At 67.0% G+C, this 57,671-nt stretch carries 49 protein-coding genes (1 of these 49 running past the window's edge); 37 read left to right on the top strand and 12 right to left on the bottom strand.

Annotation, left to right across the window (positions count from 1 at the left end; all coding sequences use genetic code 11):
• The 12 genes from ABFP37_RS17825 to ABFP37_RS17770 all read left to right on the top strand — a co-directional run.
• Positions 1 to 165 carry the final stretch of an aspartate carbamoyltransferase catalytic subunit gene (locus ABFP37_RS17825; RefSeq protein ID WP_144275734.1) on the top strand. The gene continues 831 nt to the left of window position 1, outside the view, so 165 of the gene's 996 nt are visible here — the last part of the coding sequence; its start codon lies off the left edge, out of view; it ends in the stop codon at positions 163 to 165.
• The gene (locus tag ABFP37_RS17820) at positions 165 to 1,562 is read left to right on the top strand and encodes a dihydroorotase (protein ID WP_078027867.1); all 1,398 of its coding nucleotides are present in this window, start codon (positions 165 to 167) and stop codon (positions 1,560 to 1,562) included. The genes ABFP37_RS17825 and ABFP37_RS17820 overlap by 1 nt, the downstream gene beginning before the upstream one ends.
• Complete coding sequence (locus ABFP37_RS17815; protein WP_078027866.1) at positions 1,562 to 2,083, top strand: hypothetical protein; 522 nt, start codon at positions 1,562 to 1,564, stop codon at positions 2,081 to 2,083. The genes ABFP37_RS17820 and ABFP37_RS17815 overlap by 1 nt, the downstream gene beginning before the upstream one ends.
• A gap of 4 nt (positions 2,084 to 2,087) precedes the next feature.
• Positions 2,088 to 3,389 carry a glutamine-hydrolyzing carbamoyl-phosphate synthase small subunit gene (gene carA / locus ABFP37_RS17810; RefSeq protein ID WP_347034362.1) on the top strand — a complete coding sequence of 434 codons (1,302 nt, stop codon included), beginning with the start codon at positions 2,088 to 2,090 and terminating at the stop codon, positions 3,387 to 3,389.
• On the top strand, positions 3,389 to 6,718 hold the full coding sequence (carB, locus tag ABFP37_RS17805) for a carbamoyl-phosphate synthase large subunit (RefSeq protein ID WP_078027864.1): 3,330 nt from the start codon (positions 3,389 to 3,391) through the stop codon (positions 6,716 to 6,718). Before carA ends, carB begins: the two co-directional genes overlap by 1 nt.
• Complete coding sequence (pyrF, locus tag ABFP37_RS17800; RefSeq protein ID WP_347034361.1) at positions 6,711 to 7,577, top strand: orotidine-5'-phosphate decarboxylase; 867 nt, start codon at positions 6,711 to 6,713, stop codon at positions 7,575 to 7,577. The genes carB and pyrF overlap by 8 nt, the downstream gene beginning before the upstream one ends.
• A gap of 97 nt (positions 7,578 to 7,674) precedes the next feature.
• Positions 7,675 to 7,992 (top strand): integration host factor, actinobacterial type, encoded by a 318-nt coding sequence (gene mihF / locus ABFP37_RS17795; protein WP_185982254.1) that lies wholly within the window; start codon positions 7,675 to 7,677, stop codon positions 7,990 to 7,992.
• A 43-nt stretch (positions 7,993 to 8,035) separates the two neighbouring features.
• Complete coding sequence (gmk, locus tag ABFP37_RS17790; RefSeq protein WP_078027861.1) at positions 8,036 to 8,608, top strand: guanylate kinase; 573 nt, start codon at positions 8,036 to 8,038, stop codon at positions 8,606 to 8,608.
• A 39-nt stretch (positions 8,609 to 8,647) separates the two neighbouring features.
• Positions 8,648 to 8,908, top strand: coding sequence for a DNA-directed RNA polymerase subunit omega (gene rpoZ / locus ABFP37_RS17785; RefSeq protein WP_056635274.1), 261 nt, complete (start codon positions 8,648 to 8,650; stop codon positions 8,906 to 8,908).
• Positions 8,909 to 8,948: 40 nt separating this feature from the next.
• Positions 8,949 to 10,211: a bifunctional phosphopantothenoylcysteine decarboxylase/phosphopantothenate--cysteine ligase CoaBC gene (gene coaBC, locus ABFP37_RS17780; RefSeq protein ID WP_078027860.1), complete on the top strand. Its 1,263-nt coding sequence runs from the start codon at positions 8,949 to 8,951 to the stop codon at positions 10,209 to 10,211.
• A 76-nt stretch (positions 10,212 to 10,287) separates the two neighbouring features.
• Positions 10,288 to 11,523 (top strand): methionine adenosyltransferase, encoded by a 1,236-nt coding sequence (metK, locus tag ABFP37_RS17775; RefSeq protein ID WP_078027859.1) that lies wholly within the window; start codon positions 10,288 to 10,290, stop codon positions 11,521 to 11,523.
• A gap of 84 nt (positions 11,524 to 11,607) precedes the next feature.
• Entirely contained in the window at positions 11,608 to 13,749 is a 2,142-nt protein-coding gene (locus ABFP37_RS17770; RefSeq protein ID WP_260680711.1) for a primosomal protein N', read from the top strand.
• Here ABFP37_RS17770 and ABFP37_RS17765 read toward each other — a convergent pair.
• The 4 genes from ABFP37_RS17765 to ABFP37_RS17750 all read right to left on the bottom strand — a co-directional run bounded on the left by ABFP37_RS17765 (position 13,746) and on the right by ABFP37_RS17750 (position 17,661).
• On the bottom strand, positions 13,746 to 14,828 hold the full coding sequence (locus ABFP37_RS17765) for a glycosyltransferase family 1 protein (RefSeq protein WP_078027858.1): 1,083 nt from the start codon (positions 14,826 to 14,828) through the stop codon (positions 13,746 to 13,748). The genes ABFP37_RS17770 and ABFP37_RS17765 overlap by 4 nt on opposite strands.
• Positions 14,825 to 15,754, bottom strand: coding sequence for an alpha/beta hydrolase (locus tag ABFP37_RS17760; RefSeq protein WP_078027857.1), 930 nt, complete (start codon positions 15,752 to 15,754; stop codon positions 14,825 to 14,827). Before ABFP37_RS17760 ends, ABFP37_RS17765 begins: the two co-directional genes overlap by 4 nt.
• A 12-nt stretch (positions 15,755 to 15,766) precedes the next feature.
• Positions 15,767 to 16,636: an aldo/keto reductase gene (locus ABFP37_RS17755; RefSeq protein WP_347034360.1), complete on the bottom strand. Its 870-nt coding sequence runs from the start codon at positions 16,634 to 16,636 to the stop codon at positions 15,767 to 15,769.
• A gap of 128 nt (positions 16,637 to 16,764) precedes the next feature.
• Positions 16,765 to 17,661: a sugar-binding domain-containing protein gene (locus ABFP37_RS17750; RefSeq protein WP_347034359.1), complete on the bottom strand. Its 897-nt coding sequence runs from the start codon at positions 17,659 to 17,661 to the stop codon at positions 16,765 to 16,767.
• A gap of 203 nt (positions 17,662 to 17,864) precedes the next feature.
• Between ABFP37_RS17750 and ABFP37_RS17745 the strand changes: the two genes are divergently transcribed.
• The 9 genes from ABFP37_RS17745 to holA all read left to right on the top strand — a co-directional run bounded on the left by ABFP37_RS17745 (position 17,865) and on the right by holA (position 30,674).
• Positions 17,865 to 19,682: a glycerol-3-phosphate dehydrogenase/oxidase gene (locus ABFP37_RS17745; protein ID WP_347034358.1), complete on the top strand. Its 1,818-nt coding sequence runs from the start codon at positions 17,865 to 17,867 to the stop codon at positions 19,680 to 19,682.
• 174 nt (positions 19,683 to 19,856) lie between these two features.
• Positions 19,857 to 20,603, top strand: a complete 747-nt coding sequence (locus ABFP37_RS17740) for an MIP/aquaporin family protein (RefSeq protein ID WP_078027854.1) — start codon at positions 19,857 to 19,859, stop codon at positions 20,601 to 20,603.
• Between the two features lie 91 nt (positions 20,604 to 20,694).
• Positions 20,695 to 22,209, top strand: a complete 1,515-nt coding sequence (gene glpK / locus ABFP37_RS17735; RefSeq protein ID WP_078027853.1) for a glycerol kinase GlpK — start codon at positions 20,695 to 20,697, stop codon at positions 22,207 to 22,209.
• A 263-nt stretch (positions 22,210 to 22,472) separates the two neighbouring features.
• Positions 22,473 to 25,022 (top strand): leucine--tRNA ligase, encoded by a 2,550-nt coding sequence (gene leuS / locus ABFP37_RS17730; RefSeq protein ID WP_347034357.1) that lies wholly within the window; start codon positions 22,473 to 22,475, stop codon positions 25,020 to 25,022.
• A 56-nt stretch (positions 25,023 to 25,078) separates the two neighbouring features.
• The gene (locus ABFP37_RS17725; protein ID WP_078027851.1) at positions 25,079 to 26,131 is read left to right on the top strand and encodes a DegV family protein; all 1,053 of its coding nucleotides are present in this window, start codon (positions 25,079 to 25,081) and stop codon (positions 26,129 to 26,131) included.
• 78 nt (positions 26,132 to 26,209) lie between these two features.
• Positions 26,210 to 26,395, top strand: a complete 186-nt coding sequence (locus tag ABFP37_RS17720; protein WP_078027850.1) for a hypothetical protein — start codon at positions 26,210 to 26,212, stop codon at positions 26,393 to 26,395.
• 337 nt (positions 26,396 to 26,732) lie between these two features.
• Positions 26,733 to 27,710, top strand: a complete 978-nt coding sequence (locus tag ABFP37_RS17715; protein WP_347034356.1) for a ComEA family DNA-binding protein — start codon at positions 26,733 to 26,735, stop codon at positions 27,708 to 27,710.
• A 223-nt stretch (positions 27,711 to 27,933) separates the two neighbouring features.
• The gene (locus tag ABFP37_RS17710) at positions 27,934 to 29,724 is read left to right on the top strand and encodes a ComEC/Rec2 family competence protein (RefSeq protein ID WP_347034355.1); all 1,791 of its coding nucleotides are present in this window, start codon (positions 27,934 to 27,936) and stop codon (positions 29,722 to 29,724) included.
• Positions 29,721 to 30,674, top strand: a complete 954-nt coding sequence (gene holA / locus ABFP37_RS17705; RefSeq protein ID WP_347034354.1) for a DNA polymerase III subunit delta — start codon at positions 29,721 to 29,723, stop codon at positions 30,672 to 30,674. The genes ABFP37_RS17710 and holA overlap by 4 nt, the downstream gene beginning before the upstream one ends.
• Before the next feature lie 134 nt (positions 30,675 to 30,808).
• Here holA and rpsT read toward each other — a convergent pair whose 3' ends face one another.
• Positions 30,809 to 31,069, bottom strand: coding sequence for a 30S ribosomal protein S20 (rpsT, locus tag ABFP37_RS17700; protein ID WP_078027847.1), 261 nt, complete (start codon positions 31,067 to 31,069; stop codon positions 30,809 to 30,811).
• A 187-nt stretch (positions 31,070 to 31,256) separates the two neighbouring features.
• Positions 31,257 to 31,820, bottom strand: coding sequence for a type II toxin-antitoxin system PemK/MazF family toxin (locus ABFP37_RS17695; RefSeq protein ID WP_078027846.1), 564 nt, complete (start codon positions 31,818 to 31,820; stop codon positions 31,257 to 31,259).
• 205 nt (positions 31,821 to 32,025) lie between these two features.
• Between ABFP37_RS17695 and lepA the strand changes: the two genes are divergently transcribed.
• Together lepA and hemW are read left to right on the top strand one after the other, a co-directional pair.
• Positions 32,026 to 33,870 (top strand): translation elongation factor 4, encoded by a 1,845-nt coding sequence (gene lepA / locus ABFP37_RS17690; RefSeq protein WP_347034374.1) that lies wholly within the window; start codon positions 32,026 to 32,028, stop codon positions 33,868 to 33,870.
• A gap of 54 nt (positions 33,871 to 33,924) precedes the next feature.
• Complete coding sequence (gene hemW, locus ABFP37_RS17685; RefSeq protein ID WP_078027914.1) at positions 33,925 to 35,154, top strand: radical SAM family heme chaperone HemW; 1,230 nt, start codon at positions 33,925 to 33,927, stop codon at positions 35,152 to 35,154.
• 38 nt (positions 35,155 to 35,192) lie between these two features.
• Here the strand turns inward: hemW and ABFP37_RS17680 are convergent, their stop codons facing one another.
• Both ABFP37_RS17680 and ABFP37_RS17675 read right to left on the bottom strand, forming a co-directional pair.
• On the bottom strand, positions 35,193 to 35,612 hold the full coding sequence (locus tag ABFP37_RS17680) for a DUF4870 domain-containing protein (RefSeq protein ID WP_078027844.1): 420 nt from the start codon (positions 35,610 to 35,612) through the stop codon (positions 35,193 to 35,195).
• A gap of 213 nt (positions 35,613 to 35,825) precedes the next feature.
• Positions 35,826 to 36,680, bottom strand: coding sequence for a DUF3097 domain-containing protein (locus ABFP37_RS17675; RefSeq protein ID WP_078027843.1), 855 nt, complete (start codon positions 36,678 to 36,680; stop codon positions 35,826 to 35,828).
• A gap of 213 nt (positions 36,681 to 36,893) precedes the next feature.
• On the opposite strand from ABFP37_RS17675, the gene hrcA reads away from it, so the two are divergent.
• The 3 genes from hrcA to ABFP37_RS17660 are packed head-to-tail and all read left to right on the top strand — an operon-like array spanning position 36,894 to position 39,869.
• Positions 36,894 to 37,907 (top strand): heat-inducible transcriptional repressor HrcA, encoded by a 1,014-nt coding sequence (gene hrcA, locus ABFP37_RS17670; protein WP_078027841.1) that lies wholly within the window; start codon positions 36,894 to 36,896, stop codon positions 37,905 to 37,907.
• Positions 37,908 to 37,965: 58 nt separating this feature from the next.
• The gene (dnaJ, locus tag ABFP37_RS17665) at positions 37,966 to 39,093 is read left to right on the top strand and encodes a molecular chaperone DnaJ (RefSeq protein WP_347034353.1); all 1,128 of its coding nucleotides are present in this window, start codon (positions 37,966 to 37,968) and stop codon (positions 39,091 to 39,093) included.
• A gap of 2 nt (positions 39,094 to 39,095) precedes the next feature.
• Positions 39,096 to 39,869 (top strand): 16S rRNA (uracil(1498)-N(3))-methyltransferase, encoded by a 774-nt coding sequence (locus ABFP37_RS17660; RefSeq protein ID WP_347034352.1) that lies wholly within the window; start codon positions 39,096 to 39,098, stop codon positions 39,867 to 39,869.
• A 15-nt stretch (positions 39,870 to 39,884) separates the two neighbouring features.
• On the opposite strand, the gene ABFP37_RS17655 is transcribed toward ABFP37_RS17660, so the two are convergent.
• On the bottom strand, positions 39,885 to 40,799 hold the full coding sequence (locus tag ABFP37_RS17655) for a GerMN domain-containing protein (RefSeq protein ID WP_078027838.1): 915 nt from the start codon (positions 40,797 to 40,799) through the stop codon (positions 39,885 to 39,887).
• A 494-nt stretch (positions 40,800 to 41,293) separates the two neighbouring features.
• Here ABFP37_RS17655 and ABFP37_RS17650 point away from each other — a divergent pair, with 494 nt between their 5' ends.
• From ABFP37_RS17650 to ABFP37_RS17630, 5 genes are all read left to right on the top strand, one after another.
• The gene (locus tag ABFP37_RS17650) at positions 41,294 to 42,262 is read left to right on the top strand and encodes a PhoH family protein (RefSeq protein ID WP_347034373.1); all 969 of its coding nucleotides are present in this window, start codon (positions 41,294 to 41,296) and stop codon (positions 42,260 to 42,262) included.
• The gene (gene ybeY, locus ABFP37_RS17645; RefSeq protein WP_078027836.1) at positions 42,259 to 42,732 is read left to right on the top strand and encodes an rRNA maturation RNase YbeY; all 474 of its coding nucleotides are present in this window, start codon (positions 42,259 to 42,261) and stop codon (positions 42,730 to 42,732) included. The genes ABFP37_RS17650 and ybeY overlap by 4 nt, the downstream gene beginning before the upstream one ends.
• A complete protein-coding gene (locus ABFP37_RS17640) occupies positions 42,729 to 44,060 on the top strand; it encodes a hemolysin family protein (protein WP_078027835.1) in 1,332 nt (443 codons plus the stop codon). The genes ybeY and ABFP37_RS17640 overlap by 4 nt, the downstream gene beginning before the upstream one ends.
• Entirely contained in the window at positions 44,044 to 45,003 is a 960-nt protein-coding gene (era, locus tag ABFP37_RS17635; RefSeq protein WP_078027834.1) for a GTPase Era, read from the top strand. The genes ABFP37_RS17640 and era overlap by 17 nt, the downstream gene beginning before the upstream one ends.
• Before the next feature lie 150 nt (positions 45,004 to 45,153).
• Positions 45,154 to 46,728, top strand: coding sequence for an LCP family protein (locus ABFP37_RS17630; protein ID WP_347034351.1), 1,575 nt, complete (start codon positions 45,154 to 45,156; stop codon positions 46,726 to 46,728).
• A gap of 57 nt (positions 46,729 to 46,785) precedes the next feature.
• Here the strand turns inward: ABFP37_RS17630 and ABFP37_RS17625 are convergent, their stop codons facing one another.
• Entirely contained in the window at positions 46,786 to 48,738 is a 1,953-nt protein-coding gene (locus tag ABFP37_RS17625; RefSeq protein WP_347034350.1) for a M13-type metalloendopeptidase, read from the bottom strand.
• A 254-nt stretch (positions 48,739 to 48,992) separates the two neighbouring features.
• On the opposite strand from ABFP37_RS17625, the gene leuA reads away from it, so the two are divergent.
• The 3 genes from leuA to ABFP37_RS17610 all read left to right on the top strand — a co-directional run bounded on the left by leuA (position 48,993) and on the right by ABFP37_RS17610 (position 52,421).
• Complete coding sequence (leuA, locus tag ABFP37_RS17620; protein ID WP_078027833.1) at positions 48,993 to 50,732, top strand: 2-isopropylmalate synthase; 1,740 nt, start codon at positions 48,993 to 48,995, stop codon at positions 50,730 to 50,732.
• Between the two features lie 91 nt (positions 50,733 to 50,823).
• Positions 50,824 to 51,576, top strand: coding sequence for a DNA repair protein RecO (recO, locus tag ABFP37_RS17615; RefSeq protein ID WP_144275736.1), 753 nt, complete (start codon positions 50,824 to 50,826; stop codon positions 51,574 to 51,576).
• An 8-nt stretch (positions 51,577 to 51,584) separates the two neighbouring features.
• Complete coding sequence (locus tag ABFP37_RS17610; protein WP_347034349.1) at positions 51,585 to 52,421, top strand: isoprenyl transferase; 837 nt, start codon at positions 51,585 to 51,587, stop codon at positions 52,419 to 52,421.
• Between the two features lie 7 nt (positions 52,422 to 52,428).
• Here the strand turns inward: ABFP37_RS17610 and ABFP37_RS17605 are convergent, their stop codons facing one another.
• A complete protein-coding gene (locus ABFP37_RS17605) occupies positions 52,429 to 53,421 on the bottom strand; it encodes an alpha/beta hydrolase (RefSeq protein ID WP_347034348.1) in 993 nt (330 codons plus the stop codon).
• Positions 53,422 to 53,551: 130 nt separating this feature from the next.
• Here ABFP37_RS17605 and ABFP37_RS17600 point away from each other — a divergent pair, with 130 nt between their 5' ends.
• Positions 53,552 to 54,622, top strand: a complete 1,071-nt coding sequence (locus ABFP37_RS17600; protein ID WP_347034347.1) for a quinone-dependent dihydroorotate dehydrogenase — start codon at positions 53,552 to 53,554, stop codon at positions 54,620 to 54,622.
• A 137-nt stretch (positions 54,623 to 54,759) separates the two neighbouring features.
• On the opposite strand, the gene ABFP37_RS17595 is transcribed toward ABFP37_RS17600, so the two are convergent.
• The gene (locus ABFP37_RS17595) at positions 54,760 to 55,347 is read right to left on the bottom strand and encodes a DUF3043 domain-containing protein (RefSeq protein ID WP_078027911.1); all 588 of its coding nucleotides are present in this window, start codon (positions 55,345 to 55,347) and stop codon (positions 54,760 to 54,762) included.
• Between the two features lie 130 nt (positions 55,348 to 55,477).
• On the opposite strand from ABFP37_RS17595, the gene ABFP37_RS17590 reads away from it, so the two are divergent.
• Both ABFP37_RS17590 and ABFP37_RS17585 read left to right on the top strand, forming a co-directional pair.
• Positions 55,478 to 56,908: a dipeptidase gene (locus tag ABFP37_RS17590; RefSeq protein ID WP_078027829.1), complete on the top strand. Its 1,431-nt coding sequence runs from the start codon at positions 55,478 to 55,480 to the stop codon at positions 56,906 to 56,908.
• 216 nt (positions 56,909 to 57,124) lie between these two features.
• Positions 57,125 to 57,514 carry an iron-sulfur cluster assembly accessory protein gene (locus tag ABFP37_RS17585; protein ID WP_056623992.1) on the top strand — a complete coding sequence of 130 codons (390 nt, stop codon included), beginning with the start codon at positions 57,125 to 57,127 and terminating at the stop codon, positions 57,512 to 57,514.
• The last annotated feature ends 157 nt before the right edge of the window (positions 57,515 to 57,671 follow it).

Genomic DNA, 57,671 nt, shown 5'->3' with positions numbered 1-57,671 from the left:
CCCATGAACCGGGGCCTGGAAATTTCCGCGGCCGCCGCCGACTCGCCGCGTTCCACCGTGCTTGCACAGGTGCGCAACGGCGTGTCCGTCCGCATGGCCGCCCTGTACCTGCTGCTCTCCGGGGACACCCGTGAACCAGCCGCCACCCTGAAGGAGAGCAACTGATGGCTGAACAATCCGCCGATACCGGCACAACCACGAACGCCGCAACCGGAAGCCCCGGCACCTACCTCATCCGCGGGGCGGCGATCCTGGGAGCCGCAGCCGAGGACCTGCTCATCCGCGACGGCGTCATTGCCGCGCGCGGCGCAGCCGCCAGCAGCGCCGCCGGAGACGCCACCGTCATCGACGCCGACGGCCTCATCGCCCTGCCGGGCATGGTGGACGTCCACACCCACCTGCGGGAACCGGGCCGGGAAGACGCGGAAACCGTCGAGACCGGAACCCGCGCCGCCGCGCTGGGCGGCTTCACCGCCGTGCACGCCATGGCCAACAGCACGCCCGTGGCCGACACCGCAGGAGTGGTGGAGCAGGTCCACAGCCTGGGCCGCGCCGCCGGCTGGGTCGACGTCCGTCCCGTGGGCGCCGTGACGGTCGGGCTCGCGGGGGAGCAGCTGGCCGAGCTTGGCGCCATGGCCGACTCACGGGCCCAGGTCCGCATGTTCTCGGACGACGGCATTTGCGTCCATGACCCCGTCCTGATGCGCCGCGCCCTCGAATACGTCAAGGCGTTCGACGGCGTGGTGGCCCAGCACGCGCAGGAACCCCGCCTCACGGCCGGGGCGCAGATGAACGAAGGCGACGTCTCCGCCGTCCTCGGGCTCACCGGCTGGCCCGCTGTCGCCGAGGAAAGCATCATCGCCCGCGACGTCCTCCTCACCCAGCACGTCGGATCCCGCCTCCACGTCTGCCACGTGTCCACGGCCGGCTCCGTGGAAATCATCCGCTGGGCCAAGGCCCGCGGCATCAACGTCACCGCTGAAGTGACGCCGCACCACCTCCTGCTCACCGACGAACTGGTCCGCAGCTACGACCCCGTCTACAAGGTCAACCCGCCGCTGCGCACCGACGCGGACGTCCAGGCGCTGCGGGCCGCCCTCGCCGACGGCACCATCGACGTCGTGGGCACGGATCACGCACCGCACCCCTCCGAGCACAAGGAATGCGAGTGGGCGCAGGCGGCGATGGGAATGACGGGCCTGGAGACCGCACTCTCGGTCGTCCAGCACGCCATGATCGAGACCGGCCTTATGACCTGGGCCGATTTCGCCAGGGCCACGTCCATTGCGCCGGCCGGCATCGGCCGCCTCACGGACCAGGGCCGCCCCCTGGAGGAAGGCGAGCCCGCCAACATCATCCTGGTGGACCCGGCCGCGCGCTGGACCGTCGACCCGTCGGCCATGGCCACCATGGGCCGCAACTCGCCGTTCCGCGGCATGGAGCTCCCGGGCAAGGTGGTGGCCACGTTCTTCAAGGGTCACCCCACCGTCCTGGACGGCAAACTCAACACCCCCTACCGTCACCCGGCCGACGCCGCCGCAGCGCCGGCGGGCGGGTACTGATGGACAACAAAGCCCTCACGCTGGTCATCACGCTCCCGCTCATCGCCGTCGTGCTGGTCCTGATCGGCATCGGCTGGCGGAACCGCCTGCGGCGACAGTCCGACGTCGAACAGCTGCCCGCCGTTCCGGCGGAACTGAGCCAGCCGCTTGCCGCCGCCGACGGCCAGTACGTGGCCACCACAACGGCCGGCGACTGGCTGGACCGCATCGCCGTCCAGGGCCTGGGCATCCGCACGAACGCGGAACTCACGGTCCACCCGGAGGGCGTGCTGTTTGAGCGTTCCGGAGCCGGGCCGCTCTTCATCCCGGCGGCCAGGCTGGCCGGCGTCCGCCAGGACAGCGGCATGGCCGGCAAGTTCGTCGAGAAGGACGGCCTTCTGGTTCTCAGCTGGTCCCTCGGCACCCACGAACTGGACACGGGTTTCCGGACCCGACGGGCCGCGGACAAACCGGCCCTCCTCCAGACTCTTCAGGAATTGATCTCCGCAGGCCCCCAGGCCGACGCCCATAGTGGAAAGTAATACAGTGACGGATCCCAACGAAGTAAACACAGCGACTGCACCCCAGGCCGCAAGTTCCACCCCGGCCGCCCTGGTGCTCGAAGACGGCCGCATCTTCCGCGGCACCAGCTACGGCGCCCAGGGCACCGCCCTGGGAGAGGCGGTCTTCGCCACCGGCATGACCGGCTACCAGGAGACCATCACGGACCCGTCCTACGCCCGCCAGCTGGTGGTCCAGACGGCCCCGCACATCGGCAACACCGGTGTGAACAGCGAAGACGCCGAATCCCGCCGCATCTGGGTGGCCGGCTACATCGTCCGCGACGCCGCCCGCCGCCCGTCCAACTGGCGCTCTGAGCGATCTCTTGACTCGGAACTCGTGGAGCAGGGCATCGTGGGCATCCAGGGCGTGGACACCCGGGCCATCACCCGCCACCTGCGCGAGCACAAGACCATGCGCGCCGGCATCTTCTCCGGCGAAGCCGCACAGGCCACCGAAAAGGAACTGCTGGACGTAGTGCTCGCCAGCGAGCCGATGGAAGGCGCCCGCCTGGCCGAGGAAGTCAGCATCGACGAGGCCTACGTCGTGGAACCGAAGGACCACGGCTGGGAGGGCGAGGCCCGGTTCAGCATCGCCGCGATCGACCTCGGCATCAAGGCCATGACGCCCGTCCGCTTCGCCGAGCGCGGCGTCCGCGTCCACGTGCTCCCCGCCACCGCCACCATCGAGGACGTCAGGGCGCTGAACCCGGACGGCTTCTTCATGTCCAACGGCCCCGGCGACCCCGCCACGGCCGACACCCAGGTCAAGCTCCTCCGCACCGTGCTGGACGAGAAGCTGCCCTACTTCGGCATCTGCTTCGGCAACCAGATCCTGGGCCGCGCCCTGGGCTTCGGCACGTACAAGCTCAAGTACGGCCACCGCGGCATCAACCAGCCGGTCATGGACCGCCGCACCGGGAAGGTGGAGATCACGTCGCAGAACCACGGCTTCGCCGTCGACGCCCCGCTTGACGGGCCCACCACGGCACCGGAGGAACGCTTCGGCCGGGTCGAGGTCAGCCACATCAGCCTGAACGACGACGTCGTGGAAGGGCTCGCGTGCCTCGACATCCCGGCGTTCTCGGTCCAGTACCACCCCGAAGCCGCGTCCGGCCCCCACGACGCCGCGTACCTCTTCGACCGCTTCATCGACCTGATGAACGGCACGCGGAACGGCCGTACCGCCAACCTGTCCGGAGAGCCCGTGGACGCTGCGCACCCCGCAGCCGGAACGGATGCGGACGCACAACACGAAACTGACACCAAGACTGAGGACAAGAAGTAATGCCTAAGAGAACTGACCTTAAGAGCGTCCTGGTCATCGGTTCCGGCCCGATCGTGATCGGCCAGGCGGCCGAATTCGACTACTCCGGCACCCAGGCCCTCCGCGTCCTCAAGGAGGAAGGCCTGCGCGTCATCCTCGTCAACTCCAACCCGGCCACCATCATGACGGACCCCGAGTTCGCCGACGCCACCTACATCGAGCCCATCACCCCCGAGGTGGTGGAGAAGATCATCGCCAAGGAGCGCCCGGACGCCCTGCTGCCCACCCTGGGCGGCCAGACGGCGCTGAACACCGCCATCGCCCTGGACAAGAACGGCGTGCTGGAAAAGTACAACGTGGAGCTCATCGGCGCCAACATCGCCGCGATCGAACTCGGCGAGGACCGCGAAAAGTTCAAGGGCGTCGTGGAGCGCTGCGGAGCGGAATCCGCCCGCAGCCACATCATCCACACCATGGACGAGGCACTGAAGGCGGCCGAGGACCTCGGCTACCCCATGGTGGTCCGCCCCTCCTTCACCATGGGCGGGCTGGGCTCCGGCCTCGCCTACACCGAAGACGACCTCCGCCGGATCGTCGGCCAGGGCCTGCAGTACAGCCCCACCAGCGAAGTGCTGCTCGAAGAGAGCATCCTCGGCTGGAAGGAATACGAACTCGAGATGATGCGGGACAAGAACGACAACGTCGTAGTTGTCTGCTCCATCGAGAACTTCGATCCGGTCGGCGTCCACACCGGCGACTCCATCACCGTGGCTCCGGCGCTGACCCTCACGGACCGTGAATACCAGCGGCTGCGCGACATCTCCATCGCCGTCATCCGCGAAGTCGGCGTGGACACCGGCGGCTGCAACATCCAGTTCGCGATCGAGCCGGACACCGGCCGCGTGGTGGTCATCGAAATGAACCCGCGCGTGTCCCGGTCCTCGGCCCTGGCCTCCAAGGCCACCGGCTTCGCCATCGCCAAGATCGCCACCAAGCTCTCGCTCGGCTACACCCTGGACGAGATCCCCAACGACATCACCCAGAAGACACCGGCCTCCTTCGAGCCCACCCTGGACTACGTCGTGGTCAAGGTTCCGCGGTTCGCCTTCGAGAAATTCCCGGCAGCCGATCCGACGCTCACCACCACCATGAAGTCGGTGGGCGAGGCCATGGCCATGGGCCGGAACTTCACCGAAGCCCTGCAGAAGGCGCTGCGGTCCCTCGAGCAGAAGGGGTCCCAGCTGGACTTCAGCCACGTTCCGGAATGGGAAGTTGCGGAGCTGATCGAGAAGGCCAAGCGCCCCACCACGGACCGCCTGCACCAGGTCCAGCGCGCCCTGCTCGGCGGGGCCAGCCTCGAGGACCTGTACGAGGCCACCAAGATCGATCCCTGGTTCCTGGACCAGCTCCAGCTGCTGAACGAGATCTCCCGCGAGATCCGCCAGTCCGGTGCCCTGACGGTGGACATGCTCCAGCGCGCCAAGCGCCACGGCTTCTCCGACGAGCAGATCGGCGCCCTCACGCACAACTCCGAGGCCGTGGTCCGCGGTGTGCGCCAGGCCCTGGGCATCCGCCCGGTCTACAAGACCGTGGACACCTGCGCCGCCGAGTTCGCCGCCTACACCCCGTACCACTACTCGTCCTACGACGAGGAGGACGAGGTGGCCCTGCACGCCAAGCCGTCCATCCTGATCCTCGGCTCCGGGCCCAACCGCATCGGCCAGGGCATCGAGTTCGACTACTCCTGCGTGCACGCCTCCATGGCCCTGCGCAAGGCCGGCTACGAGACCGTCATGGTCAACTGCAACCCGGAGACCGTCTCCACCGACTACGACGTCTCCACCCGCCTGTACTTCGAACCGCTGACCCTGGAGGACGTCCTCGAGGTCATCGCGGCCGAGGAACGCACCGGCGGCGTGATGGGCGTGTTCGTGCAGCTCGGCGGCCAGACCCCGCTCAAGCTGGCCCAGCAGCTGGCCGACGCCGGCGTGCCCATCCTCGGCACGTCACCGGAAGCGATCGACCTCGCCGAGCACCGCGGCGCCTTTGCCCGGGTGCTGGATGAAGCCGGGCTCATCTCCCCGAAGAACGGCACCGCGGTGTCCTTCGAGGACGCCAAGAAGATCGCCGACGAGATCGGCTACCCCGTGCTCGTGCGCCCGTCCTACGTCCTGGGCGGCCGCGGCATGGAAATCGTCTACGACGAGCCCAACCTGTCCCGTTACATCGCCAACGCGACGGAAATCACGCCGGAGCACCCGGTGCTGATCGACCGGTTCCTGGAAGACGCGGTGGAGATCGACGTCGACGCCCTGTTCGACGGCAAGGACATGTACCTCGGCGGCATCATGGAGCACATCGAGGAGGCCGGCATCCACTCCGGAGACTCCGCGTGCGTCCTGCCGCCCATCACGCTGGGCAACAACGTGCTCGAGCGCGTCCGCACCGCCACCCGGGCCATCGCCGAGGGCGTGGGCGTCCGCGGCCTCATCAACATCCAGTTCGCGCTGGCCTCGGACGTCCTGTACGTGCTGGAAGCCAACCCGCGCGCCTCCCGCACCGTGCCGTTCGTCTCCAAGGCCACCGGCGTGCAGATGGCCAAGGCCGCGGCGCTGATCGGCACCGGTGTGACCGTGAACCAGCTGCGCAGCGCCTACAAGATGCTGCCGGAAACCGGCGACGGCTCCACGCTGCCGCTGGATGCGCCTGTCTCGGTCAAGGAAGCGGTCCTGCCGTTCAGCCGCTTCCGCACTCCGGAGGGCAAGGTCGTGGACTCCCTCCTCGGGCCGGAAATGCGCTCCACCGGCGAGGTCATGGGCATCGACAAGCACTTCGACACCGCCTTCGCCAAGAGCCAGGCCGCCGCGAACAATGCCCTGCCCACTGAGGGCAAGATCTTCGTCTCCGTGGCCAACCGGGACAAGCGCTCCGTGATCATGGGTGTCAAGCGCCTCTCCGACCTCGGCTTCGAGATCGTTTCTACCGGCGGCACCGCCGACGTCCTGCGCCGCAACGGCATCCAGGCCACCCCGGTGCGCAAGGTTGCCGAGGGCAGCAGCGCCGAAGGGGAGGGCACCATCGCCGACATGGTGGTGGCCGGCGAAATCGACATGGTGTTCAACACGCCCTCCGGCGGCGAGGCCCGCAGCGACGGCTACGAACTCCGCGCCGCGGCCACCTCGATCGGCATTCCGTGCATCACCACGGTGGCCGAATTCAACGCCGCCGTCCAGGCCATCGAGGCGCTCCGCACCTACGAATGGTCCGTGACCAGCCTGCAGGAGCACGCCGCGGCCCTCAAGGCTTCGCAGAAGGCAGCAGCGGAGAAGGCGGCAGTGCAGCATGCCTGAGTCGGCCTCTGTTGAACCGGCCAGCCGGGAGTCCTTCGGCTCCCGGCTGGGCCGGGCCATGGCCGACCGCGGCCCCTTGTGCGTCGGCATCGACCCGCACCCGGCGCTGCTGGACAGCTGGGGGCTGAACGACGACGCCGCGGGCCTGGAGCGGTTCTCACTCACCGTGCTGGAAGCCGTGGGATCGCTCGCTGCCGCGGTGAAGCCGCAGGTGGCGCTCTACGAGCGCCATGGCTCCGCCGGAATGGCGGCACTCGAGCGGACGCTTGCTGCCGCGGCAGAGGCGGGCGTGCTGAGCATCGCCGACGCCAAGCGCGGCGACATCGGCTCCACCATGGCTGCCTACGCCGACGCGTGGCTGAGGGACGGGTCGTCCCTGGCAGCGGATTCCGTGACGCTGAGCCCCTACCTGGGGTTCGAGTCGCTCCGGCCCGCCCTGGACCTCGCGGCAGCCCACGGCCGCGGCGTGTTTGTCCTGGCTCTCACCTCCAACCCGGAGGGCGCTTCAGTCCAGCACGTGGGCGGAAGCGATTCCGTGGCCCGCAGGATTGTCCAGGCGGCCGCCGGCGAAAACGCGCGGTATCCGGGACCGCTGGGTTCCGTCGGGCTCGTGATCGGGGCCACCGTGGGGACCGCGTTGGCGGACCTCCAGCTTGACCTGGAAGCCGTCCGCGGGCCCATCCTGGCTCCGGGCCTGGGCGCCCAGGGAGCGACCCCCGCGGACCTGCGGCGGACGTTCGGCACGGCCTACGCGCAGGTGCTGGGAACGTCCAGCCGTGACATCCTCAAGGCCGGCCCGGGGATCCGGGCTCTGGCCGACGCGGCGGCGCGCACCCTTGACGGGCTCCGCGCCGAATAGTCCATTGATTTCTCGGGCGGGCAGGGAGTAGGTTCAAGGACAAGTCCAACGCCCGCCCTTGGCCTTGGATCCGCTGGATGACCCCGGGGGAATGACCGTGAGCTTACGACCCTTGTCGCCGCAGGAACGTTCCGATGCGTTGAAGAAGGCCGCGGCGGCGAGGGCTGCCAGGGCTGCCACCAAGGAGAGACTCAAAACGGGTGACCTGTCCATCGCCGAGGTGCTGGACTCCGGGGGCACCGAAGAAGCCATCGCCCGCATGCGCGTTACCGAACTGCTCGAGGCGCTGCCGGGGATCGGAAAAGTCCGGGCAGCGGCCATCATGGACAACCTGGGCATCGCAGCCTCGCGCCGGGTGAGGGGGCTGGGCGTCCACCAGCGCCGGGCGCTGGTAGATTTTATGAACGAGAAATAGATTCATCCGAACAGAGTCATCTGAACACCGCCCAAAGGAATACGTGAGCAAGAAACCCGGACTGACAGTCCTCGCTGGTCCTACGGCTGTTGGCAAAGGCACCGTGTCCACCTATATCCGCGACAATTACCCCGACGTCTGGCTGTCCGTTTCGGCTACCACGCGTGCTCCGCGGCCCGGCGAGGTCGATGGAGTGCACTACTTCTTCAAGTCGAAAGAGGAGTTCGAGTCACTGGTGGCAGCGGGCGAATTCCTTGAATGGGCCGTGGTGCATGGGCAGAACACCTACGGCACGCTGAAGAGCACGGTAAACCAGGCAATTGCCGAAGGCCGCTCCGTCCTGCTGGAGATCGACCTGCAGGGTGCGCGCCAGGTCAAGGATGCCGTTCCGGACGCCCAGTTTGTCTTCCTGGCACCGCCCAGCTGGGACGAAATGGTCCGTCGCCTGGTGGGCCGCGGCACAGAAAGCGCCGAGGAACAGCAGCGCAGGCTGGAAACCGCTAAACTAGAACTTGCCGCTGAGCCGGAGTTCGATCACACGGTCATCAATGATGACGTTCGACGGGCAGCGGACGAGCTTGTTTCACTCATGGGGCTGATCCCGAACCCGCGTTAGGCGCCGGATCGTGCCAGCCCGTTAGAATTTGGAGAATTCGTGTCCACGAACCTTGAAGGCATCATCAACCCGCCGATCGACGAGCTGCTGAAGGCTGCCGATTCGAAGTACGGACTGGTGATTTTCGGTGCCAAGCGTGCACGTCAGATCAACGCTTACTACGCCCAGCTGCACGAGGGCCTGTTCGAGTACGTTGGACCGCTGGTTGACACCAAGCTGAACGAGAAGTCGCTGTCCATCGCGCTGCGCGAGATCAACGAAGGCAAACTGGTCGCCACTCCGGTCGAAGCTGCAGAGTAACTTCCGCAGAGTAAACAGACTGCCTGTTGACGGAGGTCACGTGCGCATAGTCCTCGGAGTCGGGGGAGGGATTGCCGCCTACAAGGTGGCGTCGCTCCTCCGGCTTTTTACTGAAGCCGGCCACAACGTCACGGTCATCCCCACCGAAGCGGCCACCCGCTTCGTCGGTGTGGCAACCTGGGAGGCGCTCTCCGGGAACCCGGTGACCAACAGCGTCTTCGACGACGTCCACCTGGTCAACCACGTCCGGCTCGGTCACGAGGCCGACCTCATGGTCGTGGCCCCGGCGACTGCCGACCTGCTGGCCCGTGCCGCCACCGGGCAGGCCAACGACCTCCTCACCAACACGCTGCTCATGGCCAGCGGGCCCGTGCTCTTTGCCCCCGCCATGCACACCGAAATGTGGCAGCACCCCGCAACCCAGGCCAACGTGGAAACGCTGCGCAGCCGGGGTGCCACCGTGCTGGAACCCGCCAGCGGGCGCCTGACCGGCTCGGACTCCGGCCCGGGGCGCCTGCCTGAACCTGAGGCCATCTTTGAGGCGGCCATGGCGCTGGCGCGCGGCCTGCAGGAATCCGTTCCCGGTCATGGCGGCACTGAAGCCCCGCTCTTTCCGCTCACCGGCCGGACCGTGACCATCAGCGCGGGCGGCACGCGCGAGCCCCTGGACCCCGTCCGGTTCCTCGGAAACCGTTCCTCCGGAAAGCAGGGCGTCGCGCTGGCGGCCGCGGCCCGGGACGCCGGAGCGACGGTGCGGCTCGTGGCCGCGCACATGGAGGTCCCCGCTCCGGCGGGCGTCGAACTGGTGGAGGTTGAGACTGCCCTGCAGCTCCGGGAAGCCGTCCTGACGGCGGCAGCCGATTCCGACGTCGTCATCATGGCCGCCGCGGTGGCGGACTTCCGCCCCGCGGACGTCTCCGACACCAAAATCAAGAAACGGGACGACACCGCTGATCCCGTCATCACGCTGATCCGGAATCCCGACATCCTCCACGAACTCGTTGCCGTCCGCGACGCCGGGGGCAACAGCCAGCTCGTGGTCGGCTTCGCCGCCGAGACGGGGGACGCCCACGGCGACGTCCTCGGGTATGCCGCGGAGAAGCTGAAACGCAAAGGCTGCGACCTTCTGGTGGTGAACCACGTGGGCTCGGACAAGGTTTTTGGCCAGGACCACAACTCGGTGGTCATCCTTTCCCGGACCGGCTCCGAACCCCAATCGGCGTCCGGCTCCAAACAGGACGTGGCCGCCGTAGTCATCGATCGCATCAGCGCCGAGCTGAGCAAGGTCTTTCCGCGAACCTGACGGGCGTAAGGAACGTCTCCTTAGCATGGGGACATACGCTGACGCCCGTCCGTTTGCCAACCAGTAAGGTAGTTGAGTGACTTTACCGCTGCACATTCCAGAATCCCACGGGTCCGTCCCGTCCGCGCTCCGGCTTTTCACGTCCGAGTCCGTGACCGAAGGCCACCCGGACAAGATCTGTGACCAGATCAGTGACGCGATCCTGGACGCACTGCTCGCCAAGGATCCCGAATCCCGCGTCGCCGTGGAGACCATGGCCACCACCGGCCTGGTCCACGTTGCCGGCGAGGTCACCACGGACGCCTATGTCGAGATCCCGCAGATCGTCCGCGAAACCATCCTGGGCATCGGCTACGACTCGTCCGCCAACGGCTTCGACGGCGCCCGCTGCGGCGTGTCCGTATCCATCGGCCAGCAGTCGAACGACATCGCCGGCGGAGTCTTCAATTCACTGGAAGCCCGCGAAGGCCGCCAGGTGGACGACTACGACCTCCAGGGCGCCGGCGACCAAGGCCTCATGTTCGGCTACGCCAGCGACGAGACGCCGTCCTACATGCCCACCCCGATCTGGATCGCCCACCGGCTGTCCGAACGGCTCACCGAGGTGCGCAAGAGCGGCGAACTGTCGTACCTGCGTCCGGACGGCAAGACCCAGGCCACCATCGGGTACGACGGCGACCGGCCCGTTTCGGTCGAAACCATCGTGATCTCCAGCCAGCACGCCGAGGGATTCAGCCTGGACCAGCTCCGGGCCGACCTCGCTTCGCATGTGATCGACCCCGTGCTTGCCCTCGCAAACCTGGATATCTCCCGGACCGCCAACATTCTTAACCCTGCGGGCGCCTTTGTGATCGGCGGTCCGGTGGGCGACGCCGGGCTCACCGGACGCAAGATCATCGTTGACACCTACGGCGGCATGGCACGCCACGGCGGCGGCGCCTTCTCCGGCAAGGACCCGTCCAAGGTGGACCGTTCCGCGGCGTACGCCATGCGCTGGGTGGCCAAGAACGTGGTGGCGGCAGGACTGGCCAAGCGGGCCGAAATCCAGATTGCCTACGCGATCGGCCAGGCCCGTCCCGTCGGCACGTACGTGGAGACGTTCGGAACCGAAACAGTGGATCCTGCCAAGATCAGCGCCGCGATCGCCGAGATCTTCGACCTCCGGCCGCGCGCCATCATCGACGCGCTCGACCTCAAGCGCCCCATCTACGCCAAGACGGCCGCGCACGGCCACTTCGGCCGGGATGATCCCGACTTCACCTGGGAGCGCCTGGACCGCGTGGACGACCTCAAGGCTTACTTCAACGCCTAACCCGTTGCCCCGAAGGCGCCGGCAGCCAGGAATGTCATACCCCTGTGCTTGGCTGGTTGTTAATTCAGGACGGAGGTAGGCGCTATGACGGACGCTATGACTTCTGCCGGCATGCCGGATCAGCCCCTGCAGCTTTCCTTGCTGCAGGGGTTTCCCGCCAGTGCCAGGACCACTGCCGGTCCGCCGCCGGCCAGCGTCAACCCGGTGGCCCGCGTGCTGATCGAATCGTCCCTGCCCCACCTGGACCGGCCGTTCGATTACAGTGTGCCGGCCGAACTCGATGACGCAGCGCAGCCCGGGGTCCGGGTCAAGGTGAAGTTCAGCGGCCAGGAACTGAGCGGCTACATCCTCGATCGGGCCGAGCAGTCCGACGCCGGCCATGTCCTGGTGCCGCTGCATAAGGTCATCTCGCCGGTCGCCGTCCTCACGCCCGCACTCCGGGAGCTCGCCAACCGCGTTGCCGCACGCTACGCGGGCACCGTCAGCGATGTGCTCCGGGTGGCCATACCGCCCAGGGTCGTCAAGGTGGAGAAGGAAATTGCGGCCCAGGATGCGGTGCCGCAGGAAGCGCCCGTGTCCGGGACCCTGCCCGGCGCCGGATGGGCGGATTACCGGAACGGCGCCGCGTTTCTCCGGCACCTGAGTGACGGCGGCTCGCCCCGAGCGGTCCTAAGCGCCCTGCAGGGCTTCGGCCCCGACGGTTGGCCGCGGCTCCTCGCGGGCGCAGTCGCGGCCGTTCGGCAATCCGGCCGCGGAGCGGTGGTCGTCGTTCCCGACTACCGCGACCTGGACAGGGTGCAGTCCGCCCTGGAGGAGGTGCTTCCTGCCGGGGACATAGCCCGGCTCACGGCTGACGACGGCCAGACGCCCAGATACCGCAGCTACCTGAGGGTCCTCAACGGGACTGCCGGCGTCGCGGTAGGCACCCGCTCGGCCGCCTACGCGCCGGTCCGGAACCTCGGCCTCGCCGTGTGCTGGGACGACGGCGACGACCTCCACGTGGAGCAGCGCTCCCCGTATGCCCACTCCCGGGAGGTGCTCCTGCTCCGGGCGGAGCAGGAAGGCGCCGCATGCCTCCTGGCGGGGCACACCCGCAGCACGGAACTGCAGCGCCTTGTGGATGCAGGCTGGGCCATGCCCGTGGAGTCTGACCGCGCCGTGGTCCGCCGGACGGTTCCCCGGGTGCTCAACACCGCCGACAGCTTTGAAATGGAACGCGACCCCCTGGCCAGGATGGCACGCCTGCCCGGCGCTGCGTGGCGCACGGCCAAGGAAGGACTGGAACGCGGGCCTGTGCTGGTTCAGGTGGCCCGCTCCGGATATGCCCCGTCGCTGGCCTGCGAGACGTGCCGTGAGGCCGCCCGCTGCGAGTCCTGCCAGGGGCCGCTGGCCATTGCCGGTGCTTCGGGCAGTTCAGCCGTGCCGCAGTGCCGGTGGTGTTCGACGCCGGCGCCGGCCTGGCGCTGCAGCCACTGCAGCGGCACCCGGCTGCGCCGCGGTGCCACGGGCGTTCTGCGCACGGCCGAAGAGCTGGGCAGAGCCTTCCCCGGCAAGGCAGTCGTCACGTCCTCCGGGGACCATGTCAAGGCCACAGTCCCGGACGCCGGCGCACTCGTCGTGGCCACCGTGGGTGCCGAGCCGGTCGCCGCCGGCGGCTACGCCGCCGCCCTGCTGCTTGACGGCGATTCGCTGCTGCGGCGCGAAAATCTGCGGGCGGGGGAGGACGCCGTCCGGCGGTGGTTCAATGCCGCGGCCCTGGTGCGTCCGGCGACGGAAGGCGGCATTGTGGTGATCACCGCCGACGACACCGCAGCTGTGGGCGCGCTGCTCCGCTGGGACCCTGCCGGGTACGCGCAGCGCGAGTTGGGATTGCGCACCGAGCTGCAGCTTCCGCCGGCGGTAAGGGTGGCTTCCGTGACCGGAGGCCGCACCGCCGTCGGTCATTTCACGGCGTCTGTCATGAAGCTTCTGGCCGGGGAGGGCGTGGAGCTGCGCGTCGCCGGTCCTGCTCCGCTGCTTCCTGCCCCACACGTGCCGGCGGCAGGACCTGGGCAGAGCGCGGCAGGGGCGCGGGCCGGGGCCGAGGACGTCCGCACCCTCCTGTTCATCCCCTACGGGCAGGCCGGCGCTGTGACCAGGCTCCTCAGGGCAGCGAAGGCCGCCAGTGCGGCGAAGCGCAGCGATGACCCCGTGCAGCTGCGGCTCGACGGCGTGGACGTCCTCTAGGGCTTGGCGGCCCGGAGCGCCATGACTTCCGCTGCGACGTCAACGAGCTGCCGGGCGGACTCGTCCCAGCTGAACTCGTTGGCGCGTTCCACCGAGCGCCGGGACACCCCCTGCCAGTGGTGGCCGTCGCCGAGGCTGCGGACCGCTGCGGCAAAAGCGTCCGCCGACTCCGGGTGCACGTAGGTGGCGACGTCACCGCCCACTTCCCGGAAAATCGGAATGTCACTGGCGATGACCGGTGTTCCCAGCGCCATGGCCTCAACAAGGGGCAGGCCGTAGCCTTCGGCCCTCGACAGGCTGACCAGCGCCGTGGTGCGCTTGAGCAGCGCGGTGTATTCGTCGTCGGTAACGCCGTTGTGGAAGATGACGTTGGCGCCTTCGGGAATCAAGGCCTCGAGTTCTGCGCGGCGCTGCGGTGTGATCCGGCTGAGCAGGTGCAGCGTGTAGCCGGCCAGCTCAGCCATGCCGGCCAGCATGGTCTCCACGTTCTTGTACGGCATGAACGAACCCATGTAGAGCAGGGTTTTGTCGGCCCCCGCTGCGGGGTCGCGGGGCAGCTGCGCGGGCTGCGGGGCGTTGCTGACAATGCGGACAGGACGGTTGGTCAGCCGGTACTTGGCCATGAGCGCCTCCGTGGTCCGGCTGATGGTGGCCACGACATCGGCGCGGTTGAGAAGGAGCCGTTGAGGCCAGAACGCCTTGTGGTACAGGCGCCACAGGACCCGGACCGGAGCCGGCAGGAAGCCCGGCGGCTGCGGGTGCTCGTAGTAGATCAGGTCGTGCAGCGTGAGCACGAGGCCGTACTTCCGCCCCCATGTGCCCATGGTCTGCATGGGACACACCACCACGTCGGCGCCCAGTTCGTTGACCTTCCGGGCCACGAACAGTTCCGCGGGGGAGAGCGGACTGTTGATCAGTGTGTAGGGCACATCCGGAAGGAGGGCCAGCTGCCGGGGGTCGCTGATGAGCATGGAGACGTCGGCGATTTTCGAGGCCGCGGCGATGAGGCTCGCGCCGTAGCGGCTGATGCCGTCGTGGTGGTCCGTCCGGGTGAAACGGGCGTCGATGACAATTTTCACGCGGGGTGGTCCTTCAGGAAGCGGCGGATGAAAGCGGCGGCGGGCTCCGGTGTTTCGTAGTGGATCAGATGCCCGACGCCGGGAATCACGTCCAGCGTGCCGTCCGGGAGCCGGGCCGCGAGCTTGTGCTGGTCCTTCAGCAGCGCGATTTCGTCCTTTTCCCCGGCGATCAGCAGCACGGGAAGGGTGAGCTCCTCGGCCACCTCGGCCACGTTGCTGCTGACTGATGCTGTGAAGGACTCCAGCAGGCTCTCGCGGTTCGCGAACGCGCTGAAATAGGCATGGTGTTGCCCGTGAATGAAATCCAGGAGCTCCTTGTCCTTTGTTTTGGCCATTGCCATGCTCATGACGCGGACAATGAGGCGGCTGCGAAGCAGGAGCAGCCCCAAGCCCCGCGGGAGCCGGGCGGAGAGCCGGTAGTACAGCACGGCCAGCCGGGTCATGGCGCCCTTGGGACCTTCCAGGGCGGGCGCTGCAATGGGGTTGATCAGGATCAGCGGCCGGACGGCCCGCGGATGGCCGGCGACGAAGTGGGCCGCCACGATAGAGCCGAAGGAATGCCCCAGCAGCACAGTGTCAGGGCCAAGGTTCAGGGCGTCCATGAAATCGCTGATGAACTGACCGTAGCGGCGGACGCTGTGGCCGTCGTCGGTAAAGGCTGCCGAGCTGCCGAATCCGGGGAGGTCCGGCATGATTAGCCGCATCTCGGGCAGCTGGTCGGCGACCCGCAGCAGCCCGTGGTGATCGCCGCGGAAGCCGTGGATGACCAGGATGGTGCGCGTCTCCGGCGTTGTCCGCACGGGTTCGTAGGTCCAGTACGCCACGGTGGTGCCCCCGAGGTCGACGTCGGTGGCCCTGGTTCTCGCCGCAAGGTCGCCGCTGAAAAACGACGGCGTCGTGGACGGCTCGGAGTCTGCTGTCTGCATGCTGTGTGGGCCCTAGTTGACGTTGTCGGGGTGGGAGCCGGTGCGGTAGCCGCGGTCCAGGCCGGCCATGTCCGCCATGTCGAGGTCAGAGAGTTCGAAGCGGAAGATATCGAGGTTCTCCCGGATCCTGTCCGCGGAGCTGGCCTTGGGAATGGCGATGTTGCCCAGCTGCAGCTGCCAGCGGAGAATGACCTGGGCCGCCGTCACTTTGTGCTCTGCTGCGAGCGCAAGGATGACGGGATCCTCCAGAACCTGCCCGCGGCCCAGCGGGCTCCAGGCCTCAGTGAGTATTCCCAGCTCCCGGTGCTTTTCCCGCAGCTCGGCCTGCTGCAGCCAGGGATGAAGCTCGATCTGATTGACGGCAGGCACCACTTCGGCGGTCTCCAGCAGGCGGTCCAGGTGCTGCGGCAGGAAGTTCGATACCCCGATCGCCCGCACCTTTCCTTCGTGGTACAGGGTCTCAAGGGCGCGGTAGGTCTCCTGGAAAAGTCCGCGCTTGGCGCACGGCCAGTGGATCATGTACATGTCAACGTACTCGAGCCCGAGGTTGACCATGGACGTATCGAAGGCGCGGAGCGTGGCGTCGTAGCCGTGGTCGTCGTTCCAGACTTTGGTGGTGATGAAGAGGTCTTCGCGCGAAGTGGGCGGCGCGGCCTCGCCTGACCCGCCCGGGGCGGCCTGAATCCCGTACAGCGAGACGATTCCGCGGGCCACGCCGGATTCGTTCCCGTACATTGCCGCCGTATCGAAGTGCCGGTATCCCGCTTCCAGGGCCGTGGCCACCAACCTGGCGGCGTCCTCAGGCGGAACCTTGTAGAGCCCAAATCCCAACTGGTCGATCAGCACGCCGTTGTTCAGGCTGAGCCGGGGTGAGGTAGTCATGGTTATGACTCTACCGATACGACGCAGGGACGCGCGGAACTGCCCGCGGCCCCGGCGGAAGATTCGTAACCCGCTGGCCGGGCTGTCCACGGAATCACGGCGAACTCTGCCGTGCAAGACTCGGTCGCTTAGTTCGCGCCGTCGAAACTGACCAGGCGCCGGGCCGACGCCTCGTCCAGGATCAGATCCGTGGCCAGGCCCGCGGCGAGGGCGCCCCGGAGGCCGTTGATCTTGGACGCGCCGGAGACCACGCAGATCCTTCGGCGGACCTGGCGGAGCTGATCCAGCGACGGGCCGGTGGACCGCTCGTTCAGCGTGATGCCGTGCGAGGACCCGTCGCCGCGGAAAAACACGGTGGCCACATCACCCACGACTTCGGAGCTCGCGAGGATGTTCAGATCGTCCTCGTCGAGGTAACCGCCCGCGTATACGTGGCTGGGATAGTCGGCGTCGACGGAGCCGACGCCGAAGATGGCGATGCTCATGCGGGACTGCAGATCCAGGATGCGTTGCACGCTCCGTTCATTCCACATGGCCGTCTTCGTCGCCGCATGGTCGAAGAAGGCAGGAACCGGGAACTGTTCCACCCGGGCTCCGTAGGCGCTGCCGAAGCGCCGCATGATGTCGCTCGCGTACGTGATGCCCGTCGTTTGCATGTTGCCCGCCCCGTTCAGCTGCACGATCACGCTGTCGTGCGTGATCTTGCGGGTCAGGTGCCGGCTGACCGCGCTGAGGGTGGAACCCCAGGCCACGCCGATGATGGCGTTGGAGTCCACCAGCGGACCGATGGTGCGGGCGGCCTGCATGGCCACACGGTCCAGTGTTTCGGCCTCATTTAGGGTGTCCAGGACGGGTACGACGTGCACATCCACCCTGTACTGCGTCCGGATTATCCGTTCCAATTCCGGGCCGGTGTCCAGCGGACTGCGGATCTGGATCTGGACCAGGCCCGTTTCGCGGGCGGTCGAAAGTAGCCGCGAAACTGTGGACCGGGACGTCCGGAGCTCCCGTGCAATCGCGTCCATGGTGAGATCCTGCAGGTAATACAACTGTGCGGCCCGGAGGGCTTCGGAATGTCGTGGACGCGGCATGTTCGATCCGTTCTGCACGTTTGTGCATAGTGCTTGACTCCATTTTCCATTGCTTCGAACAATAGTGGTGAACGGCGGCGCGTCCCAAGGCGCGCCGCCTGCACCAAAGCCCACGGACCAAACCCAAAGGAGCAGATTTGGGACTCAAGGACTCATCTGGCCATCCGTTCATTTCCAGCGCCCGGGGCTCGTCAGAGCGCGCCTCGGTGGGCAGTTTGCGGCAGCGGCCGAACGCCCGTGTCCTCATTGTCGGAGGCGGCATCAACGGCGTCGGCACCTTCCGCGACCTCGCCCTGCAGGGCGTCGACGTGGCACTGGTGGAACGCGGGGACTACTGCCAGGGCGCCAGCGGCGCGTCCTCGCACATGATCCACGGCGGTATCCGCTACCTCGAAAACGGAGAGTTCCGCCTTGTCCGCGAATCCGTCGTCGAGCGCAACCGCCTCCTGCGGATCGCCCCGCACTACGTCAAACCCCTGCAGACCACCATCCCGATCTTCAGCACCTTCTCCGGCGTCCTGGCGGCGCCCCTGCGGTTCCTGACCCACAAGCAGCACGGCAAACCCAAGGAACGCGGGGCCTTCCTGATCAAGCTCGGCCTCAGCCTGTACGACTCCTTTTCCCGTGACGGCGGAAACGTCCCGCGCCACCAGTTCCGTGGACGGAAGCGGGCCCTCGCCGAGTTGCCGATGCTGCACCCGGGCATCAAGTACGCGGCCACCTACTTCGATGCCTCCGTCCACAACCCCGAGCGCCTCACGCTCGACGTCCTTCAGGACGGCGAGAAAGCCGGTGGAAAGACCGGCGCGGGAACGGCAGCGGCGGCGAAGGCGGGGAAGACCGCCCGCGCCAGCAACTACCTGGCGCTGGCCTCCATCAAATCCCACGGAGCCGGTTCCAGCACGGTGGAGCTCCGCGATGAACTGACCGGCAAGGTCTTTGACTTCACTGCGGATGTCATCATCAACACCACCGGCGCCTGGGTTGACCTCACCAACCAGGCCATGGGGGCCGCGACGTCCTTCATGGGCGGCACCAAGGGCTCGCACATCGTGCTCGACCACCCCGGCCTGCTGGCCGCCTGCAACGGGCGCGAGATCTTCTTTGAACACACCGACGGCAGGATCGTCCTCATCTACCCCATGGGGGACCGCGTGCTGGTGGGCACCACGGACGTGGATGCTGACATGTCCCAGGACGCGGTCTGCACCGACGCCGAAATCGACTACTTCTTCGACCTCATCGGCCACGTCTTCCCCGACATCACCGTTAGCCGGGGACAGATCGTCTACACGTTCTCGGGTGTCAGGCCCCTGCCCAGGCATGACGCCACCCAGCCCGGCTTCGTTTCCCGGGACTACCGCATCGAACGGCGAGCGCCTGAAGCCGGCGGCAGCGGCGCCGTCGTACTCAGCCTCGTGGGCGGCAAGTGGACCACGTTCCGGGCCCTCGCCGAACACCTGAGCAACGACGTCCTCGCCGAACTGGCCATGGAACGGAAAGTCTCGACGGCGAAACTCGCCATCGGCGGCGGCGCCGGCTTCCCGGACAGCGAGGCCGGAATCCAGAAGTGGATCAAGGCGCACATGAACGCGGACCGGGATGCCGACCGCGTGGCAGGCCTCCTGACCCGCTACGGCACCCGTGCCGGCGAGGTCATCGGCCACCTCGACGGTGGCCCTGACAGCCTGTTGCGTTCCACCCGGGAACTCAGCGTCCGCGAGCTTGAGTACATGGCAGCCAACGAGCAGATCGGCCACCTCGTGGATGTCCTGATCCGCCGTACCTCCCTTGCCTTCCGCGGGCTCGTCACCGGCGAGCTGCTCAACGAGATCGCCGAGATCCTGGCTGCGCCCCTCGGATGGGACGCGGCAGACCAGGCCGCCGAAATCCACCACGCTCAGGAGGTGCTCAAGCGATCCCACGGCGTCGAGGTCCACAGCCTCGTCTCCTGAGCCAGGGTCACACAGACCCCGGCGCCCGGGCCGGGCAGCCCGGGCGTCAGGGCCGGACCGGGTCCACCGCACAGTCGACCCGGCCCGGCCGCCGCCACCAGCAGCGTAGCGGTGACGGCACAACCGTCCTTCAACCTTGCGAAGGACTGACAACAGAAAATAGAGGAGTCAAAGATGTCTCTTGGATTGGTTTTTCTTTCCGAAGTTTTCGGAACCGGCATGCTGACCCTGCTGGGCTGCGGAGTGGTGGCCAACGTTGCCCTGAAAGGCACGAAAGGCAACAACGGCGGGTTCCTGATGGTCACTTGGGGATGGGGCATCGCCGTCTTCTCCGGTGTCTACGTTGCCGCACGGTCAGGCGCCCACCTGAACCCGGCCGTCACCCTGGGCCTGCTCGTCAACGGCAAGGCAGAGTATGCCCCCGGCGTTCCAGTGGACTTCGCATCCACCTTCACCTACTTCGGTGGGGAACTGACCGGAGCATTCCTGGGTGCCGTGGTCACGTGGCTGGCGCACAAACAGCATTTCGATGTCGAGCCGGAGCCGGCCAACAAACTTGGCGTTTTCTCCACCGGCCCGGCCATCCGCTCCACGCCGTGGAATCTGATCACTGAAATCATCGGCACGTTTGTGCTGGTCTTCGTCATCCTCACCTTCGGCGGAACACCGTCAGGGCTTGGCCCGCTCGCCGTGGCGCTCCTGGTCGTCGGCATCGGCGTGTCCCTCGGCGGCCCCACCGGCTACGCCATCAACCCGGCCCGTGACCTCGGGCCCCGCATCGCGCACGCCATATTGCCTATCAAGGGCAAGGGGTCCAGCGACTGGAGCTACTCCTGGATTCCGGTGGTGGGCCCGCTGATCGGCGGAACCCTGGCAGGCCTGGTGGGGTTGCTTCCGATCGTATTCACCGCGGCCACCTGACACCTGATCCACGGCACGACTCCGGCAGCACAATGCTTTTCCGTTTTACGCACATTTCCTCAGTAGAAAGCACCACGACAAGGACGTCATCATGAGCCAATACGTAATCGCCATCGACCAGGGCACCACCAGCACCCGCGCCATTGTCTTCGACCAGAGCGGCAGCATTGTGTCTTCCGGGCAGATGGAACACGAGCAGATCTTCCCGCAGGCCGGCTGGGTTGAGCATGACCCCGCCGAGATCTGGGACAACACCCGCGAGGTCATCGGCTCCGCGCTGTCCAAGGCGAACCTGACCCGGCATGACATCGCCGCCGTCGGCATCACCAACCAGCGCGAAACGGCGGTGGTGTGGGACAAGACCACCGGCAAGGCGATTTACAACGCCATCGTGTGGCAGGACACCCGGACCCAGCCGATCGTGGATGAACTGGCCAGCGATGGCGGCGCGGAGCGATTCAAGCAAAAGGTCGGCCTGCCGCTGGCCACCTATTTCTCGGGAACCAAGATCAAGTGGATCCTGGACAACGTCGAAGGCGCCCGGGCCAAGGCCGAGGCCGGGGACCTGGTCTTCGGCAACACCGACTGCTGGGTGCTGTGGAACCTGACGGGCGGCGTGGACGGCGGCGTGCACGTCACCGACGTCACCAACGCGTCCCGGACGCTGTTCATGGACCTGGAGACGCTGCAGTGGGACGAAGAGATCCTGGGCATTTTCGGGGTTCCGGTGACCATGATGCCGGCCATCAAGTCCTCATCCGAGGTCTACGGCACGGTCCACACATCCCAGCTGCTGCGTGAGGTTCCCGTGGCCGGCATCCTGGGCGACCAGCAGGCCGCCACGTTCGGCCAGGCTGCGTTCCAGACCGGTGAAGCGAAGAACACCTACGGCACGGGCTGCTTCCTGATCTTCAACACCGGCGAGGAGATCGTCCACTCGAAGAACGGGCTCCTGACCACCGTCGGGTACAAGCTGGGGGACGCGGCGCCGCATTACGCCCTGGAAGGGTCGATCGCCGTCACCGGTTCGCTCATCCAGTGGCTGCGGGATAACCTCGGCATGATCAGCAGCGCCCCGGAAGTGGAAACCCTTGCCGCCGCCGTACCGGACAACGGCGGCGTGTACATCGTTCCTGCCTTCTCGGGACTCTTCGCGCCGTACTGGCGCTCCGACGCCCGGGGCGCCATGGTGGGCCTGACGCGGTTCGTCAACAAGAACCACATCGCCAGGGCCGCCCTGGAGGCAACAGCCTTCCAGACCCGCGAGGTGCTGGACGCGGTCAACGCTGACTCCGGCGTCCCGCTCACCGAGCTGAAGGTCGACGGCGGAATGGTTGCCAACGATGCCCTCATGCAGTTCCAGGCGGACATCCTTGGCGTTCCCGTCATCCGTCCGAAGGTGGTGGAGACCACCGCGCTCGGTGCCGCCTACGCCGCCGGCCTCGCCGTCGGCTTCTGGAAGGACCTCGGAGAGCTGTCCGCGAACTGGTCCGAGGACAAGCGGTGGGAGCCGGCCATGGACCCGGCAGAGCGGGACCGGCAGCTGCGGCTGTGGAAGAAGGCCGTCACCAAGGCCATGGACTGGGTGGACGACGACGTGAAGTAACTTTCCGCCCTGGATGAGGGAGGCCGCACCGCCCCGGCGGTGCGGCCTCCCTCCTCAAAATGCTCATTCTGCCGTGGGGGGATCGGCCCGGTGCGCTAGAGTAGGTTTATGCGTGCGATCCTTCTGCTTAGCTAGCCGCCCGGTATCCCGGACAAATACGGATTACCGAGCGGCCGCCCCTCCATGTCGAGGGGCTTTTGTGTGTCCGGGACGCATTCCCGGCAGGCGGCAGGGGATCAGACCGTTGTGACAGGACAGACGTCATGACAGAACAGAAGAGGGCAGCAGTGAGCGTTCAGCCGGAGACCGAAACCGGAACAACAGCAGGTGGAGCCGACAGCCCCGAGGAGGGCGCCTACAGCTTCGCGGCCATGGAGGCCCGGTGGCCGCAGGTATGGGAGGACCTCAAGGTCTTCACCCCGGCCGACGACGGTTCCCGCGAGCGCCGCTACGTGCTGGACATGTTCCCCTACCCGTCCGGCGACCTCCACATGGGCCACGCCGAGGCGTTCGCCATGGGCGACGTCGTGGCACGGTACCTTCGCCAGCAGGGATACGACGTCCTGCACCCGATCGGCTGGGACTCCTTCGGCCTGCCTGCGGAGAACGCCGCTATTAAGCGCAACGCCCACCCGAGTGAGTGGACGTACGCGAACATCGAAACCCAGGCGGCCTCGTTCAAGCGTTACGCCATCTCCGCTGACTGGTCCCGCCGGGTGCACACGTCCGACCCTGAGTACTACCGCTGGACCCAGTGGCTGTTCAAGCGCTTCTATGAGCGCGGCCTCGCTTACCGCAAGGACTCCCCGGTCAACTGGTGCCCCAAGGACCTGACCGTTCTGGCCAACGAACAGGTCGTCAATGGCGCCTGCGAGCGCTGCGGCACGCCCGTGACCAAGAAGTCGCTCAACCAGTGGTATTTCAAGATCACCGACTACGCGGACCGGCTGCTGGACGACATGTCCGAGCTGCAGGGGCATTGGCCCGAGCGAGTACTGGCGATGCAGCGAAACTGGATCGGCCGCTCGGAAGGCGCACATGTCCGGTTCGTGATCGAGGCCTCTGACGGACGCGCCGAGCGTGAAGTCACCGTCTTCACCACTCGTCCGGATACCCTGCACGGGGCCACGTTCTTCGTCGTGGCCGCGGACGCGCACCTGGCCCTGGACCTAGTCACCCCGGAACACCACGATGCACTCATGGCCTATCGTGAAAAGATCAAGGCCCTTTCGGACATCGAACGCCAGTCCACCGAGCGCGAAAAGACCGGCGTGTTCACCGGCCGCTACGCCATCAATCCTCTTAACGGTGAAAAGCTGCCGGTCTGGGCAGCTGACTACGTCCTGGCCGACTACGGCACGGGCGCCATCATGGCCGTGCCCGCGCACGACCAGCGTGACCTCGACTTCGCCAGGGAGTTCGGGCTGCCCGTGCGCGCGGTGCTGGACACCGGCGAGGAGGATCCCGCCGTCTCCGGCAAGGCAACGGCGGGGGAGGGCACGCTGATCAACTCCGGTGCGCTTGACGGCCTGCCCAAGGCGGAGGCCATTCCGGCCGCCATCGAAATCCTCGGCAAGCAGGGCACCGGGGAGAAGTTCGTGAACTTCCGGTTGCGTGACTGGCTCCTCAGCCGCCAGCGCTTCTGGGGCACTCCGATCCCCATCATCCACTGTGCCGAATGCGGCGAAGTGCCGGTGCCCGACGAGCAGCTGCCGGTTACGCTTCCCGAGGGCCTGCGCGGCGAGGCGCTGTCCCCGCGGGGCACGTCCCCCCTGGCTGCGGCCGCTGAATGGGTCAACGTCGAGTGCCCGAACTGCGGACGGGCAGCCCAGCGGGACACGGACACCATGGACACGTTCGTCGATTCCTCCTGGTACTTCCTGCGGTTCGTGTCGCCGCACTACACGGAAGGCCCGTTTGATCCCAAGAAGATCAACGACTGGATGCCGGTGGGGCAGTACGTCGGCGGCGTCGAGCACGCCATTCTGCACCTGCTCTACGCCCGTTTCTTCACTAAGGTCATTCACGACATGGGCCTCTTGGCGGCGGACGAGCCGTTCAGCGCGCTGCTCAACCAGGGCCAGGTCCTGAACGGCGGCAAGGCCATGAGCAAGTCACTGGGCAACGGCGTGGACCTGGGCGAGCAGCTGGACAAGTTCGGTGTGGACGCCGTCCGGCTGACCATGATCTTTGCCTCCCCGCCCGAAGACGACGTCGACTGGGCGGACGTCTCGCCGTCGGGATCCGCGAAGTTCCTGGCGCGCGCCTGGCGGCTGGGGCAGGATGTGACCAGCGGGCCCGGCGTGGACTTCAGCACGGGCGACCGGGCCCTGCGGTCAGTCACGCACAGGACCATTGCGGACGCCGCCGAGCTGCTGGACAACAACAAGTTCAACGTCGTGGTGGCGAAGCTGATGGAGCTGGTTAACGCCACGCGCAAGACCATCGACTCCGGCGCCGGCGGTGCCGATCCGGCCGTGCGCGAAGCCGCTGAGGCCGTGTCCGTGATCCTGAGCCTGTTCGCCCCGTACACCGCCGAGGACATGTGGAACGTGCTGGGGCACCCGGCCTCGGTTGCCAACGCAGGCTGGCCCGCCCACGATGAGGCCCTGCTCGTGCAGGACACCATCACGGCGGTGGTCCAGGTCCAGGGCAAGGTCAGGGACAGGCTGGAGGTCTCGCCCGCCATCTCCGAGGATGAGCTGCGCGAGCTTGCGCTGGCCTCGGAAAACGTCCAGCGGGCACTCGACGGCCGCGGCATCCGGACGGTCATTGTGCGAGCACCTAAACTGGTGAACATCGTCCCGGCCTAGTCGGGTTCCGGCCGCCGGCATCGCCGGCGGCCGGCCAGAACTGCAGGAGGTGTGCCGTGATCGACCGCGAACCGGCAGCCTGGCTGTGGCTGAAGGAACACCTCGTCCGTCTGCGCCAGGCCACCCGGCCGGGGCAGGGCCCGACGACGGGCGAGCCCGCCGTCGTCGTGCGCACGGCAGTGGTGACCGACTCCGCCGCCGCGCTGCCCGCCGACTGGGTGAGGGCCTTCTCCCTCAACGGGCGGCTGGCCGTCATCCCCATGCCTGTCATGGTGGGGGAGGAAATCTACGGTGAGGGCGAGGACGACATCGCCGAAACTATTGCCGTGGCATTGGCCGCCGCCACACCGGTCAAGACGTCCCGGCCGTCGCCCGGGCAGTTCGAACAGGCCTACCTGGCAGCCGAACGCCAAGGCTTCGAGTCAGTGGTGTCCATCCACCTTTCCGGTGATCTCTCCGGCACGGCCGAGTCGGCGAGGGTGGCGGCCGGCCGCGTCAGCATTCCCGTCGAGGTCCTGGACACCCGGTCCGTGGGCATGGCCCAGGGGCTGGCCGTGCAGAGCGCCGTAGTGGCGGCGGCGGACGGGCGCAGCGCCGCGGAAGTGCGCAGGCTCGCCGAAGAGCGCGTTGCCAAGGCCAAGGTCTATTTCTACGTGCCGAGCCTGGAGCAGCTGCGCCGGGGCGGCCGGATCGGCGCGGCCGCCTCCCTTGTGGGGGCCATGTTCTCGATCAAGCCGATCCTAGCGGTCGACGGCGGCAAGATCGTGCCGCTGGAGAAGGTCCGCTCCGCTGCGAGGGCCATTGCCCGGCTGGAGGAGATCGTGGTGGCGGACGCCGCGGGCAGGCCGCGGGGGGAGGCCAGGCTGGCCATCCACCACTTTGGCAACGAGGCGGAAGCCAAGCTTCTTGCCGCCCGGCTGGCGGCCGCTTTGCCGGACACTCCGGAGGCCCAGACCAGTGCACTGCCGGCCGTGCTGGCCGCCCACGCCGGCCTCGGCGTCCTTGCCGTGATCGTGGGTGAAAGCAGCACCTCGCTGGCCGGGTCCACCGCCACCGCGGACGGCCAACGGAAGCCGGAACGTGACCGGCCGGCGCAGCCCACGGCCTAGGCGGAGTGCGCACCGGATCAGGGCTGGCCGGGCCCCGCCGCTGGTAGTACAGTCTCCCCACCGACCAAGGAGGCTCCCATGGCAATGCAGGTCCATCACGTGGCGCAGTTCGACAAGGACGTCGCCGGCGAAGTCACCAAATGGCTGAAGTACCTCAAGGGCCAGGTGACCAGCGTCCAGTTCCTCACCACCACCGTCCCGGACCCCAAGGCTCCCGAGAAGTGGCGGGTGCAGTACGAGGCCTACATCACGTATCAGCAGTAGCCCTACCTGGCGGCGGCGTCCCCAGCGCTCCATCTCCATGGCGGTGTGCCTAGACGTGGGACGCCAGAATGGCCCGTCCGCGGTCGAGGACCTCCTTGATGATGCGGCGCTCGGCGGCATCGACGTATGGGGCGTAGTGCTCCCCGGCGGGCGTCAGTGTCGCCACCGATTTCCTGCGACCCGTCATCGGTTTGCCACACAAGGCCCACGGTGTGGCCCTGAAACCGTATCCAGTGAGGGTAGGAGAGTCTCATTCCCGCACTCTATCCGTCGTCGGTATCCACATAGGGACACGACGCCCTTCTTGCCTGGTGGCTGGCCTCCTAGCGTGGTGGGTATGTCACGCCCGACCGCTGGAGCCGCAGCCAGCACCCCGTCGCGCGGCGGCGCCGGACGCCGTTCGCCCGCTCGCCGTGCGGCAGGCGACCATGCAGCCGACGGGCGGGCGGCGAGGCGGCTGGCGGCAAGACTCGGGCCGCTGCCGGACGCGGACGGCGGCCTTGCGTCCGGGAGCGCCCTTCCCGGACTACTGGACACGGGGGACGGCAACGGGTTCACCTACGGAAACGGGCCGGGATCCGGACCGGACCCGGGTCCGGAGGACCGCACGGCCGATGCCCGGCTCAGATGGCGGCTCGGCATTCGCGCGGCGGTGCTGCTGGGGGTCCTGTCGCTGCTCGCCGGCGGCTGGTTCTGGTGGAGGGTCGCGACCGCCGGTCCTGAAGTCATGCCGCTGAGCGCCGTCACAAGCGATGCCGCCAAGGCGGCTCCTTCAGGTACCGCGGGAGCCGGCGGCGATGGCCCGGCCGGGGCTGGCGGCGGCGAGGCAGGGGACTCCGCAGGTACCGTGGTGGTGCACGTGGCCGGTGCCGTCAAGAAGGCTGGCATCGTGGAGCTTCCCAGAAACAGCCGGGTCCACCAGGCCATTGCGGCAGCCGGCGGCGCCGCTCCGGCAGCTGACCTGAACCGGCTCAACCTCGCGTCCGTGCTGGAGGACGGCCAGAAAATCTACGTGCCCGGCCGTGGTGAAGCCACCCCGCCCGATGGGGCTCCGGACGCCGTGCCGCCCGACGGAGCAGGGACGGGCCCGGCAACCTCCGGGGCGACAGGCGGCCGGTCCGGCGGAAAGGTGAATTTGAACAGTGCCGGAGCCGAAGAACTCGCGGAGCTGCCAAAGGTCGGCCCGGTGCTGGCCCAGCGCATCGTTGACTGGCGCAAGGAGCACGGTCCGTTCAAGACCGTCGAGGAACTCGACGCCGTGGACGGGGTGGGTCCCAAAATGCTCGAAACACTGCTTCCGCTGGTGACCGTCTGAGATGGACGGCAACAGTGGAGGTGCCAGAAGCCGGTGGCACAGATACGTCGAGGCGGCAGTCAGTCCGGACGCCACCGGCAGGCCCTCCGCCAGCGCGGCCTCCGTGCGCAGTAGCACTGCAGACCCGATCCGACCCGACGGAAGGACGCAGGGGACATTCCCGGCAGCAGGCACGGCCGCTCCCAGCCGCAGGGAAGCAGCCGTCCTGCACGGACTTCGAGAAATGGTCCTGCAGCGGCTCGTCCCGGATGAGCCGAAGACGGCTGCCGCCGGCCTGCTGCGGCGGCGCGTTGACGTCCGCCTGGCGCCCGCCGCACTGCTGGTGTGGATCGCAACGGTTGCGGGTCCGTGGCTTACACCCGTCGGGCTGCTGGCCGTGTGCTGCGGGTGTGCCGCGGGGGCGGGACTGCTCCTCGTGCTATTGCTGAGGCGAGGCGCCGGAAGCCGCCTCCCGCGGAGCTTCCTGATGACCGTCGCGGCAGCCATGGTCCTGGCCGCTGCCGCGGCGGCGCATTCGGCCGTGTCCGCCGCGCAGAGGCATGACGGTCCCGTGGCAGGGGCCATCGCCGCACACGCCTCCGTGGTGGCGGAGGTGGAAATCACCGGCGCCCCTCGAGCGCTCAAAGTGGCAGGCGGTTCCCCCCTCGCAGAGCGCTGGGCGGTGACAGCGATGGTCAAGACACTCAACACCGGTGGCCGACTGCTCCGGGCGGAGGCCGCAATAGTCATCATGGGAGGACAGGACTGGGAGCATGCGGTCCCGGGCCGGCTGGTCCGGGCGACGGGCAAGCTGCGGCCCCCTGATCCCGGCGACGCGGAGGCCGGTGTGCTCACCGCGTCGTCGCCTCCGGTGACGCTCGAGGCAGCCGCCGCCTGGCAGCAGGAGCCTGCCGCTCTGGGCCGGCGTTTCGCGGCTGCGGCCGGATGGCTGGATGCGGATGCCCGCGGGCTGCTGCCGGGCATGGTGACCGGAGACACCAGTGGCCTGGATGAACAACTCGAGGCTGCCATGAAGACCGTCGGGCTGACCCACCTGACCGCGGTCAGCGGAGCAAACTGCAGCCTCATCCTCGGGGCCCTGCTGCTGGCGGCGCGCAGCGTGCGCCTGGCAAGGATCCCGGCTGCCGCCTGCGCCCTGGCCGGACTCGGCATGTTCGTACTGATGGTGGGCCCGGACGCCAGTGTCCTGAGGGCCTCGCTGATGGGCGCCATCGCCCTGGCATCGCTGGCCGGCGGAAGAGCCGGCAGGGGGCTGAGCTTCCTGTGCCTGGCGGTCATTGCCCTGCTGCTCATCGATCCTGCGCTGGGCACCAGTTTCGGATTCCTGCTCTCTGTCCTGGCCACGCTGGGGATCATCGTGCTGGGGCGGCACATCATGGACTGGGTTCCACGCTCAGTCCCGCGCTGGGCGGCCGCCGGCATCGCCGTGCCCCTGTCCGCCCAGTTACTGTGCGGACCCGTCATTGTGGTGCTGCAACCGCAGTTCTCCACATACTCGCTGCTGGCCAACATGCTCGTGGCGCCGCTGGTGGCACCGGTCACCATCCTGGGGACGGCTGCCGTGCCGTTGGTGGCCCTCGTCCCGTGGCTGGCTACCGCACTGATCGGCACGGCGGGCATTTTCTCGGCCGGGGTGGCCGCCATCGCCAGGTTCACCGCCGGCCTTCCGGGCGCGGCTCCGCCGTGGCCCGAGGGCCCGTTCGGGCTGCTCACCATGGTGCTGTTCTCCGTCCTGACTGCGGTGGCAGTCTGGACGGCGGCCCATCCCGCCGGAGCCATGCGCCTCGTGCTGGCCGCACACCACCGGACGGCCTGTCTGCTTGACCGGCTGCTGGACGGGAAGTCCCCGCGGGCCGGCCCTCCTGGCAGGACGGCCCGCGGCTTGGTGCAGCCGGCGCCCCGTGGCAGGCTTAGAGTCAACAATCCAAATCCCGGGAGGAACCGCCAGTGGCCGCTGCACAGCCCCAACGATCCAGGACGTCGGCCACCAATTCGGCCACGTGGCGGGATGTGACTCCCGCCGGGGTCGTGCTGATCACCGGTCCGGAGGACTATCTCGGCATCCGGGCAATGGACCGGGTCCGTTCGCAAGTGCGGGCGGCAACTCCGGATGTGGAACTCACCCGGCTCAATGCGGGCGTGTACGAACCCGGGACGCTGGCCATGAACGTCAGCCCGTCGCTGTTCGGCGAGAGCAAGCTGATCGAGGTGGATGGCCTCGAGTCGATGAATGACGCCTTCCTCGCGGATGGACTCAAATATCTTGCCCACCCGGAGCAGGACGCAGTGCTGGTGCTCCGGCACAGCGGGGGAGTGCGAGGCAAGAAGCTCCTCGACGTGGTCAAGGCCGGGGGATGGCCCGTCGTCGACTGCCAGCCGCTGAAAAAGGATGCCGAGAAGACCGCATTCGTCGCGGCCGAATTCAAGGCGGCTTCACGGCGGATCGAACCTGACGCCGTGCAGTCTCTGGTGAACGCCGTCGGCGCCAACCTGTCCGAACTGGCGGCGGCCTGCAGCCAGCTCATCGCCGATGCCTCCACCGCCGTTGATGCGGAAATGGTTGAACGCTACTACGGCGGCCGCATCGAGGCGACCGCCTTCAAAGTCGCCGACGCCGCCATGGCCGGCAACGGGCCGGCCGCGCTGTCTACCCTGCGCCACGCCCTGGCCACCGGCGCGGATCCTGTTCCCCTGGTGGCGGCGCTGGCCGCAAAACTGAGGACCGTCGCCAAAGTGGCCGGCGCCCAGGGGTCATCCTCGCAGATTGCCAAACAGCTGGGCATGCAGCCCTGGCTCGTGGAGCAGGCTCAGCGCGACGTCCGGCGGTGGACGCCGGAGGGGCTTGCCCGGTCCATCCAGGTCACGGCTGAGGCCGACGCGCAGGTCAAGGGCCTCTCACGGGACCCTGTGTACGCCGTCGAACACGCGGTGACCGTGATCGCCACGGCCGCCCGTGGCCGTTAGCACCCGGGGCCGGTAGCAGCAGGACCAGAACAGGGTTCGACGGCACCCCAGCCGGGAGCGTCAACACGTTAAAGAGATGTGGCCGGCACCATCGGCGCCGGCCACAAGCATCAGTTCAGTTGAACTGGAAAACCTTAGAGTGCGTTGACCTTCTTGGAGATCGCCGACTTGCGGTTTGCAGCGTTGTTCTTGTGAAGAACACCCTTGCTGACAGCCTTGTCCAGCTTACGGCTGGCAGAAACGAGCGCAGTAGCAGCGGCATCCTTGTCAGTGGACGCAACGGCGGTGTTGACGGCGCGGATGGCCGACTTCAGCTCGGACTTGACTGCGTTGTTACGCAGGCGAGCCTTCTCGTTGGTCAGGATGCGCTTCTTCTGGGACTTGATATTTGCCACGTGTGAACTCTCTTTTTAATGCGGAAATGGTCTAGAGGGCTTTCAGATTGGCCATTGACTGAGCGGCGTGGGGATACCTATGGCGGCCAACCATCAGTGGCCGTCGACCTGCACGGACACACAGCTATGAATAGTAGCAGATTTCGGCCATCAGTGGCCATTTAGCGACGGCGCGGCGCGCCCGCGATTATTTCCAGCCGCGCAGCTGCCGAAGAGCGTCGGCCACGCGGGAAAACTGGCCCCGGCCGAGGATGGCGCCCTCCCGGCGGATGTCCGCGGGCTTGATCCGGAGGACGCGGTCGAGTTTTGCCTCGCTGGGCCGCCCTAGCCGGTCCCAGGGTCCGGTGCCGATGTCGACATAGTCCCGGCGGCCGCGGGGGTCGCCGTCGTGGTCCTTGCTGGTCAGCATCAGGCCGAGCAGGTACCGCCCGTGGCGGCCGACCAGCAGCACCGGGCGGTCCTTTCCCTGGGAATGGTCCTCTTCGTAGGGCACCCAGGCCCACACCACTTCACCCGGGTCCGGGCGTCCGTCGGGCGAGGGCGCGTACCGGATGGTTGCAGTGCCCGCGAAGTCGCCGGGGTAGGTCCCGGTCAGCCCGCCTGCTCCGGCGCGGGTCCTGGTCCGTGCGGGCGTCCGGGACGGCGTGTTCTTCGCCGTGGCCGCCCGGGAGCGCTGCGTGCGTCCCAGGCCCTCGAGGAAGCGGAAGGACGATCGGAGCGCATTGCCGACGGTGCGGAGGTTCAAGGCCATGCGGGCAACGATACCGCCGCGGCAGCCGCCCGGGCCGGACCCGGGACCACACGACACCGGGGCGCAAGGGGCATGCAGAATGTACTGCCACGGGCCCGGACGTGGGAGACTAGAGGCTCAGATATGCGGCAGGTGGCAGGGTGGCCAGAATCCAGCCTGAACTACGCCGCGGAAATGCCAACAGTAAGGACCCTGCGTGTCTCCCATGGCCCGCACCGCCCCGGTGCCCGCCGCGACAGATCCGGCCATCATTCGGAATTTCTGCATCATCGCGCACATTGACCACGGTAAATCCACCCTGGCCGACCGCATGCTTCAGTACACCGGCGTCGTGCAGTCCCGCGACATGAAGGCCCAGTATCTGGACCGCATGGATATCGAGCGAGAGCGCGGCATCACCATCAAGTCCCAGGCCGTCCGCATGCCCTGGGAACTGGACGGCACCAGCTACGCACTGAACATGATTGACACCCCCGGCCACGTGGACTTCACGTACGAGGTGTCCCGGTCCTTGGCCGCCTGCGAAGGCGCAGTGCTCCTCGTGGACGCCGCCCAGGGCATCGAGGCGCAGACCCTCGCCAACCTTTATCTGGCGATGGAAAACAACCTCACCATCATCCCGGTCCTGAACAAGATCGACCTCCCGGCAGCACAGCCCGAGAAGTACGCGGCGGAACTGGCCAACCTGATCGGCGGCGACCCCGACGACGTGCTCCGCGTCTCCGGCAAGACCGGCATGGGCGTCGAGGATCTCCTGGACAAGATCGTCCGCGACCTGCCGGCCCCCGAGGGCGACCCGAACGCCCCCGCCCGCGCCATGATCTTCGACTCCGTCTACGACACGTACCGCGGCGTGGTCACCTACGTCCGCGTCGTTGACGGCATGCTGCACCCGCGCGAACGCATCCAGATGATGTCCACCCGCGCCACCCACGAACTCCTCGAGATCGGCGTCAGCTCCCCGGAGCCCACCCCCTCCAAGGGGCTCGGCGTCGGCGAGGTCGGCTACCTCATCACCGGCGTGAAGGATGTCCGCCTGTCCAAGGTGGGCGACACCGTCACCAACCTTGCCAAGCCGGCCTCCGATTCCCTCCCCGGCTATGCCGACGCCAAGCCGATGGTCTTCTCCGGCCTGTACCCGCTGGATGGCACGGACTATCCGGTGCTCCGCGATGCGCTGGAGAAGCTGATGCTCAACGACGCCGCGCTCGTGTACGAGCCCGAGACGTCCGCCGCGCTGGGATTCGGTTTCCGTGTTGGATTCCTGGGCCTGCTGCATCTGGAAATCACCCGCGAGCGGCTCGAGCGTGAATACAACCTGGATCTCATTTCCACTGCCCCCAACGTGGAATATGAAGTGACGCTGGAAGACAAGAAGGTCGTCCACGTCACCAACCCCAGCGAATACCCCACCGGCAAGATCGCTGAAGTCCGCGAGCCGATGGTATCCGCCACCATCCTTGCGCCCAACGAGTTCGTCGGCGCCATCATGGAACTGTGCCAAAGCCGGCGCGGCGTCATGGGCGGCATGGACTACCTCTCGGAGGACCGGGTGGAAATCCGGTACCGCCTGCCGCTGGCCGAGATCGTCTTCGACTTCTTCGACATCCTCAAGTCCAAGACCCGCGGCTACGGATCGCTCGACTGGAAGGCCGACGGCGAGCAGGTCGCCGATCTGGTCAAGGTGGACATCATGCTCCAGGGTGAGCAGGTTGACGCCTTCTCCGCCATCACGCACCGGGACAAGGCCTACGCCTACGGTGTGATGATGACCGGCAAGCTGCGTGAACTCATTCCGCGCCAGCAGTTCGAGGTGCCCATCCAGGCCGCCATCGGCTCCAGGATTATCGCCCGGGAAAGCATCCGGGCCATCCGCAAGGACGTCCTGGCCAAGTGCTACGGCGGTGACATCACCCGAAAGCGCAAACTTCTGGAAAAGCAGAAGGAAGGCAAGAAGCGCATGAAGATGGTGGGCCGGGTCGAAGTGCCGCAGGAAGCGTTCATCGCGGCGCTCACCACGGACGAATCCAAGGACAAGGCCAAGAAGTAGTGGTTGCTGTGGCTTTCCCTGGACATCGCGCCACTTGTGCACAGGGCGGGACACATGCCTAGCGTTCTTCCCTTGGGCGACCCGGCGCCGTCGGACGGTCTCCTGCCGCCGCAGGCGCTGGAAGGTGCCGCGGACCGGGCTTTCGGGCTCTACGTGCACATCCCGTTCTGCGCCGTACGCTGTGGCTACTGCGACTTCAACACGTACACCGCGACGGAGCTGGGTGGCGGCGCGTCGCAGGATGCCTATGCCTCCACGGCCATCTCCGAGGTGGGATTCGCCGCCCGCGCGCTGGAGCAGTCGGGCCTTCCTGCCCGCCGGCTCCGCACAGTGTTCTTCGGCGGCGGGACCCCCACGCTCCTTCCGGCTGAGGACCTGGCCCGGATACTCCGCGCCGCCATCAGCGAGTGGGGGATCGAACCGGGCGCCGAGGTCACCACGGAGGCCAATCCGGACTCCGTGACGCCCGAATCTCTCCGCGTGCTCGCCGACGCCGGCTTCACCAGGGTTTCTTTCGGCATGCAGTCCGCCGTGCCCCACGTCCTGAAGGTTCTGGACCGCACGCACACACCCGGCCGCGTTCCGCTGGTGGTGCAGTGGGCGCGCGAGGCGGGGCTGGCCGTGAGCCTGGACCTCATTTACGGCACGCCCGGTGAATCGCTTGAGGACTGGCGCTACTCGCTGGAGACCGCGCTTTCCTACCGCCCGGACCACATCAGCGCCTACGCGCTCATTGTGGAGGACGGCACCAAGCTCGCGGCGCAGATCCGCAGGGGCGAGGTTCCGGGGATTGACGACGACGACCACGCCGCCAAGTATGAACTCGCCGACCAGCTGATTTCCGACGCCGGCCTTGACTGGTACGAGGTCAGCAACTGGTCCGTCACGCCGGAACAGGCCTGTCGGCACAACCTTGCCTACTGGCGCGGCGACGACTGGTGGGGGATCGGACCCGGGGCTCACTCGCACGTCGGCGGCGTGCGCTGGTGGAACGTCAAGCATCCCACCGCCTACGCCGGACGGCTCGCCTCGGGCGTCTCTCCGGCGGCAGGGCGCGAAACCCTCGACGCCGAAACCCGCCAGGTGGAGACGGTCATGCTCGAGGCCCGGCTGGCGTCAGGCCTGGCCGTGGCTTCGCTGTCCGCCTTGGGCAGGCACGCCGTGGCAGGGCTCATTGCTGACGGTCTCGTGTCACCCGCGGAGGCATTCCGGGGCCGGCTGGTCCTCACGCTCAAAGGCCGGCTGCTGGCGGATGCCGTTGTCCGAAGGATCCTGCCGGATTAACTCTCCGCAGGACCCCGGAGTCGCGGGACCCCGGAGGGCTACTTGATCCAGCGCAGGTTGTACTGGTACCGGTGCGGCTGGCCGCGGTTGACGTGGATGCCCGCGGACACTGAGAAGCACGTCAGGGCAATCCAGATGAGGGTCGCCAGCACAGCGAAGATGTTGCCGACCACGGGAAGCAGCACCAGGAGGTTCGCGAGGACCGCCGCGATGGTGGGGGGCAGCGAGAAGTTGAGGGCTTCTTTGGATTCCTGCGCCGTGAACGGCCCGCGGTCGCGGAAGATCAGGTAGATCAGCAGCGCCGGGACGCAGCCCAGGATGCCACCGAAGTGGGCCAGCGTGGCCCATTGCCTGTCCTCGCTGGCCGTCAGCGGCAGAGCATTGGCAGGAACGCCATGGTACTGGGGCAGGTCCTGGCCGGACGGGGTGTCCCTGCGGTCGCGAGCGTCTTCTGCCACTTGTCTTCCTTAAACTTGCGTTGGTGCGTTATTGCCGGTGCCTGCAATGCTGGCGCGGCCGGCCCGTGGGGCCGGAAGGCGGCAGCGCGTGAGGCGCCGTACCAAGAATACTGGGTCGGGCGCGGAATGGACGACCGAACCACAGCGTGGTGTGCGTTCACGCCCACGGCGCTGTATCCAGCGGTCCTACGATGCGGTACCCCTAGGCGGTGCCTACGGCACAGTGAGAAAGTCGATGACCTCTTCTACCCTGCCTAGCAGGGCCGGCTCGAGGTCGGCATAGGTCCGCACGGCGCCGAGCAGCTTCTGCCAGCCAAGCCCGACATCTTCCTTCGTGGAGTGCGGCCAGCCGAAGGCCGTGAGGATGCCCGTTTTCCAGTCGGTCCCGCGGGGCACCACCGGCCACTGCGCGATGCCGAGCACGGACGGCCTGATGGCCTGCCAGACGTCGACGTACGGGTGGCCCACAATCAGCACGTTTCCGGCGGCGCCCGGAGAAGCCATGACGGCCGCGGCGATCCTGGACTCCTTGGAGTCCGGCACCAGGTGGTCAACCAGCACACCCAGCCTCCTGCCCGGTCCGGGGCGGAACGCAGCGACGGCCCCCGCCAGGTCGTCAATGCCGTGAAGAGGCTCGACGACGATGCCCTCCACCCGGAGGTCGTCACCCCAGACCTTTTCCACGAGTTCGGCGTCGTGCTTGCCCTCCACCCAGATCCGGCTCGCCTTGGCCACCTGGGCACGCTGGCCCTCCACCCTGACGGAACCCGACGCCGTCCGCGCCGCTGTCCCGGATCCCTGCGGTTTGCCGGAAGGGGCAGGGGGCATCAGCCGGATGGGCCGGCCTTCGAGGAGGAACCCGAAACCAAGGCGGAACGACCGCGATTTCCCGCACCGGTCCTCGAGCGCCACGACGTGCATCCCGCCGGATTTCTCCACGCGGGTCACCGCGCCCACCCAGCCCGACTGGACCTCTTCGAGCACCATCCCGCGCTCTGCTGGCACTTCCGGCAAGTCATTCTTTGCGGGCGCCGCAATCTCCTGCGGGCCCCAGGTCTGGTACTGCATTCGTTCACATCGCTTTGCACTAGGAAGATGCCGCCCCGGCAACTTATCTGCTGCCGGGCCGAAGGGTGCCCGGAATTTCGCCCGGAGCGGTACCAATGCTAACAACGAGCCGTCTCATATTAGACTTGTTAGCACTTAGGCATGTGGAGTGCTAAAAAATGGCTTGCCGGGCGCCGTCCTGACAAGCCAGTTACGGTCGATCGGAGGTGGACCATGAGCGAACCACGCAAGCTCGAGGTGCTGCGCGCCATTGTCGAGGACTACGTCCATTCCCGGGAACCCGTCGGATCAAAAGCCTTGGTTGAACGCCACCATCTGGGCGTTTCCAGCGCCACTATCCGCAACGACATGGCTGCGCTGGAGGATGAGGGACTCATCACGGCACCGCACACCAGCGCCGGAAGGATCCCCACCGACAAGGGCTACCGGCTCTTCGTGGACCAGATCTCGGCTGTCAAACCGCTGTCCCAGGCGGAGCGCCGCGCCATCCAGTCGCTGCTGGAGGGATCTGAGGACCTCGACGACGTCCTTGACCGGACTGCCAGGCTCCTGTCCCAGCTGACCAACCAGGTCGCCGTCGTGCAGTACCCCCACCTGAGCCGTGCCGTGGTGCGCCATATCGAATTCGTGCTGCTGGCCCCCCGCAAGGTCCTGATCGTCCTGATCGCCGACAGCGGCAAGGTTGAGCAGCGGGTCATCGACGTCGGCCAGGAACTGGGGGAGGACGCCCTGTCCGACCTGCGGACGCGGTTCCTCGCAGGCGTCGGCGGGACACCCCTGATCATGCTCCCGCAGCACCTTGCCGCTGTGCTGGCAGGCTGCGGGCCTGACCAGCGCCGGGCCGCCGTCGCCCTCAGCAGGGCTCTTGAAGCCCTCGCCCACAGCAGCCGGGAGGACCGGATGGTTATGGCGGGAACCGCCAACCTCGCGCGGTCCAACGTGGACTTCCCGCTCAGCATCGGGCCCGTCCTGGAAGCGCTCGAAGAGCAGGTGGTCATGCTCCGGCTCCTCAGCGACATGGCGCAGGACCCCCGGGGGGTTGCCGTCAGCATCGGCCGGGAGAATCCCTATGACGGACTCGCCGAGGCTTCGGTGGTAGCCACCGGCTACGGCCCCAACGCCAGCGCCAAGGTCGGGATCCTTGGCCCCACCCGCATGGACTACCCCACCACCATGGCCGCCGTACGCGCGGTGGCCCGTTACCTTTCGAGGATCCTGGGCCCGTGATGCCACGGCCCGGCGGTCCCCGCACCCCAGGCAGTACAACGAGGAAGAGATACGAACTTTGAGCAGCCACTACGACGTTCTTGGAGTCTCCCCGGAAGCCACCGGCGAAGAGATCAAAAAGGCCTACCGCAAACTGGCCCGCACCCTGCACCCGGACGTCAACCCCGGAGAAGATGCCTCGGACCGGTTCAAGGCCGTCACGCATGCCTACGAGGTGCTGTCCGATCCGCAGAAGCGCCGGGTCTACGACACCACAGGCAACGAGAACGGCACTGACAACGGCTTCGGCGGCGGCGGCTACGCCGGGCAGGGGTTCGCGTTCCAGGACATTTTTGACACCTTCTTCGGCGCGGGGGGAACCTCAGGTCCGGCGTCGCGGGTCCGCAGGGGGCAGGACGCCCTCATCAGCATCCGGATCGACCTGCGCGACGCCGTCTTCGGCGTCAACAAGAAGATCGAGGTGGATACCGCGGTCACCTGCCCCACGTGCGACGGGTCATGCTGCCGCGAGGGTAGCCACCCGGAACGCTGCGACATCTGCGGCGGCAGCGGCCAGGTCCAGCGGGCCGTTCGCTCCATCCTCGGACAGGTGATGACGGCCGCCCCGTGCGGTTCCTGCGAAGGCTTCGGAACGGTCATCAAGGACCCCTGCAACGAGTGCAACGGCCAGGGCCGGATCCGCAGCCGCAGGTCCCTCACCATCAAGGTTCCGGCGGGCGTGGCCACCGGCACCCGGATCCAGCTCTCCGGACAGGGTGAAGCCGGCCCGGCCGGCGGACCCTCGGGCGACCTCTACGTGGAGATCCGGGTCAACAACGACGCCACCTACGTCCGCGACGGCGACGACCTCCATGCCACCCTGAACATCCCCATGACTGCCGCGGCCCTTGGCACCGAACTGAGCCTGGACACTTTCGACGGGAAACAGGAGATCGACGTCAAGGCGGGCACCCAGTCCGGCGAAATCATCACCCTCCGCGGCCTCGGCGTCACGCACCTGCGGGGCTACGGCCGCGGTGACCTCAAGGTGCACCTGCAGGTTGAGACGCCGTCGAAGCTTGATCCTGCGCAGGAAGACCTGCTGCGGCAGCTTGCGAAGCTCCGGGGCGAGCAGTTCTCCGAGGGCAAGCTCGCGGCCAGCGGAGGCGTCTTCGCCAAGCTCCGGGACCGCTTCGGTAACCTGTAGCGGTGAGCAACCCCGTATTCTTCACCACCGCCGGAGCGCTGGACGACGCGTCGCCGGGATCGCAATTCACGCTGGACGGGGCCGAGGCGCGCCATGCCGTCACGGTCAAGCGGCTGGCAGTGGGGGAGAGCGTTGATATCGCCGACGGCGCCGGCAAGAGGCTCACCGGGACCGTGTCGAGCGTGGCGCCGGCGGCGCTGACGGTCGAATGTGCATCCGTCGCCGTTGAGGAGCGGCCTGACGTTCGCCTGGTCCTCGTGCAGGCGCTGGCCAAAGGCGACCGTGACGAACTCGCGATCGAGACTTCGACCGAACTCGGCATCGACGCAGTCGTGCCCTGGCAGTCGGAACGCTCCATCGTCCGGTGGAAGGGCGACCGTGCGGCGAAGGCCCACGCCAAGTGGCAGTCCGCAGTGACGGCCGCGGCGAAGCAGGCGCGCCGTGCCTGGATACCGGATGTCCGCTCCGCCGTCGATACCCAGGGCCTGGCCGCCGCGGTGTCGGCTGCCGGCCTTGCGGTGATCCTTCACGAGGACGCGGTCAAGCCGCTGCGGCAGGTTCTGGAGGGGTGGCGCGACGCCGGCCTGCCGGAGGACGGCGGACCCGCCGAGATTCTCCTCATCGTCGGGCCCGAGGGCGGCATCAGCCCCAGGGAAGTCACCAGGCTATGCGGGGAGGGAGCGGTGACGGCCCTCCTTGGGCCGCACGTGCTGCGGTCGTCCACCGCCGGACCGGCCGCCGTCGTCGTCGCGAGTGATGTCCTGGGCCGCTGGTAACGGCTGTGCCGGCAACTAGCGTACGGTGAAACCCCGCGAGTCCACGTTCAGTTCCTCGGCGGGCTGGCTGGGATTGATCTGGGAAACCCGGATCTCGTAGCTGCCCGGTCCGAGATTGACTGCCATGTTGAAGGCTCCGGAGGCCCCCGGCTCTTTCGCCGCAGTGGTTTCGCCAGCCAGATAGCGCTGCTTGTCGCCGTTTTCCTGGACCTTGAGGATCTGCCAGTGCAGCTTGCCGCCGGGAACGGTGCTGCGCCCGGTGATCTTGACCCGGCCGTCGGCGACTTCCACGCCCTGCTGGGGATCGATGATCCACACCGGCGCCACCATCCCGGCGCTGCGTGACGTGGGCGAGCCGAGCTTGACGTGCTTGAAAGCCACGTAGTCGGTGTGCCCGTCCACCAGGATCACGACTTCAATCTGCTGGCCGGCGTCGATCAGGCCCGAACTCGCGCCCGCTGCCGTCGCGGTGTAAACAAGCTGCTGGATGGCCCGCTGGGCCATGTCGGCGTCGAGATTGGCGTTGAAGGCGTCGGCAGACACATCCACCGTGATGACGTTGGTGCCCGAGATCGACGTCGCGAGGTTCTTGGGGTTCTGCCAGGGCGTGAAGTAGTCCGGATCCAGGGGTGTTTCAGACATCATGGCCCGCAAGGCCCGGGTGATCGGGTTCTCCTCGTCCGGAACATCCCGGAACTCCCGGTAGAGGAAGACGTTGCTGTTGCTCCGCCCGATCCAGTACACCGGCGCCTTGTTCGAGGACTGCATGGTCTCCAGCGGCGCGCTGGTGGTGGGAACGCCGTCGGTACCCGCGGCGCGCTGGGAAGTGGAGGGAACGTTCGATGATGTGACGGCGGGGTCGGAGTCGGCGATGCAGCCGGACAGCAGCAAGGCGGCAGGGAACAGCCCAAGGAGCACCGCGGAGCGCATCCGCGAAGCTACCTTCCGGCTGGAACTTCCTGACTGCCTGATGTCTGTGGACCCTTCGTATCAGCAGCATGTGCGTGCTGGGTGTGTTGGCGGCTGTGGCTGCGGGCAGGCCGAACCGTTCCCCGCTGACTTCTTTCCCAGCATTACACACGGCTCCGGGGCCACGGTGGCCTTTATCGGCTGACGGGCGAACTGCAACGGGAACGATATGAGGCCGATACAAAGTTGATACCTAATTGCGGGAACCCGTCACGGAACCGCTACCTCGGCGGCCGCCGGGAACGGTGAGCGCGGGCGGGCGCTGGCGTAAGATGGAAGAACTCTTAAGAGTTATTTTCGAACTGGAGGGAACAAGTGGCCTGCGGGCCGGCACCATGACTGAATCAGCAAACGGAAAGCGCCGCCTCAACACCGGAGACCGCACTACAGGTGAATTCCCCCATACTCTCCCCGGTGTCCGGACGGAGGTGGTCATCTTCGACAACTCTGATCAGATGGTCCAGTCCCTCGGAAGCCACGACGAAGCCCTGCGCTTCATCGAGGACCAGTTCCCGGCGGTCAGTTTCCACGTCCGCGGCAATGAACTCTCAATCAGCGGTCCGGCGGCCGACGTACCAAGGATCATGCGGCTGCTCCACGAGGTGCGCGGCCTGGTGGCCCGCGGCACGGTGATCACCCCGGCCGTCCTGCAGCAGCTGGTCCTGCTGCTCCGCAGCCAGTCGCTGCAGAATCCGGTGGATGTGCTCACCCACGACATTCTGTCCAGCCGCGGCAAGACCATCCGCCCCAAGACGCTGAACCAGAAGAACTATGTGGATGCCATCGATGCCAACACCGTGATTTTCGGAATTGGCCCGGCAGGCACGGGCAAGACCTATCTGGCGATGGCGAAGGCCGTGCAGGCCCTGCAGCAGAAGGAAGTCAGCCGGATCATCCTTACGCGCCCCGCGGTTGAGGCGGGCGAGCGGCTGGGATTCCTGCCTGGCACGCTCAGCGACAAGATCGATCCCTATCTCCGCCCGTTGTACGACGCACTGCACGACATGATTGACCCGGAGTCCATTCCGCGGCTCATGGCGGCGGGCACCATTGAAGTCGCCCCCCTCGCATATATGAGGGGCCGGACGCTCAATGACGCCTTCATCATCCTGGACGAGGCGCAGAACACCACGCCGGAACAGATGAAGATGTTCCTGACCCGGCTGGGCTTCGGATCGAAGATGGTGGTCACCGGCGACGTCACCCAGGTGGACCTTCCGTTCGGAACCCGCTCCGGGCTCCGCATTGTGGAGGAGATCCTCCAGGGCATAGACGACGTCAACTTTTCCTTCCTGGATTCCGCGGACGTGGTCCGCCACCGGCTGGTCGGCGACATCGTCAACGCCTACAGCATCTGGGACGACGTACAGCGAAACCGGGTCAAGCATTCCGCTCCCCGGGAGAGGCGCGGAGAGCACGCATGAGCATTGAGGTAAACAACGAATCGGGCGTCCCCGTGGACGAAGCGCAGCTGGTGGCGCTGTCCCGGTTCATCTTCGAACAGCTGTACATTCATCCCCAGGCCGAGTTGTCCATCCTGCTGGTGGACGAGCCCGCCATGGAAAAGCTGCACATCGAACTCATGGACGAGCCCGGCTCCACAGACGTGCTCTCCGTGCCGATGGATGAGCTGACGCCCGGAACCCCGGACAAGCCCACCCCGCAGGGGATGCTTGGCGACATCGCGATCTGCCCGCAGGTTGCCGAGGTCCAGGCCCGCACCGCCGGCCACTCCACGCAGGACGAGATGCTGCTGCTGACGACGCACGGAATCCTGCACCTGCTCGGCTATGACCACGCCGAACCCGAAGAGAAGGCAGAAATGTTCGGCCTGCAGCGTGAGCTGCTCGCGGCGTTCACCGGCAAAGAAGCTCCCGCCGAGACCACGCAGTGACCTCCTTTCTCCTCGTCTGCATGGCGCTGGTGTTCCTCGGCGCCGCAGCGCTGCTGACGGCGGCCGAAGCCGCGTTCAGCTTCCTTCCGCGGCACGACGCCGAACAGGCGCTCCTGAAGAGCCGCGGCAACGCGCTCCGCAGGATCCTGGCCCAGCCCATGACGCATATGCGGGCCCTCCGTTTCTGGCGCATCTGGTTCGAGACCGCGTCCGCGGTGGCCGTTGCTGTTCTCCTCTACAGCCTCCTGGCAAATGTGTGGCTTGCCGGCCTCGCGGCGACGGGAATCATGGCCGTCCTCGGCTTCGTGATCGTCGGCGTGTCACCCCGGCAGCTGGGCCGTTCGCACTCGGCCGCAGTGGTGCTTTTTTCGGCTCCGCTCATCGGGTTCCTGGCCCGCGTCCTGGGACCGATCCCTGGCTGGCTCGTCAGGCTGGGCAGCTCCGTGGCCCCCGGTGCGCCGGGCGGCGATGAGTCCTTCTTCAGCGAAGAGGAATTCCGTGAGTTCGTGGACCGGGCCACGGAATCGGACGTGATCGAGGACAACGAAGCGGAGCTCATCCAGTCCGTGTTCGACTTCGGTGACACCCTGGTCCGGGCCGTCATGGTCCCGCGGACCGACATCCTGACCATCGATGCCGGCTCCAGCCTGCACCGCGCCATGTCCCTGTTCCTCCGCTCCGGTTACTCCAGGATGCCCGTCATCGGGGAGAACACGGACCAGATCCTGGGGATTATCTACCTCAAGGATGTGGCCGCAGTCCTGCACGGCCTGCGCCCTGACGAGGAACCGCCGGTTGTGGACGCGCTGGCCCGCGAGGTGCGGTACGTGCCGGACTCCAAGCCCGTGAGCGATCTCCTGCGGGAGCTGCAAAAGGAATCCACGCACGTCGCGATCGTCATCGACGAGTACGGCGGCACCGCCGGGCTCGTCACCCTCGAAGACCTCATCGAAGAGATCGTCGGCGAGATCGTGGACGAGTACGACACCGAGAGCGCCGAAGCCACCGAACTCGGCGACGGAACGTACCGCGTGAGCGCCCGGATGAGCATCGACGACCTCGGGGAGCTTTTCGACATCGAGCTCGACGACGACGAAGTGGACACCGTCGGCGGCCTGCTGGCCAAGGCCCTCGGCCGCGTACCCATCGTCGGCAGCACCGTAGAAGTAGACGGCGTAACACTGCGGGCGGAGCGGCTGGAAGGCCGCCGGAACCGCGTCAGCCACATCATTGCGGCGGCCGCACCAAAAGTAGACACTGACCTTGAAGACCTTCTCGACGAGGCCGAATCAATGCAACAGGGAGTTCCACGTGAGCAAGCAGAATAAGGCCGACGGCGGCGGACCCTTCGGCGGTTACCACGCCGGATTCTCCGTCCTGGTGGGCCGGCCGAACGCCGGAAAGTCCACCCTGACCAACGCCCTGGTGGGCAAGAAGGTTGCCATTACGTCGGCGAAGCCGCAGACCACGCGGCACACCATTCGGGGCATCGTGCACCGCGAGGACGCCCAGCTGATCCTGGTTGACACGCCCGGGCTGCACCGTCCGCGGACCTTGCTGGGCAAGCGCCTCAATGACCTCGTCGCCGACACGCTCGCCGAGGTGGACGCCATCGGGTTCTGCCTTCCGGCCAACGAGAAGATCGGCCCCGGCGACAAATACATTGCCGCCCAGCTCGCAGCCGTGGGACGCAAGCCGATCATCGCCATCGTCACCAAGGCCGACCTCGTGGACCGCCAGGCGCTGACCGAACAGCTGCTGGCCGTCGCCGCGCTGGGACGGGAAGTTCTCGGCGAGGAAGGCTGGAAGGACATCGTTCCCGTGTCAGCGACCGACGGGTTCCAGGTTGGCACAGTGGCGGACGTCCTGATCAGCCACATGCCGCCGTCGCCGCCGCTTTACCCCGACGGCGAGCTGACCGATGAGCCGGAAGCTGTCATGGTGGCGGAACTCATCCGCGAGGCCGCGCTGGAGGGCGTGCGGGACGAGCTGCCGCACTCCCTGGCGGTCGTCGTCGACGAGATCGTGCCGCGCGAAGGCCGGGCCGAGGACAACCAGCTCCTGGATGTCCGGGTAAACCTCTACGTGGAGCGCCCCTCCCAGAAGGCGATCATCATCGGCAAGGGCGGAAGCAGGCTGCGGGAGGTTGGCACGAACGCACGCAAAGGCATCGAAGCCCTGCTGGGGACGCGCATCTACCTAGACCTCCACGTGAAGGTCGCCAAGGACTGGCAGCGCGATCCCAAGCAGCTGGTCAAGCTCGGTTTCTGACCCCTCCCGCCTGTTTCCCGGCGCCGCCGGCGCCGCCTTCAGCAGCGCTGCGGCGCCGCCGCGCCTGCAATATGGGCCTGTTTTCGGCAAATTCCCAGACAGGGCGACTAAAATAGGCCGAATCCCATTTTTTAAGGAAAGGTACTTCCTGTGGTGCGACGCCGCGACAACCGCGCACAAGGGCCGGGCACAGCCCGGTCCGAGCCAGCTGCCCGGCATGCCGAAGATGCCCGCCTGGGCGCTGCCCGGCACTTGAACGTGCGCAACATGCCGCTGTGGCTTAAGGTCACCACCGCCGTCGTCTCCGTGGCGCTCCTGGGCGGACTCGCCTTCGCCGGGTACTGGTATTTCCGGCTGCAGTCGAACATTTCCACGTCCGCGCTCGGCGCCGGAAACGGCCGCACGGACACCGTGGACGACGCCACCGGCCGGATGCAGATCCTGATCCTCGGCTCCGACACCCGTGACGGCAAGAACTCCGGCTACGGCACCAAGGACGATTCGACAGGCTACGGCAAGTCCGACGTCATGATGCTCATGGACATCTCCGAGGACAACAAGCGCGTCAGCGTCATCAGCTTCCCCCGCGACCTGCTGGTGGACATCCCCAAGTGCACGGACCAAAAGACGGGCAAGGAATACCCGGCGCGCACGGGCGTCATGATCAACGAAGCCATGGGCGAAGCCGGCATCGGCTGCGCCGTGGACACCGTGAACAAGCTGACCGGACTGCAGGTGGACCACTTCATGATGGCCGACTTCAACGCCGTCAAGGAACTGTCCAACGCTGTCGGCGGCGTCGATGTCTGCATCAGCGACGCCGTCTACGATCCCGACTCCCGGCTCCGGCTGCCCAAGGGCACGTCCCAGGTGAAGGGCGAGCAGGCTTTGGCCTTCCTGCGCACCCGCCACGCGTTTGCCGACGGCGGTGACCTCGGCCGCATCAAAGCCCAGCAGGGGTTCCTGTCCTCCCTGACACGGAAGATCAAGGACGACGGGACCCTCTCGGATCCGGGCAAGATGCTCAACATTGCCGACGTCGTGACCCAGAACCTCACCGTCGATGAGGGACTGGCGTCCGTTCCCGCGATGATCACCATCGGAAACCGGCTTAAGACGATCGACGTCGGGAAGGTCGCCTTCGTTGCCGTGCCCACGGTTCCTGCAACCAGCGACCCGAACCGGCTGGAGGCCGCGCAGCCGGCCGCGTCCCAGCTTTTTGCGGCCCTGAAGAAAGACGTCGACCTCACCGACCCGGAGGGGAAAGCGACGCCGCCGCCGTCAGCGAAGCCGACGGCGGGTGCCACGCCGTCGGTCACGCCAAAGCCCACCAAGCCCGCGGCGCCGTATGACAAGACCCTGCAGCCGATCACCGTCGCCAACGGGACGGGAATCCCCGCCCGGACGCAGGAGATCGCGGAAGCCGTGACCGCGGGAGGCTTCACCCAGGTTGCGCCGCTGGAAGCGCAGCCGGCAGCGAAAACCTTCGTCTATTACGGACCCGAATTTGCGGATGTGGCGGCGGATGTCGCCGCGCTGCTGGGCATCCCGGCCGCCCAGGTGGCGCCGTCACCCGGCGTCGCAGGCGTGCAGGTGTACCTCGGCGCCGACTTTGCGTCCGGAACCAAGTTCGGCAAGACGACCGTGCCGAAGGACATCGTGAACCAGACCGCCGGGGACACCGTGTGCCAGCAGGCCAACCCCGAGCTGATCGTCCAGCAGTAGCCTGCCCAACGCAAGATGCCGGGCCAACCCGTGGGTTGGCCCGGCATCTTGCTGCTGTCACCAGATGCTGACGCGTTCCTCCGGCGCCATCCACATTCCGTCCTGCTCCGCGACGCCGAACGCGGCGTGGAAGGAATCCAGGTTCCTGGCGATTGCGTTGGTGCGGAACTCGTTGGGGGAGTGGGGGTCCGTGGCGAGCCGCCGGATGGCCTCCTCGGTCCGGATCACCTGGCGCCAGCCGGCCGCCCACGACGCGAAGAACCGCTGCTCGCCGGTCAGGCCGTCGAGGACCGGCGGCTCCTCCCCGTTGAGGCTCAGCCGGTAGGCCTTGTGGGCGATGGTGAGCCCGCCGAGGTCGCCGATGTTTTCCCCGAGCGTGAGTTTTCCGTTGACGGTGTGCCCCGGGGCCGCGTACGGGGAAAGGACCTCAAACTGGGCCACGAGCCGGCTGGTCAGCGCTTCGAAGGCCTTGCGGTCGTCCTCGGTCCACCAGTTGCGGAGCTCTCCCGTGCCGTCGAACTGCGAGCCCTGGTCATCGAAGCCATGGCCGATTTCGTGGCCGATGACCGCCCCGATTCCGCCGTAGTTGACGGCGTCGTCCGCGTCCGCGGTGAAGAACGGCGGCTGGAGGATGGCGGCCGGGAACACGATTTCGTTGAGCATCGGGTGGTAGTACGCGTTGACCGTCTGCGGCGTCATGAGCCACTTGTTGTGGTCCACCGGCTTGCCCACCTCGTCAAGGTGGCGGTCGACGTCGGCGTTGTGGGCCCGCTCGACGTTGCCCAGCAGGTCGGCGGGGTCGACCACCACTGCCGAGTAGTCAATCCATTCGTCGGGGAAGCCGATCTTGGCCCGGAACGCCCCCAGTTTCCTGAGCGCTTCCGCCTTGGTGTCCTCGCCCATCCACCGGAGGCCGGTGATGCTGTCCCGGTACGCCTCGATCAGGTTGCCGACGAGCGTTTGCATCCGGGCCTTGTGGCCCTCCGGGAAATGCCGTGCCACGTAAATCTGGCCCACGGCCTCGCCGAGGGCGGCTTCGACGACGGCGACGCCGCGCTTCCAGCGGTCCTTGTTCCGCGGGGTGCCGCTGATTTTGGTGCCGTAGAACGCGAAGTTGGCGTCCACGAAGGGGGACGACAGGTACGGCGCGGCCGAATTGATGACCCGCAGCGCCAGCCACTCCTGCCAGACCGGCAGCGACTCCGAGACCAGCAGCGCCGCCGCGCCGGCGAAGAAGTCAGGCGTGCTGACCACGATCTCCTGCCGCTTTTCCGGAACGATGTCGGCAGCCTCAAACCAGGTGTCCAGCAGGGGAAAGAGCTCACTGGCCTCGCTGGCGGACTTCAGGTTGTAGGTTTTCTGCGGGTCACGGAGCGTGACGTTGTCCCAGTGGTGCGAGGCGAGTGCGGTTTCCAGGGCCACCACGCGGGCGGCGGCACCTTCCGGGTCCGCTATGCCGGCCAGGCCGAACATGGTGCCGACGTATTCGCGGTAGGACTGCACCAGCGGGGCGAACTTTTCCTCCCGGTAATAGGACTCGTCCGGGAGCCCAAGGCCGCCTTGGCCTGTGTAGAGCAGGACGCGCTCGGGGTTGCCGGCGTCCGGGGCAGGGTAAATGTAGAACAGGCCTGACACGTCGGCGCGGAACAGCGTGCCGGCCAGCGCAAGCAGTTCGCCAATCGTGGCCGTGGCAAAGACCTCGGCCAACCGCCCGCGGATCGGGTCCATTCCCTTGGCTTCGACGGCGGCCTCATCCATGAAGCTGTTGTAGAGATCGCCGATCTTGCGCTCAATCCCGCTGGCGTCGGCGCCCTTGCCGGCCGCTTCCTCGATGATTTCCTTGACCGCCAGCTCCGCGCCGTCGCGAAGGGCGGTGAAGGTTCCCTCCAGGGGGCGGTCGTCCGGGATCGTCGTGCTCGTGAGCCATGCCCCGTTCACGTGCTTGTACAGGTCGTCTTGCGGCCTGACACCGTGGTCGATGTTTGACAGGGCGATCCCCGAATTTGGCACAGAGGCTCCTTCGATGACGGGCTGCTGCCGGCGCTGGTACCGGTGCAGCGTCTGCATTGTGGACGTTGCTGGAGGTGTTGCTCCTTCATCTTACGCACCCGTGTTACTGTGAAATGGTGCGTGCAGAGCTCCTTCTTCTTAGCTGCCGCGGCGAGGCCTCAGACGCGATCTAGCGCAAGGCCCACCCTCGCTGCGGAGTTTGTGTTGCCCGGCCACCCTTTTACTCAGGAATCACAGAAAAGGCCACGATAGTAATGCGAAACGCACAGAAGCCCTCAGGAATGCCGGTCCACCGCTACGTCCCGTTCCAGGACCAGATCACGGTTGAGCTGCCGGACCGCACCTGGCCGGACAAGGTCATCACCAAGGCTCCGCGCTGGTGCGCCGTGGACCTGCGCGACGGCAACCAGGCCCTGATCGACCCGATGAGCCCCGCCCGCAAGCTGAAGATGTTCCAGCTGCTGGTCGGGATGGGTTACAAGGAAATCGAAGTCGGCTTCCCGTCCGCCTCGCAGACGGACTTCGACTTCGTCCGGCAGTTGATCGAGGGCAACCACATCCCCGACGACGTGACCATCCAGGTCCTGACCCAGGCCCGCGAGCACCTGATCGAGCGGACTTATGAGTCCCTGGTCGGCGCCAAGCAGGCAATCGTGCACCTGTATAACTCCACCTCCGTCCTGCAGCGCAGGGTCGTCTTCAACCAGGACGAAGACGGCATCCTGGACATCGCCCTCCAGGGCGCCCGGCTGTGCAAGAAATACGAAGAGACGCTGCAGGACACCCACATCACCTACGAGTACTCGCCGGAATCCTTCACGGGGACCGAGCTGGAGTACGCCGTCCGCGTCTGCAACGCCATCGCGGACGTGTTTGAGGCCTCGGCCGACAGCCAGGTCATCATCAACCTGCCCGCCACGGTGGAAATGGCCACCCCCAATGTCTACGCCGACTCCATCGAGTGGATGAGCCGCAACCTGCACCCGCGCGAGGGCATCATCCTCTCCCTGCACCCGCACAACGACCGCGGCACCGGCGTTGCGGCGGCGGAACTGGGCTACCTGGCCGGGGCGGACCGGATCGAGGGCTGCCTGTTCGGTAACGGCGAGCGGACCGGCAACGTGGACCTGGTGACCCTGGGCCTGAACATGTTCGTGCAGGGCATCGACCCGATGATTGATTTCTCCGACATCGATGAGGTCCGCCGCACCGTCGAGTACTGCAACCAGCTGCCCGTGGCCGAGCGCACACCGTACGGCGGAGACCTCGTGTTCACCGCCTTCTCCGGCTCGCACCAAGACGCCATCAAGAAGGGCCTGGAAGCCCTCGAGAAGGACGCCGCCGCCGCCGGCAAGGACATTGCCGACTTCACCTGGCAGGTCCCGTACCTGCCGGTCGACCCGAAGGACCTCGGCCGCAGCTACGAGGCCGTCATCCGGGTGAACTCCCAGTCGGGCAAGGGCGGCGTCGCCTACCTGCTCAAAAACGAGCACAACCTGGACCTGCCGCGACGCGCCCAGATCGAATTCTCGGGCGTCATCCAGAAGCAGACCGACACCGTCGGAGGCGAAGTCAGCGGCGCCCAGCTGTGGCAGGTCTTCCAGGATGAATACCTGCCCTCCGGCACGGTCGACGCCCAGTGGGGACGCTACGCCCTGGGCTCGTTCAGCACGGAGACCGATGAAGACGGTTCCATGACGCTGCACGCAGCGCTCAAGATCGACGGCACCCCGGTCCACCGCACGGGCACCGGCAACGGCCCCATTGCCGCCCTGCTGGGCATCCTGCGCGAAGACGGCGTCGACGTCCGGGTGCTGGACTACAGCGAACACGCCCTGTCCGAGGGCGGCAGCGCCCTCGCCGCGGCCTATGTCGAATGCGCCGTAGGGGAACGGGTGCTGTGGGGTGTCGGGATCGACGCGAACACCAGCACGTCGTCCCTGAAGGCCGTCATCTCGGCAGTAAACCGGGCCATCCGGGACGCCCAGGCCTGAGCCTCGGGTCAGGTGCGCTGCCGGCAGCGTCCGGCGGCGCACCTGAAACCCGGAAAGCAGGACTTTCCGGAGGACAGTGGGAAGATTAAGCGTGGTCCAACAGTCTTTTGCAGCGCGCGCCTACCGCGATGACGCCGTGGTGCTGCGCACCCACAAGCTGGGGGAAGCCGACCGCATCATCACCTTGCTGACCAAGCATCACGGTCAGGTCAGGGCGGTGGCCAAGGGCGTCCGCCGCACGAGCAGCCGCTTCGGTGCCCGACTCGAGCCTTTCATGGTGGCGGACTTGCTGCTGATCTCCGGAAAATCGCTGGACATTGTCACCCAGGCGGTGGCCAAGGGCGCCTACGGCGGCAATATCGCCGCCGATTACGGCAGATACACGGTGGCCGCCGCCATGACCGAAACGGCCGAAAAGCTGACCGACGTCGACGGCGAAGCCGGAACGGCACAGTACAACCTGCTGGTCGGCGCCCTCGCGTCCCTGAGCCGGGGGGACCACACTCCGGAACTGATCCTGGACTCCTACCTGCTGAGGGCCCTGTCCACCGGCGGCTGGGCACCCAGCTTCACCGGTTGTGCGCGATGCGGCGCGGCCGGACCCCACACGGCTTTTTCTGCACCGCTGGGCGGCATGGTCTGCGGAGACTGCCGACCGCCAGGCTCGCCGGCGCCCGCCGCGGAGACGGTGACGCTGCTGGGCGCGCTGCTCACGGGCGACTGGCCGACGGCGGATTCCTCGCTTCCGCTCCACCGCCGCGAAGCGGCCGGCCTCGTAGCCAGTTATCTGCAGTGGCACCTTGAGCGTGTCCTGAAGTCCCTCAAACATGTGGAGCGTACCTAACAGTGTCCTTGGGAAAGAAGACCAGCCCCGCACGGCGCCGGACCGATCCGGTGGTGCACCCCTACCCGCATTCTTCGGGCGCCGTCCCTCCTCCCATCCCGGCGGAGTTCGTGCCCCAGCATGTGGCCATCGTGATGGACGGAAACGGCCGCTGGGCCAACCAGCGCGGCCTGCCCCGCATCGAGGGGCACAAGGCCGGCGAGCCTGCCCTCCTGGACGTCGTCGCCGGGGCCATTGAGCTGGGCATCAAGTACGTCACGGTCTACGCCTTTTCCACGGAAAACTGGCGGCGGTCTCCCGAGGAAGTCCGCTTCCTGATGGGATTTAACAAGGATGTGCTGCGACGCCAGCGCAACCAGCTGGACGAGTGGGGCGTCCGGATCCGCTGGTCGGGCCGGCGGCCAAAGCTGTGGGGCTCGGTTATCCGTGAGCTGGAGGAGGCCGAGGCGTACACGGCCGGAAATAGCACGTGCACGTTAACCATGTGTGTTAATTACGGCGGCCGCGCGGAAATAGCGGACGCGGTCTCCGCCATTGCGCAGGAGGTCGCCGCCGGACGGCTCAAACCCGGCGCGATTACGGAGAAAACCATCCAGAAGTACCTCGACGAACCGGACCTTCCCGACGTCGACCTTTTCCTGCGCAGTTCAGGCGAGCAGCGCCTTTCCAACTTCATGCTGTGGCAGTCGGCGTACGCGGAGTTCGTGTTCATGGACACCCTGTGGCCCGACGTCGACCGCCGCACCCTGTGGGATGCCGTGCTGGAGTACGCCCAGCGGGACCGTCGCTACGGCGGTGCGGTGGACGCGGCAGCGAAACCGGTGGACGCCGCGCGCTCGAGGTAGGGCCGCTTCAGTCAACGGTCCCGTCGGCGGCCGCGTAGCCGTGGATCCACCTGGCCAGCCTCCGGTACGCGTCCGCCCTGACCTCGGCGCGGGACAGGAACACGTCATGAAGGGCGCCGTCGATGCGCTCCACGGACACGCTCCGGCCCAGGGACAGTGCCCGCGTGGCGATGACGTTGACGTCCAGCACGGCATCGGTGCTGCGCATCGCCTCGGTCCAGATCATGCCGTTCTCGCTTGCCCCGGAAATCAGGACGAGGATGGGAATGTCGATTCCGAGGCCCCGCGCCACCTTGGCATGGCCGGCGAGAACCGCGCTGAGCCAGGCTGCGCGCACCGGAAACGCCATGGGCGGCCGGTAGTTATCGTCCAGGCTCCATTCGCCCTCGGCCGAGCTGCTGATGCTGCGCCAATAGAAGCCACGCTCCGGCAGCCTGAGCACTGCCTCGGGCCGCAGCCGGGCAAGGGGTTCCACCATGGCCCAGGCGGCACGGCGGACCAGCGTGCTGCCGTGCATTTCCAGCCATGGGCTGTTCAGAACCAGCTGGGACACGACTCCGGGATTCCGGCTTATCCACAGGGCCGCCACCAGGCCTCCGGTGGAATGGCCCATCAGGGCAAGCGACAGCGGTGCCTCAGACCCGGACGCGGCGATCATTCCGATTGCCGCGCCAATCTCGGCGTCGTAGTTTCCGAGGTCTGCGACGTAACCGCCGGGGCTATCGGGCTGAAGGCTGCGGCCGTGGTTGTGCATGTCCAGGGCAAAGAATTCGAAGCCCTGCCTGTCCCAGAAACGTGCCAGCTCAGTGTTGAAGAAGTAGTCGCTCCAGCCGTGCAGGAACATCACGGCACGGCGCCGGCCGGCCGGCACGGAGGGGGCTCCGTCCTTGCGCGGGACGAAGCGGACCAGCGTTGCCGTGCGCGTGACACCGTCGCTGCCCGTGGCATCGAAGGCGCAGGACTCGAAGTCCGCGCCGAGGATGTCACTCTGCCACTCCATGGCACCAGCCTAGACTTTCACCGCCCCGCCGTGGCCTCACGCACGGCAGCGGACGCCGCGGAGGCGTGAAGCCGGGCGCGTGTGTCGGTCCGGGTTTGGTCTGCACCGCCGGAGACGGAAAACTAGAGGCATGCGCGTATATCCCACATTCTTCAGGCTGGCCTTTTCATGGATGGACGCGGAACGCGCCCACAAAATCGGGTTCAAGGGCATCCGGCTGGCACACACCATAGGCGCCGGCCGCGTGCTGGAACGGTTCACCGCCCCGCCATCGTCGCTGCAGACGAACGCCCTCGGCATGACGTTCCCGTCGCCGTTCGGACTCGCGGCCGGCTTTGACAAAGAGGGCCACGGCATCGAGGCGCTGACCGAACTCGGATTCGGCCACGTCGAGGTAGGCACCATCACCGGCCGTGCCCAGCCGGGAAACGAGAAGCCCCGGCTGTTCAGGCTGATCGAGGACCGCGCAGTCATCAACCGGATGGGATTCAACAACGACGGCGCCGCGGCCGTCGCGCCGCGGCTCAAGTCCGCCCGCGCGGCCCTGCAGCGCCGGCACCCCAAGATCCGCCCCGTGATCGGCGTGAACATCGGCAAGAGCAAGGTTGTGGAGCTTGAGGACGCTGCGGAGGACTACCTCATCAGCGCCCGCAGTCTGGCGCCGGCGGCAGACTACCTCGTGGTGAACGTCAGTTCCCCGAACACGCCGGGTCTCCGGCTCCTGCAGAACGTGGAAACGCTGCGGCCGCTGCTGAAGGCCGTGGGGGAGGAGGCCGACAAGTCGGCTGGCCGCCACGTTCCGCTGCTGGTGAAGATCGCACCGGACCTGAGCGATGAAGACATCGACGACGTTGCGCGCCTCGCGCTGGACCTGGGCCTGGACGGCATCATCGCCACCAATACGACCATTGGACGCGCCGGGCTCTCGTCCTCCGCGGAAAAGGTCGAGGCCTGCGGCGCCGGCGGCCTGAGCGGCGCTCCGTTGAAGGACCGCTCCCTGGAGGTGCTGCGCCGGCTGAAGGCGGCCACCGCGGGCAGGCTCACCCTGATCTCCGTGGGCGGCGTGGAGACTTTCGAGGACGTCCAGGACAGGCTGGACGCCGGCGCCACCCTGGTTCAGGGCTACACCGCTTTCCTCTACGAGGGTCCGTTCTGGGCGGCCCGCATCAACCGGCAGCTGGCCAGGAGCCGCCGCGGCTAGTCCCGTCCTGAAGCGGCAGCCCTGAACTTGCGGCGGGCCTGAACGCAGCAGCCCCCGGCGGTAGTACCGCCGGGGGCTGCTGCAATCTGGAGGGTCCGGGACCGGCCCTTAGAAGGGGGCGGCCTGAAGAAAAAGGGTCAGGACGGGTACTGTCCGCGCTGGACCTGGGGCTTGGGAAGGCGGAGCTTCCGGAACTGCAGGGAGCGCATCGAGCCGTACCAGACCGTGCCGCGCTCCACCTCGCCGAACTTTTCAGCGAGCCGCTTGCGGAGCCTGCGGGAGAGGATGAACACGTCCACGAAGACGGCCAGGAACATAACCCAGAACCCGCCCAGGACGTAGATCATCTGCTCGCTCGTGGACGGGACCACCAGCGAGATGATCACGAACACCAGGGCGCCGAACATGAGGTACTCGCCCAGGCTGAAGCGGGCATCGACGTAGTCGCGGGCAAAGCGCTTCTGGGGTCCCTTGTCACGGATCGGCAGGAACTTCTCGTCGCCCGTATCCATGGCCTGGCGCATCTTGAGCCGCTGATCCGCGACGGCGGCACGCTCTGCCGCCTTGGAGGCCTTGCGGTCCTCGGGCACCAGGGGGCGCTTGCGGGCGGCCTCCTGGGCCTTGCGCTTGGGCGTGGGTGCGCCCTTGCCCAAAGCCTCACTCTGGGCCGTTTGCTGGTCTACTACGTCCTGCGCCGCTGGCGCTTCCTTTTTACGTCCGAACACCACAACAGAATACCTTGCAAGGAGGCGGCCGCCCGTCACACCGGCGGGCAGGCGGCACGCGCTCCGGACCGCTCCGGGCGGCCGGTTGCCGCTGTTTGTTGTGGTGTGTGACACAGGTAGTGTTTGGGCCATGACTTCATCACCAGCGGCAACCCCGCAAGAGATCGGTGATTCTGTGGCCGGCGTCGACACCGCCGCCCTGCGGAGCGCCATTAATGCATCCTTCGATTCGACGGTGGCCCAGCTGAAGGACCTGGTCAGCATTCCGGGCATAGCGTGGCCGAGTTTCGATCCCGCGCCACTGGACCGCAGCGCTGAAGCTGTCGCCGACCTCGTCCGGGGCGCGGGCATAGCCGACGTCCGTATCCTTCGGTGCGACAAGGAAGACGGCACCCCCGGGGGGCCGGCCGTCGTGGCGCGTCGGGAAGCGGCGGAAGGCAAGCCGACCATCCTGCTGTACGCACACCATGATGTCCAGCCGCCGGGGGATCCGGCGCTGTGGGATTCCGAGCCCTTTACCGCCGTCGAACGTGAAAGCCGGTTGTACGGCCGCGGCGCCGCGGACGACAAAGCCGGGATCATGGCCCACATCGCGGCCTACGGGGCAGTGACGCAGGTGCTCGGCGACGAATTCGGGCTGGGCGTCACCCTGTTCTTCGAGGGGGAGGAAGAGGCCGGCTCGCCGACCTTCCGGACATTCCTGGAAACCCACCGCGAGCTGCTCCGTGCAGACGTCATTGTGGTGGCCGATTCCAGCAACTGGAAGGTGGGCGTTCCGGCGCTCACCACCAGCCTCCGCGGGCTGATCGACGGAACCGTCGAGGTCCAGGTCCTGGACCACGCCGTGCACTCGGGAATGTTCGGCGGACCCGTGCTGGACGCGCCCACACTGCTGTCCCGGCTGATCGCCACCCTGCACGACGCCGAGGGCAATGTGGCCGTGGCAGGCCTGGTCAGCCGGGACGACGTCGCCGTCGATCTCACCGAAGCGGAGTACCGCGCCGATGCCTCAGTGCTCGACGGCGTGCAGCTGGCCGGGAGCGGAACCATTGCCTCCCGCCTGTGGACCAAGCCGGCGCTGTCCATCATCGGATTCGATGCGCCTGCCGTAGATGTCGCCTCCAACACGCTGCTCCCGAGGGCCCGTGCCAAGTTCAGCCTGCGCCTGGCCCCCGGCCAGGACCCGTCCGAGGCAATGGAGGCCGTCCGCAGGCACGTCGAGCTCAACGCGCCGTTCGGGGCGAAAGTGGTCTTCACCCCGGGGGAGAGCGGCAACGCCTTCCAAACCGATACCAGCTCCGCCGCCGCGGGATTCGCGCTCTGGGCGCTCGGGGAAGCCTGGGGAGTGCCGGCCGTGGAAATGGGCATCGGCGGTTCCATCCCGTTCATTTCCGACCTGACCGACCTGTACCCGGCTGTCCAGATCCTCGTGACGGGCGTTGAGGACCCGGATTCACGGGCGCACTCCGCCAACGAATCCCTGCACCTTGAGGACTTCCGGAACGCGGTCCTTGCCGAGGCGCTCCTGCTGGCGCGCCTCAACGTCGAGGATATGCGCTGACGTTCCGGGCTCCTGGCGGAGAAAGCCTGGGGCAGCGGCACTCCCCGGGGCGGCCGTCGTGACCGTCCCGGGAACAAGTCCGGTGAGGCGTCGGTTACGTCTGTAGTTAGAGCTACAGGCGTGATCGACGTAGCATGTAGCTATAGCCCATACCGTTTCCGTAGGGGCAGGCACCGTGCAAGCGGGCCGCCAGGACCGTCGTTAGAAGGTAGGCCAATGAGCACTACGACCAATGAAAACAGCACCGAACCCACCGGTACGGCCAGTGACGAACTGGCGAGCCACGAGGTTCAGCTGACCGACGTGGCAGCAGGCAAAGTCCGCAGCCTCCTTGAGCAGGAAGGCCGCACGGACTTGCGCCTCCGCGTTGCCGTGCAGCCGGGCGGCTGCTCCGGCCTGATTTACCAGCTCTACTTCGACGAGCGACTCCTTGATGGAGACGCTGTGCGCGACTATGACGGTGTCGAGGTCGTCGTCGACAAGATGAGCGTGCCCTACCTCAGCGGCGCCAGCATCGACTTTGAAGACACCATCTCCAAGCAGGGCTTCACCATCGACAATCCCAATGCCGGCGGCTCGTGCGCCTGCGGTGATTCTTTCCACTAACGGGCACTTTTGCCCTTGCTAGACCGTTGTGGGGGCGGCGGTGGCAACCGGCGGCGCCACACGGGTGAGACAAGTGGGGGGAATCACGCGGGGGGCGGTGAGCTCAACAACCAGGAGTTAAAATTTTATTGTGGCCGGGGAAGATAGCGCCACCGTG

The organism is Burkholderia sp. RS01 (assembly GCF_039748055.1).
Taxonomy (GTDB): Bacteria; Actinomycetota; Actinomycetes; order Actinomycetales; family Micrococcaceae; genus Arthrobacter.
The sequence above is the reverse complement of the archived record's forward strand: the minus strand, read 5'-3'. Positions and strand labels throughout refer to the sequence as shown.

What these genes read in the sequence shown, in the direction of transcription:
- ABFP37_RS17820 (WP_078027867.1), top strand. Translation starts at nt 165, where the DNA reads ATGGCTGAACAATCCGCCGATACCGGCACAACCACGAACGCCGCAACC.
- ABFP37_RS17815 (WP_078027866.1), top strand. Translation starts at nt 1,562, where the DNA reads ATGGACAACAAAGCCCTCACGCTGGTCATCACGCTCCCGCTCATCGCC.
- carB (WP_078027864.1), top strand. Translation starts at nt 3,389, where the DNA reads ATGCCTAAGAGAACTGACCTTAAGAGCGTCCTGGTCATCGGTTCCGGC.
- pyrF (WP_347034361.1), top strand. Translation starts at nt 6,711, where the DNA reads ATGCCTGAGTCGGCCTCTGTTGAACCGGCCAGCCGGGAGTCCTTCGGC.
- ABFP37_RS17770 (WP_260680711.1), top strand. Translation starts at nt 11,608, where the DNA reads ATGACGGACGCTATGACTTCTGCCGGCATGCCGGATCAGCCCCTGCAG.
- ABFP37_RS17760 (WP_078027857.1), bottom strand. Translation starts at nt 15,754, where the DNA reads ATGCAGACAGCAGACTCCGAGCCGTCCACGACGCCGTCGTTTTTCAGC.
- ABFP37_RS17755 (WP_347034360.1), bottom strand. Translation starts at nt 16,636, where the DNA reads ATGACTACCTCACCCCGGCTCAGCCTGAACAACGGCGTGCTGATCGAC.
- ABFP37_RS17750 (WP_347034359.1), bottom strand. Translation starts at nt 17,661, where the DNA reads ATGGACGCGATTGCACGGGAGCTCCGGACGTCCCGGTCCACAGTTTCG.
- ABFP37_RS17740 (WP_078027854.1), top strand. Translation starts at nt 19,857, where the DNA reads ATGTCTCTTGGATTGGTTTTTCTTTCCGAAGTTTTCGGAACCGGCATG.
- glpK (WP_078027853.1), top strand. Translation starts at nt 20,695, where the DNA reads ATGAGCCAATACGTAATCGCCATCGACCAGGGCACCACCAGCACCCGC.
- leuS (WP_347034357.1), top strand. Translation starts at nt 22,473, where the DNA reads ATGACAGAACAGAAGAGGGCAGCAGTGAGCGTTCAGCCGGAGACCGAA.
- ABFP37_RS17720 (WP_078027850.1), top strand. Translation starts at nt 26,210, where the DNA reads ATGGCAATGCAGGTCCATCACGTGGCGCAGTTCGACAAGGACGTCGCC.
- ABFP37_RS17715 (WP_347034356.1), top strand. Translation starts at nt 26,733, where the DNA reads ATGTCACGCCCGACCGCTGGAGCCGCAGCCAGCACCCCGTCGCGCGGC.
- ABFP37_RS17710 (WP_347034355.1), top strand. Translation starts at nt 27,934, where the DNA reads ATGGTCCTGCAGCGGCTCGTCCCGGATGAGCCGAAGACGGCTGCCGCC.
- ABFP37_RS17695 (WP_078027846.1), bottom strand. Translation starts at nt 31,820, where the DNA reads ATGGCCTTGAACCTCCGCACCGTCGGCAATGCGCTCCGATCGTCCTTC.
- lepA (WP_347034374.1), top strand. Translation starts at nt 32,026, where the DNA reads ATGGCCCGCACCGCCCCGGTGCCCGCCGCGACAGATCCGGCCATCATT.
- hemW (WP_078027914.1), top strand. Translation starts at nt 33,925, where the DNA reads ATGCCTAGCGTTCTTCCCTTGGGCGACCCGGCGCCGTCGGACGGTCTC.
- ABFP37_RS17675 (WP_078027843.1), bottom strand. Translation starts at nt 36,680, where the DNA reads ATGCAGTACCAGACCTGGGGCCCGCAGGAGATTGCGGCGCCCGCAAAG.
- hrcA (WP_078027841.1), top strand. Translation starts at nt 36,894, where the DNA reads ATGAGCGAACCACGCAAGCTCGAGGTGCTGCGCGCCATTGTCGAGGAC.
- ABFP37_RS17655 (WP_078027838.1), bottom strand. Translation starts at nt 40,799, where the DNA reads ATGCGCTCCGCGGTGCTCCTTGGGCTGTTCCCTGCCGCCTTGCTGCTG.
- ABFP37_RS17650 (WP_347034373.1), top strand. Translation starts at nt 41,294, where the DNA reads ATGGTCCAGTCCCTCGGAAGCCACGACGAAGCCCTGCGCTTCATCGAG.
- ybeY (WP_078027836.1), top strand. Translation starts at nt 42,259, where the DNA reads ATGAGCATTGAGGTAAACAACGAATCGGGCGTCCCCGTGGACGAAGCG.
- leuA (WP_078027833.1), top strand. Translation starts at nt 48,993, where the DNA reads ATGCGAAACGCACAGAAGCCCTCAGGAATGCCGGTCCACCGCTACGTC.
- ABFP37_RS17605 (WP_347034348.1), bottom strand. Translation starts at nt 53,421, where the DNA reads ATGGAGTGGCAGAGTGACATCCTCGGCGCGGACTTCGAGTCCTGCGCC.
- ABFP37_RS17600 (WP_347034347.1), top strand. Translation starts at nt 53,552, where the DNA reads ATGCGCGTATATCCCACATTCTTCAGGCTGGCCTTTTCATGGATGGAC.
- ABFP37_RS17590 (WP_078027829.1), top strand. Translation starts at nt 55,478, where the DNA reads ATGACTTCATCACCAGCGGCAACCCCGCAAGAGATCGGTGATTCTGTG.
- ABFP37_RS17585 (WP_056623992.1), top strand. Translation starts at nt 57,125, where the DNA reads ATGAGCACTACGACCAATGAAAACAGCACCGAACCCACCGGTACGGCC.